Source organism: Paenibacillus sp. PAMC 26794 (assembly GCF_000316035.1).
Taxonomy (GTDB): Bacteria; Bacillota; Bacilli; order Paenibacillales; family Paenibacillaceae; genus Paenibacillus.
On record NZ_ANHX01000082.1, the window covers coordinates 1 to 57,671 of the forward strand.

Sequence of the window (57,671 nt, forward strand, 5' to 3'; positions counted from 1 at the left end):
GCCACCGTTGTGGCAGCGAAGCCAGGCAGCGCGTGCCCTGCGCTGCCTGCGGCCTGGCGGCGTGCGCCTACTGCGAGGCCTGCCTCGCGCTGGGGCGCAGCCGTGCCTGTGCGCTGCTGCTACGCAGTGCAGCGCAAGGGGCCGTGCCACGATGCGGCGAAGCACCGCGTGGCACGGCCTTGGCCCCCACCGGCGGCGGGCTCGCCCGGTGGGGGCTAAGCGCAGCGCAGAGCGCGGCAGCAGCCGCGGCGCTAGCGTTTTTGGCCCGGCCACCCGCAGGGGATGGGCCGGGGCGGTTCTTGCTGTGGGCCGTGACCGGGGCCGGCAAGACGGAAATGATTTTCCCACTGCTCCAACATACATTGGATCGTGGCGGACGAGCACTGGTCGCTACGCCGCGCAGGGATGTGGTACTGGAGCTGGCTCCGCGGCTGGCCAAAGCTTTTCCGGACACTTCGCTCGCTACCCTTTACGGAGGCAGTGACGAACGCTGGAAAGACGCTCAGCTCACGCTCGCGACCACACACCAACTGATGCGTTTTTATCAGGGGTTTGATCTCGTCATCATCGACGAACTAGATGCTTTCCCTTATCACAACGATCCCATGCTCGCTCACGCGGCGGCATCCTCCTGTAAACCGGAAGGAAATTTCGTTTATCTATCTGCCACACCGCCTGCTCGGCTTCAGAGGGAAGCAGCACGGGGGGAACTCAATCATGCCAAAGTTCCAGTACGTTTCCACCGTCATCCTTTACCCGTGCCAAGATTGATCAAAATGGTTACCGTTGCTGAATGTATTAAGAAACGAAATCTTCCTTCTGCCTTGAAGAATAACATCCAAATTTCATTGAAGCGCGACGCCCAGGTATTTGTCTTTGTGACACGTATTGCCCAGATTGAGGCGTTTGTGAACCTGATGCGTCGTACCTTTCCCGGAATCCATATCGAAGGAACTTCATCTCAGGATCCTGACCGCGCTAGCAAAGTTATAGCCTTTCGTGAACGCACGATTCGTTTGCTCGTAACGACAACAATTCTGGAGCGTGGCGTGACCATTCCGCGCAGTGATGTTTTTATATTGGATGCAGACAATAGTCTCTTTGATGAAGCGTCGCTGGTCCAGATGGCGGGTAGAGCAGGTCGTTCCATGGATGACCCGGCGGGTAGAGTGGTTTTTGCATCATCTCGTCGGACACGTTCACAGGTGAAGGCCGTTGCCCAGATTCGGAAAATGAACGCTATCGCTCGTCGCAAAGGCTACCTGCATCCACCATCCAAGACATAATTGTCATCTGCCCAGTTCGTATCCACATATCACAATACATTCCGAGACTGGAGGTATGCCCCTATGTTCAACTGGCTCAGCAACATAACCGATCACGCGCAACACCTGACCCAGCGTCTTCATCACCTGCTCGCCCCGCCGGGAGCTATTTGTCTGACATGTGGCACTCGAGCGATTCTGTCTTCTGCCTATCCAGGCATATGCCCACGTTGTGTAAAGCAGATTCCATGGATTCGTTCCATACGTTGCCTGCGTTGTGGTCGGGGTGTCGGTTGCCCGGACTGTGCTCGTCCACACATGCAAAACCGTTCTTTTATCTCCAACCGCAGCGCCGTACAATACAACGCTCTTATGAAAGATTGGATTGGAATGTACAAATTTCGAGGTCACGAAAGATACGCGCCGCTCTTAACCGCGCTGTTGATTCAAGCCTTTCAAGCGATGAGCGAAGAACGAAATTCTGCTTTGGCAAAAGAACCCCCAGCCCCCGTGGCTCATTCCGCCACACATGCTCAACAAACGAAGCCACAATGGCGGTCTGACGCGGTCACCTATGTCCCGGTGAGCAGCGAGCGGCTGGCCGAGCGTGGCTTCAATCAGGCGGAGCGGCTGGCTGCTGGGCTCGCCACCGCCTGCCGCCTACCTATCGTTGATCTGTTGCAGCGCCAGATCAACACCACCAAACAAAGCTTCAAATCACGTGGTGAGCGAATTGAAACGATGAAGAATGCCTTTTCCATCAACCCGGATGGCATGCAGTTAATTGGAGAGCTATACAGGGGATCTCATCTGCCAACACATATGGGCATATCGCATGCCAAACCCATACAGTTACTGCTGATTGATGATATTTATACAACAGGTAGCACCTTGGACGCTTGTGGGCGGGTTATTCTAAATGCTGGCTTCTCCATGGAGATGCCGGTCGATGTTTACACACTTACACTGGCAAGATCCTAATTAATAAATGGACTATTAATATATTTATGGAATAATTTTATTTTTAATGTACGAATAACATGCTCCACGGGAGGAGAATCGAGCGATATTTTAAGCAAAATGGCCATGAGAGGGATTTCGTATATGTGCATCATGTGCCCCTCTTTTGTTCTGTAAATAGACTATGGCTTCATCAGAGAAAATAAGGTAATGTATAGTTAATATCTATTCGGAAATGGAAGTTTGAGAGGGGCGTTTTAGCGATGAATCTAGGTAATTGTCCTCGCTGTGGTAAATTATATGCTTTGAATTTTCGAGATGTATGTTCAAACTGTATTAAGGAAATAGAGAAGGAATATCAGATTTGTGTAGATTATTTGCGCGAAAACAAGGGCACCAACATACAGGAGCTATCCGATGCAACAGAAGTTTCAATTAAAAACATTACCAAGTTCATCCGTGAGGGACGAATTTCCATCGAGAATGCCCCGAATATGATGTATCCTTGTGAAGTATGCGGAACATTGATTCGTGAAGGTCATATGTGTGACTCTTGCCGTAATCGTTTAACGAAAGACTTGGCAGGAGCAGCTCGTGAAGTAGGTCAGAAGGATAACAACAATTTAGGCGGACGAACCTACAATGCTGTCGACAAACTACGCGATTCATAGGAGCGAGGGCTCAAATACATGTTTTGCTATAACAAATGTTTTGAAACGTACCGATAAACTTATTAAAGATTATCGGTTTTTTTTATTATCCTAATCATTTTGACAACATAAAGATTAAAGTAAGAAAAACGTATATCAACATAAACTCCCAATCATGGAAGGAAGTGCATTTTAAATGAAAATCAATGAACCGAGTAGAATTGGCGCCATCAATTCCTATCAGAGGAACGTTGAATCCAATCAGCAGGCTGATGCCAAGAAGAGCCGCCGTAAGGACGAGGTATCCATTTCTCCGGAGGCGATGAAGATGCTTGAGGAACAAGGTCGTACACAAGATGCAGGTCGCACACAGCGCATTCAGGAATTAAAAGAACAAGTTAACTCGGGAACTTATCAAGTAGACAGCCAGAAGCTTGCCGAGAAGCTCGCTCCATACTTTAAGAACTTCCCTGATCAATAGGAGGATACATGGCCATTGAATCGATAATTGATGTACTGGAACAGCTGCAAGCCGCACATGTGGAAATGCTTGACTTGGGGGCCCAGAAGAAGACAGCTGTTGTTACCAATAAAGTGGATACACTGATCACTCTAATTAATCAGGAATCAAAGCTACTCAAAAGAATTGAGCTAATTGAACAGCAAAGATTACGGGCCGTTCATCAATTTCTGGAAGAGCGAGGGATCAAGTCAAAACTCAATCTAACAATTACTGAGTTGGCGAGACTCGTTTTTGATACGAATGAGAAGAGAAGACTTTTCCAAGCTCAAGTCTCTTTAACAGATGTGTTACAAGAGGTAAAACATCTTAATGAAGTCAATCAACAACTAATTAAACAGTCAATTTCGTACATCGACTTTTTTATTGAGACAATGTCATTTCATGCAGAATCAGAAGCCACATATCAAAATCCTGCAGAAAAGCCTTATGGCATAGCTCGCTCTGGACTTTTCGATACTCGTGGTTAACAATGGGGGAAATTTACTATGGCTTCAACATTTCATTCAATTGAAACAGCCAAGCGCAGTCTGATAACACAAACGGCCGCTCTGAATACAACAGGACATAATGTGGCCAATGCTAATACACCAGGCTATTCACGTCAAGTTGTTAATATGACAGCAGCAGACCCGATTGATGCAGTGGCATTTTACCGTACTACAGCACCAGGTCAACTTGGAACGGGTGTGGAGTTCAACTCCATTATGCGTGTGCGTGAATCTTTTCTGGATGGACAATTTCGTAATGAGAACACTTCGCTTGGAGGATGGACTGTCCGTAACAGTACGCTTGAAAAGCTTGAAACGATTATTAACGAACCTTCCGATACGGGTATCCGTACAGTATTAAATAATTTTTGGAACGCATGGTCTGATCTAAGTCAGGACCCACAGGACATTACCAATCGCAAAATTGTAAAAGAAACAACGTTGGCGTTAACCGATGGTTTGAATCAAATTAGTCTTCAATTGGATGCGTTAACTAGCGATTTAACCAACAACGTTTCGTTAAAAACGACAGAGATCAATTCGTATTTGCAATCTATTGCTGACCTTAATAATAGTATTGTGAAAATAGAACAGCTTGGAGATAATGCAAATGATCTGCGTGACCAGCGAGATTATGCAGTAGATCAACTTTCCAAGATTGCAGGCGTTCAGATAACAGAACTGGATAGTGGCTACCAGGTAACGATTGCAGGACAAGTTGCAGTCACTGGAGCCGCAGCTGCTCCCGTTACAGCTGATATTTTGGAGAATGCCTATCAAGCAGGTACTCTGACTGGTGGGGAAGTCTACGGAATGATCCATTCACGAGATCAGTATGTAGCAGACTATCGCAACCAGATTAATCAACTGGCTAATACGCTCGCAACAGGGGATATTGAGATTACCATTCCTGCTGGATCCGTATTGCCCAGTGGTACTGTTTTCAATAATGTCACCTACTCTGATGCTAATAACAATAGAACGTTAACATCAGAGCTGAAAGTTACAGTTCAGGGGATTAATGGGCTTCACAAGCTGGGTTATACCCTAAGTGGGGATACACCTACAGCAGGTGGGGACTTCTTTACAACTAAAGATGGTTCGGGTACGATCACTGCTGGAAATATCACATTAAGTACAATTATACAGAATGATCCCAATAATATAGCAACTTCAATGCGTACTACCGGAACAGGTACAAGTGAGAGTGTAGTACTGGGAAATAACAGCTTGGCGTTGGCTTTGGCTGGTTTAAAAGATGTGAAGTTTGATTTTGGTTCAGGACTGTCCAAACCGACTACAGTAGATGACTTTTTCGGCGCAATTGTAGGCCAGTTAGGTGTTCAGACTCAAGAGGCTAACCGTCAAGCACAGAATGCCCAACTTCTCACAGAACAGGTTGACCTGAATCGTCAATCGGTTAGTGGAGTATCTCTTGATGAAGAAATGAGTAATCTGATTAAGTTTCAGCATGCATACAGTGCCGCTGCCCGCTTCATGACTGCATACGATGAACTGCTAAACAAACTTATTAACAGCACCGGTGTAGTCGGTCGCTAAGACATAGGAAGGGGTAACCAATAATGGCTATTCGCGTAACCTCAGGCATGATGAGCACTCAGATGCTCAGCAACCTGAACCGCAACCTGAATCGAATGGATAACATGTCCAATCAAATCTCCAGCGGTCGCAAAATTAATAAACCTTCTGATGATCCTGTTGGGGTGACTTATGCGCTTAGATATCGTGCTGAGTTAGCATCTAACGAACAGTACCAATCCAACACGGATGCAGCTGTTAGCTGGTTGGATGCAACAGATACCACGATGCAACAATCAGGGAATGTCATGCAAAGACTCAAAGAGCTAACTGTTCAAGGTTCAAGTGGGACAGTACCCCAATCAGGGCTTGATGCAATTAAACTTGAGGTTGAAGAGTTGCAAAAACAAATGATTAATATCGGGAATAGCCAAATACGGGGCAAATATATTTTTAACGGACAAAATTATGATAAGGCTCCCTATGAGTTATCTGGTTCCATTACACAATACTCTCAGATTAATACGGATGATAAACCGGTAAATTATTCTATTGGAGATCAGTCTATTTTTCAGATCAACACGCCAGGTTCTGATTATTTTGGTAGTTCTACTGAAGATGACAATGTATTTAAGATTATGGACGATTTAGTCAATGCTCTGAATTCTGGAGATTATGAAGCTGTTGGTAGCCAAGCAGATAAAATAGAGTCACGATCGATAAAGATGCAGTCTTGTATTTCAGAGGTGGGAGCTCGAACCAATCGGGTTGAATTAGTTCAAGCGAGATTAACCGACTACAATCTGAACTTAACATCATTGCAATCAAAAACAGAGGATGCAGATATAGCAAGTTTGATGATTCAAGCAACGTCTGCCCAAACAATCTATGAAGCTGCTCTTAAGTCTTCTGCGCAGATTATGCAGCCTTCATTAATGGACTTTATGAGATAAACATAACTTGAAAACTGTGATAAGCTATGGACACCAGTAGTCCATAGCTTTATTCATTATATAGGGAGGATTTCTAAAGTGGAACCAGATCAAACTAATCAGATTAAAAGTGAAGAAAAGAGTTATGTATTTCCAAAGGGGATACCTGGATTTGAAAATCATCAAAACTTTTTTTTGAAGCGTCAGAATGACATATTTAATCTATTCCAGTCAGCTAGTCAGCCTGATGTAGCTTTTATTACGATCAATCCATTTGATCTATACCCCCATTACGAATTTGAACTCTCTCAAGAAGCCAAAGAAGATATTGATGTTACCGAAAGAGAACAGGTATCTGTCCAATGCATTGTGACATGGCATAGCAATCTTAAGCATGTTACAGTTAATCTCCTTGCCCCGATAATATTTAATTCATTTAATCATACTGGGAAGCAAGTCATATTACAGAATACCCAATATTCTACTAAACATGCCCCTTGGGCAGCGGATGATTTGGATAGAAAGGGTGGAGATCTCTGATGCTGGTACTAGCTAGGAAAAAAGGAGAATCCGTTATTATTGATAACAATATTGTTGTTACTGTCTTATCGGTAGAAGGAGACAATGTGAAAATAGGCATCTCTGCTCCCAAAGAGATTGATATTTACCGTAAAGAAGTATTTGACTCAATTGGTCAAAATAATCAAAATGCAGTGATGGATTTAGCAACTGTCCGGGCAGCATTGGAACAAATAAATAATAATACTCAGAAGTGAAAAAAAAGTTTGAAATACTATTAACAATTCTTGGCCAAACGTCGATATATATTGTAGAGCGATAATTCTTCAGGGCGGCCGACCTGTGAAGACGCTAATACCACAAGGATGTGGGAATTAAACCATTTCAGGGAGGAAATATCAAATGATTATCAACCATAACGTACCAGCGTTAAACACGCACCGTAACATGACGCTTAACACAAGCGCTGCAAGCAAAAACATGGAGAAATTGTCTTCCGGTCTGCGTATCAACCGCGCGGCTGACGATGCAGCAGGTCTCTCCATCTCCGAGTCCATGCGTGGACAAATTCGTGGTCTCGAGCAAGCACAACGTAACGCTCAAGACGGAATCTCGTTTGTACAAACTGCTGAGGGTGCAATGAACGAAGTATCCTCCATGCTGACTCGTATGAAAGAATTGAACGTACAAAAATCAAGCGGAACTTACAGCTCTAACGATACAAACAATATCAACGAAGAGTTGAGTGAGCTTGGTAAGCAAATCGATAACATTATGACTAAAACAACGTTCAATGGTATTAGCATCACTAAAGGTGCAACAATTACTGTTAACGATAAAGCAACAGGTTCTATTACAATTGGTAAGATCACAACTACAGATTTCTCTACTTTGGGTTCAGGTACTGGTCTTGCTGATGTTGAAAAAGCAATTAACAGTGTTTCCACAGAACGTGCGAAACTGGGTGCTGTTCAAAACCGTTTGGAGTACACGTCCAACAACTTGGGTACAACTGTAGAAAACCTAACTGCAGCTGAGTCCCGTGTCCGTGATACAGACATGGCTAAGGAAATGGTTCAGTTGTCCAAAAACAACATCTTGCTGCAAGCTTCCCAATCGATGCTGGCACAAGCCAACTCTGCTCCACAAGGTGTTCTGTCTGTACTTCGTTAATATTCACGATTTTCAAATTAGAGAAGCCTTGTTTTCAAGGCTTCTTTTTTTTATCTCTTCATTTCAGAGGAAATCTATCCGATATACATAATAAGATCTTCAATTGAATCGTCAAAAAAGTTCGGGAGGGAATTGTGTGGAACATAGAGTCCAAGGAACTTCAGGAACGCTGGGTACTCTAAGATCACTATCAACAAGAACAACAACAGAGGAATCAGCCGAATTGCTTATTCAGAATAATACAATAGCTAAGGACAGATTGAGTTTATCTAGTGAGGAAGAGAAAGCCATTGATCAGCTGGAAGTAGCTACAAGAGCTCTTCAAGGACCTGAAAAGACCTATGAAATTTCAGTGCATGAAGAGACTAACTCAATTATGGTCAAAATTAAAAATAAAGCAACAGGTGAACTTATTAGGGAAATACCTAAAGAAAAGCTACTTGACGTCGCTGCCAGTCTCATGGAACTAAGTGGATTGATTATCGATAAGAAAGCATAGTGGAGGGGATAAAATGAGAATTAGCGGCTTAGCTTCGGGTCTCGATATTGACGCAATGGTTAAACAGTTAATGACTGCAGAAAAGGCACCTTTGGATAAAATTAATCAACAGAAAACACAGGCTGAGTGGAAACGTGATAATTACCGTACAATTAGTACGAAATTGGTGAGCTTCAATGAAAAGCTGTCTAATTTAAATTTAAGTAAAAATATAGATTCTAAACAAGCTGTGGTCACAGGAGCAACAGGTGTACTTACCGCTACCGCAACGGGGGTTGCTGCCAACTCTGTATTAAATGTGAGCGTTAAAAATCTAGCTTCATCCTCAAATGCTATATACCAAGGTACGGCAGGCGCTACAAAAATGTCTGATTTGTATTCTGGAACAGAGACAAGCGTTACAATTGGTAAAGCAACGATAAGCTTTACGGCAGACGATACCATTGACTCATTTGTTAAAAAAATTAACAGTAATAAAGACTCAGGTGTAACAGCAGTATATAACTCCGCAACAGGAGGGTTGTCTTTAACTAATAGAGATACAGGTAATAAAGATATAGAGCTAAGTGGTGAATTGTTCACGAGTAATACTAATTTTACAACTGCCGGGGTTAACAAAGGTGTTGATGCCACAGTAGTTATCAACGGATTGGAAACAAAGCAAACTTCTAATCGCTTTACTGTAAATGGTGTAGAAATCTCGTTGACAGGAGTCACTCCTACTGGACAGACTAATCAAATTGAAGTTACACAAAACACTGATGCGATAATCGATACAATAAAATCTTTTGTTGATTTTTACAACGAAACTATCGCATTAATGAACCAAAAAACAAATGAAGAGCGATATAGAACCTATCTGCCTTTGAGCACAGAACAAAAAGCAGATATGAAGGATAGCGAAATTGAATTGTGGGAAAGCAAAGCGAAAAGTGGATTGTTAAAGAATGATTCAATTCTTAATAAGTCGTTAAGTGATATGCGTACCGCTATGATTTCTGAATTTAACTTTGGGGGAACCAAGCTAAACATTACTCAGTTTGGTATAACTACGGGCAGTTATAGTGAAAAGGGTAAACTCGTTCTTGATGAAGATAAGTTGCGGACAGCGTTAGAATCCAACCCTGAACAAGTTACTGCCTTGTTTAGCCAAGTGGACAGTTCTAGCAAAGGTATAACCAATAATGATGGGTTATTCAATAGGATCAAAAAAATAAACGCAACAGCTCTTGAAAGTTTATCTGAAAAAGCCGGTACATCTAAGATTAGTAGTGATTTATCAACAGCATTCTTACCACAAAGCCAAATGGGTAATCAATTGACAGCTTATGAGCGTAGAATTACTGAGTTGCAGGCTCGCTTAACTCGTAAAGAAAATCAATATTATAAACAATTTACTGCTATGGAGACAGCAATGAATAAGTATAACAGTACTTCTTCGAGCCTCTCTAGTATGTTAGGCTAATTTTAAGTATTAAGGAGTGAAACCAATTGATTAATTCCCCTCTTCAAAAATATCAACAAAATCAATTTCAGACTTCACCAGCACAACTTTTATTAATGTTATATGATGGCGCAATTCGTTTTGTGAAATCCGGGGTTTCTGCTATAGAAGAATCTAATTTTGAGAAAACAAACACTAATCTATGTAAAGCTCAAGCAGTTATTCATGAATTGATAGCTGCGTTAAATTATGACTATCCTGTTGCCAAAACGTTGTATTCAGTGTATGAGTACATGATTCACTGTCTAATTCAAGCTAATCTCAAAAAAGATGTTAAACCAGCTCAAGAGGCACTTTCCCATCTAACTGAACTCCGGGAAGCTTGGGAGATTGCTAGTAAAAGTATCAACGGGACAGCTAACTGATGCAGTCGTCAGGAGAATATATTAATCAGTTATTTGATATGACAATGCGTATAGTTGATCAGATTGATGATATCGAATACGAAGAATTAGTTTCTTTTGTAGATCAAAGAGAATCCCTAGTTGGGATAATTATGTCGAATAATTCAAAACTTGATGAATCCGATAAAAATAAAGTCATGCAGCTCATGGAATATGACGATGTTTTCTTGAATAAAATGCTGAGTCTTAAAAATGAGGCAGCTAGTTGGTTGAACAAACAAGGTTCTATTCGGGTGCAGAAGAATGCTTACAGCTCCAATTATGCGTCCGATAGTTTGTTTTTTGATAGGAAAAACTGAATGAAGGTTGGGAAACAATGAAGCTGTTGAGTATTTGCATGATTGTCAAGGACGAGGAAAGGGTACTTGAACGTTGTCTGAGTAGTGTACAAGATCTCGCCGATGAGATTATCATTGTGGATACAGGATCGACAGATAAGACAAAGGAAATTGCCAAGAAGTATACGGATAAAATATATGATTTTAAGTGGTGCAATGATTTTTCAAAAGCGCGCAATGAATCACTCCTCCATGCTACAGGAAAATGGATTCTTGTGATGGATGCTGACGAATATATATCAGAAGAAGAACATCAGGATTGGAGAAATTTCCTGCAAAAAGAGGAACGGATTCCACATCTGGCTTATACTCTTCCAGTGATAAACTTTACTGGTGAGAAAGAGTACGACGATGAGATTACCACTGCACCTGTTACAAGACTATTTCCGAACAACGTGGGGATTACATTCGAACGTCCAATTCATGAACAGTTGACCAGAGGGCCGCAAGATGAATTGTATCATAAGGCAGTCAGTCTTCATATTTATCATACAGGCTATCAAGTGAGTCGGATTATAGAAAAAAACAAACATGAGCGAAACATGGGGATCTTTGATCAAATGCTAGCGGACCAGGAGCTTACTTCCTATGATTGGTATACATTAGGCAACCAGCACCGTTATGCAAAAGATGAACTAATGGCTATAGAATGCTATGAAAAAGCCCTAAGTGATGCACATCAGAATGAAGCATGGTACCCACATTGCTTGATGGGGCTCGTTAGTTTGTATTACAGTCAAAATCAACTTAAACGCTCATGGGAATTAACGGAGAAGTATTTAATTAAGTATAACGAATATCCCGAGTATTACACAGTTAAAGGAATTCATTATGAAACTATGGGTTTCTTTCAAGAAGCGGAGCAACAATATCTAAGATCCATCGGTATAGCTGAAAAAAGGGCGCAAGAAAATCGGGAGATCTGGTTAATTGATCCGATGTACAGTTTTGATTCTCCAGTGCAGCAACTGATTGGGCTATATTTCCGTCTCAATGACAATCAAAATGCAATATACTGGATGTCAAAACAGCTAAATAAGAATAATCAGAATCCAGGACATCTGGTCAAAATGATGGAATGGTTAACACAGAATGAAGGCGAAGAATCTGTTATCCGTTTCTTTGAGAAATTATACACTTCTCCAACTGATAGAGATTATCTCCTATTATATAAAGTTTCGTTAGTTTTAGGTAATAAGAGACTGGTAAGTCACTATAAGAAATTAGTACCTACAGATACGGAACAAAGTCTTTCTGATCAATTAAAGTTATTCGTTATAAATGGGGATTTTGCGGCAATACATGTATTGCTAGACAATACCACTATTATAACAGGAGATGAACAATTAGTAGGGCTTCAAGTGATCGTTGGGACGCTTCTATCAAACGACCGTTCATTACTGAATAAACTTTCAAAAAAACTTGAAAATGAAAAACTATTCTCTGTTTTGAAAGTGGTCACTAGTATCATTGACCAGCATGAGGTCAGTGACGATATAGTCCTTGACACAGACGTGATTTTTGCTATAGCTAGGCAACTTTATCTGATGCAAGAGTTTGAAGTTTTTGATCAATTGGTTAATGGATTCAATAATAGTGATTTAATTAACAGATTAGCAAATTACTTTTATGATGTGAATCGAGTAGAACTGGCGATGAATTATTATTCAGCGCTACTGAGTCGAAATGAATTAAATGGAACGAGCTTGGAAAACCTCGGATATTATCATGCAAATCAAGATTACAGAGATGATGCTTTTGAGTTCCTTAACGGTGCTCTTCAAGATGAACCTGGAAAAAGGCATATTTATAAAACATTGATTAGTTTGGCATCGAATCAACATAAAAAGAAGATAATCACTGATTTCGAATATAATTTCCCCGATTTCAATGAGATATCATTTGTTAAAGAGTTTTTTGCCAATGAATTAAAGATGTTAAAGTATACAGTATAACAAAAAAACGAATGGTAACAAGTCTTGATAAGAGCTTGTCATCATTCGTTTTTTTGTTTATAAAGATAGTTATTATGGTGTAGCCTGTAAGGAACTCTTTATTGAAGTTGTGGAGATGTCGGGAGTCCGCGCTAAGTAAATGACGGTGCAACAATCAGATAATTCGTCAAACTTGCCCTCCCAATCATCACCCATTACAAACGTATCCACTTCCCACTGTATAATATCTTTTTGTTTCTGCTCCCAATTCTCTTCAGGTATAACTAAATCTACATATTTAATTGATTCAAGCATCATTTTACGTTCTTCGTAGGTAAAGTAGGCATCCTTCCCCTTTAAACCGTTAAACTGATCAGTAGATAAAGCCACTATAAGATAATCTCCAAGCTCCTTTGCGCGTTGAAGTAAAAGGATATGACCATAGTGCAATAAATCGAACGTTCCATAAGTGATTACTTTTTTCAAAAAGTTTCCTCCTTACGTTGCACAAGTGAAAGCTTGTAATTTTTTGTTAATAATTTCATCCAACTCTGGTTTCTGGCTCTGATTTAGAGACTTTTGATAATAGGTTACAGCTAATTGGATGTTTCCCATACTTTCATATACATATCCCAGGTTATATAACAAATCTTCATCCCAAGGAAAATGCTGATGTCCTCTTAGGAATGACTGGATTGCTTCTTGGCTGTCACCATTCATTAGATGTAACATGCCGTTCATGGCAAAAATATCAGGGTCTGCCGAGTTGTCAACCAGATATTGTTGTATAGCTTCATTAGCCTGTGCCAGGTGTCCATTCTCAATCATTTGTTGGATAGTTTGTTTGATTTTTCTTTGTAATTCTTTATGCTCCCGGAAGTTGGCTCTTCTCTTTTGAATGATCTCTAGATTGTCTTCAATGTATTGATCAATTTCTGTCCACACCCTACTTGACGATTGATCATCTTGATAGAAATGGAACAGATTTAGTAGAGTATCCCGTTCCTTGGCATAGTAATTTTCGTCACAAACGTATCGTTTAATAGCATCCTGTAGTTCGGATTGAGTATGGACCTTAGGTCCAGGTGTCCAAAAGTCATATGGCTCAAACAGAAATCCACGATTTTCTCTGTATTCTTCAAGATCTACAGGTGTAAAAATTACAGGACGATTCAACAACAGATAGTCAATATACACTGAGGAATAATCTGTGATCAACATATCTCCTGCTCCAAGAATACTATATAGGTCCATATTGTGATTAGTCAGATCGTGATCATTCAAAGTGAAAATATGATTTGAGCGAATATCAGATAACTCTTTCTGAAAATATTGTTCTTCAAAAGGATGAAGTTTAAGTATTAAATTCAGATTATATTCTTCAAGAAAATGTTGTAGTTGTACTTTATCATACTCGGATAAACCAAATAAATTTTGGAAATCCTTAGAACCTTCTAATTTATCTGGAGTGATAACAGACTTACGGAACGTTGGCATGAAAAAAATTATTTTGTCCTTTTTGTCGATGTTAGGGAATATCTTCTTGAGAGTATCTCTACTTTCACTCGATAGTAATGCATCATTTCTTGGTACTCCAGTAATACGATACTGAGCAACATTTGCTCCATTACAAGCATTCATAGCAGTGTTATAAAGTGCAGAATAGGACATGATCATATCTACCTTGGACCAGTGTGCATGGATGTTGCTATCTGGGGTTTGTTCTTGTTTATCCATTTTGGCCATTCCTTTAAGAGGGAAACCGTGCCAGAGATCGATATGAACCTTGTCATAATTGGAAGAGTATTCACCATGGGTTGTAATATAAACATCGCTTTGATCCAAATGACGGCTGTAAAGCATTTGTTCTCGGGTTAACAACTCAATATCATACTTATCACGTAGTTCTTGGTAAGCGTTGGTATAAAGGTGGTAGTTATTTGAGCCTGATGAAGATAGGTGAAACAGCGTGATTTTGATTTTATTTCCGTTCATGTTAGGTCCCTTTCTTATTGAGAAGTGTTCTATATAGTTTTATCGGTTTTAATGTCCTAGAAATATAGGTGAGAAAATATGGATGTATTTTAAACAAGGATAATATCACTAAAGTTCTCTCTATTTTAAATCCAATTACCGATATATAAGATATGAGTAAATTATAAATTTAGAAACTCAGTTGAAATAAGAAAGGAAACAAATATGAAAAAATATAGACCCAAGGTGTTATTACTTGCAAACGAACCTGTTGAATGTAACTCTATAGCTCTTTTTGTAAAAGCCCCAACATATATAAAAGAGAAGTTCGAATTAATATTAAAACAAAAAAATGAAGTTAGTAATATTGATATGGAGGATTTTGATATTATTATTAATTCAAATGGTGTAATTCTTCCAAGTAAGTATCAAATAAATGTGGAATTCGGAACATTTCCTATTAGTCCTTCCAAAAGGATGGATACAAATCTCTCTCCGTCAGATGAATACACTAAATTTGAAGATTTATATATCGAATGGAAAAATGTCGATGTTATACTTTCTTCTTCTCATGTTAGTTCGGTTATTTTTAATGCATGTAACGGTGCAGTCGCTGAACAATATCAAATTACTGGTATGCCAATAAACGACTTTTTGTTTGATGATGTTATTAACAAGGAAAAGTTAATAGAGATTTTCGAAATATGTCATGTAACAGATTTTAAATTGGCCATGTATACTTTTGATTCTACTAAATTTGAAAAAATTATTGATATTAAAAAGAATGAGTTGAATAATTTTTTTAAACGACTTTTCAAATTTGATGAATTCGAAATAGCGATTTTCTCCAAGTTTCTTAAGGCGAACAACCTTTTCTTTATTATTGATATGACCAAGAATGAGGTATGTATTGATAAAGAAACTAAAGAAATATTAAATAAAAATAATATATTACTACTAGAACAATCCCAGCTTTTAAAACAAGAAATATATTTTGGTCAATTGTTAAAAACGCTAGATATTTTAATTACTGACTTAACACCTATGTATTTAAACTATTTCCTATTAAATAAACCTGTATTATTTAATGATAATCAAAATTTCCAGTTAGAAGGGAGCCCCATTTATCCATATCATTTTTGGACTCCTGGATATAGGTTTAAGTTGTACGGTGATTTAGAATCCGAATTGCTGAAAATTTTAGATAATAAAGACTTATTTCATGCTGGACGTAAAAAAGTTGTAGATATTTTACATCACTATAAAACAGCAGGTGCTTCAGTAAGAGCTTGGGATAAGATAAATCAAATCTGGGAGCAAGGGAATTCTCAATATGAAAAACTGGAGCTTACGAAAGAACAAAATGATCTTAAAATAGCTATAACAGATAATATAAAAATCTTGCTAGAACAGGATAGTCTTGAAAATGCAAAGAATTCAATTGAAGCATTCAGAGATCATTTTGGAATTGATGAAGAATATATCACCATGCAATCATTCTTACAGTTTAAACTTGGTAATTACAAAAAAGCTTTACACATCCTCAAAGAGGGAAGGCTTCGATATCCTAATAGTTACGACATTTTGTTCAACTTAGGATACATATCCCAAGAGTTAGGACGACAAGAAATGTCAGACTATTATTTTGAAAAAGCACAGCAAAAACAGATTGATAATTAAATTTTTCAAAAATTAATGAAATTGATAAAGGATGATTTTTTATGCAAAAGTTTAAGCCTCGTATAAAACTAATTACTCACTCACAATCGGGTTGTAACAATAGAGCGCTATTTAATGATAAGCCTGGCTACATTTCGGACAAGTACGATGTTCAACTTGTAGAAAGCCAATTATTTACTGAGCTTAATAGTGAAATTGATGACAGTGAAATTGTTATTACAACTCATTGCACCCATACTCCTAAACAGGGTCAAATCAATATTGAATTATGGCATGGATTTGGACCAAAGACTGCACGAGTCATGGAGCATAAAAATCGTACGTTCCGGAACTCATTGGAACATCAATATCTACACTTCAAAGAAATCAATGCTATAACATCTTTTTCCCCTTTCTGTTCTTATATGGTTAATGGAGGATTTTTAGCATCAGGGCACGTGTACCACATTACCGGTATGCCTAGAAATGATGTCTTACTAAAAGGCAAGACAACCTTTGATTATCTACTAGACCAAGATTTCAGTTCTAAGAAAGTTGTATTTTATGCACCAACCTGGAGAGAACAAGTGTTTAACCTAGAAAAGTCTGATGGTTTAAAGGACTGGAATAATGTATTTGGTTTCTCGGATTTCGATAAAAAGCTTTTTGGGGAATTTTTAATTAAAAATAATATAGTTTTGGTAATAAAGTTACATCCTTTTGAAGAAGAATTGTTTTCTTCTAAGGTTACTGAATTACTTGGGGAAAACATGTATTTGCTAACAAATACAAAATTAGAAGAAAAAGAAGTTCAGTTGTATGAATTGTTAGGTAGCACTGATATGTTGGTTACCGATTATTCTTCTATCTATATTGATTATCTCTTACTTAATAAACCAATTATGTTCATTCCTATGGATATGGAAGAATACGAAAACTCTAGGGGACTTTGGTTGACGCCTTTTGAATTCTGGGCACCTGGTCCTAAAGCATATAATCAAGAGGATCTTCAGATACAAATGCTTCGTGGTTTGAACGAGAAAAACTATTATTCTGATCAGAGGAAAGATGTATCAAGTTTAATTCATCATTACACAGACGCTTGTTCATCGCAACGAGTTTGGAGAATGGTTGATGATTTGTGGGAAGGTAAAGCATACAAGAACAACCAAAATCTTAAAGTAGAGTCTGCCGAGATAGTTTTATTAAAGGACTCAATTAAAAGTGAAATTAATGTCTTATGTAACGAAATGAAATTAGATGAAGCGGAAGACTTAATTAAACAACTGGAAAGTGGAGTAGTAATTGATCCTGATATTCAGATTTTAAAAGCTTCAATAGCATACTTGAGAAAAGATTTGCACTCGGGGATATGGATATTAAGAGAAGCTAATCATTTATTTCCTAATAATATAGAAATTTTGTTTAATTTAGCATTTATGTATAAGTTAGAGGGAGACTTGAGAAAATCTTTGTTTTATTTTGAGAAATTATTGAGCAACACAAGTCAGGTTCATCAAGATCATACACTCCAGAATTACTACAATCAAATAAGAGAAAATGCAACCTTACATCTAAAAGAGATAAATATATTGTTAGGAGTGGGTTGAAATAGAATTTGAATTCTTCGTAAATAGCTCGAATAGAGAATATATTAGGAAATATATGATAAAGAGAGATAAAAAAGTATTTATTGATTTTACATCAGATTCTGAGGTCCTTTATGTTTTTTTTGGAGGCATTAGCAAGGGAGTACACAGTGGCATGGGAGTTCCCATGTTCGAATTTTTTAATATTACTCAAGAATTAAATTGCAAAAAAGTATTCATAAGAGATATTGATCAATGTTGGTATCATAAAGGGCTAGGTAGTTTTTTGATAAGTAATATATTTGAATTAAAAGAATATATAGAAGAACTAATAGGAATCTCTAAGGCGACAAAAGTTGTCTTAGTGGGGAATTCTATGGGGGGATATGCAAGTTTAATAATAGGGAGGATACTTAATCATCATAATGTGAGAGTAATTACTTTTAATCCGCAAACATTTATAGGAAAAGATAATTTTGAAATGTTCAAGGAGCTACGTTGGAAAAATGAAATGGAAAATTTACCACTTGTCAGCGATCCAGCTCTGCTGAACTTAAATTATTTTTATAAACAAAATAAAAGTATTGGGGGAGAATATGAGATTCATTATTCTCACACTGATAGAGAGCATGCTGAGATTATGAAAGATATAGATGGGGTTGAATTAATAAAATACAAACTGGATAGTTCAGTAGATGATCATGAACTCGTTAAGATATTAAGAAATGAGAATAAACTGCTTGATATTTTGGGAAAAGGATTAGATGAACGATGAAATCTTTATCTTTGGTAATGATTGTTAAAAATGAATCAAAAGCTTTGTATCGATGTTTAGCTAGTGTTTTAGGATTAGTTGATGAAATTGTGATTGTTGATACAGGTTCTACTGATGATACTATACAGATTGCCAGAGAACATAATGCAAAGATTTTTTATTACAATTGGAACCAAGATTTCGCAGCGGCCCGAAATTATGCTCTGGATCAGTCTACGAGTGAATGGAATCTTGTACTTGATGCAGATGAATTCATCTCCAATGATTGTTTAGCAACAATCCGAGAATTTATTCACTCAGGTCCGGCAATTGGTAGAGTTAAGGTGAAGAATCAATTTGAAAGTCAGGGAATAATAAATACTGAAATAAGCTATATTTCTAGGATTTTTCCTAAACAGTGTCGGTACACTGGCAAGGTACATGAGCAAATACAATCGGATATGAAGAGAGTTATTCTTGAAGTGGAGATCAGTCATGATGGTTATCTGAATAAAATGAAAAGTGACCGCAACATTCCTATACTACTTGATTGCATCAAAGAACATCCGCAAGATGCCTACTACCATTACCAGATAGCGAAGGAATACCGAGGATTACAGCAACATATTCAAGCTGTTACTCATTTAAGATTTGCATACCGGTTTATAGACCGCAGGAAAGTCTTTGCACCTCAAATTATCATAAACTATCTTTATGCGACGATAGCTGCAGGTACCTTGGAAGAAGGTGTTTCGGTTATAGAGGATAATTATGAATATCTAGAGGGAAGTGCTGATTTTTTCTTTGTTGCTGCCCTATTTATGCTTGAACTTATCTTAAGCAATCCAGGTAACTACAGCAGCAATCTTGCTTTAATAGAGCAATTTTATCAACGAGCTCTATCCATTGGAGAAGTTGAAGTTGAAGGTAAGGTTGATGGGACGGGCAGTTATGCAGCGCATCATAATCTGGGTGCCTACTACGAAGCTACCGGTCAGCATGATCTAGCTATGCAGCAATATAGTTTTGCAGTGGAATATAATTACGGTCCCTCTTTGAAAAGATTAGAGAGTTTGAGAGAGGAAAAATTTTTTTGTTGAGAAAGAAGAAGTCCTTTCATGCATCTAACTAATTATTTTCTGCTTTCAAAAACAATGAAATGAATAGGGGACGAATTCAATGAGCGTATCAGCTGCTATGATTGTAAAAGACTCAGAGCGATGTATCGCACGCTGCCTTGATAGTATTGTGAATTCTGTAGATGAGATTGTAATTGTTGATACAGGATCAACGGATGCAACTATTACAATAATTAATCAATTTATTCAGAAATATCCTCATATTAAGCTATATCATTATGAATGGATTGATGATTTTGCGGCAGCACGGAACTATTCTTTAGAGCAAGTAACTCATGATTGGGTATTCGTAGTTGATTCTGATGATGTTCTGCCTGCTACGGAGCAAACTAAAGTGCGTTCATATGTTCGGAAACAAAAAGAGATAGGCCAAGAAGCGGTGTTTGACATCATTTATGATAACACAGTAGCTGGAGAAATCATGGAAGTGATTCCTGTGGGATATGTGAGGCTATTTCCGTCTCGCCTGAGGTATACAGATAGAATTCACGAACAGATTTCCTACGGAGATATCCCACGCTTAGCAAGTGATATTCATTTACTACATGATGGGTATGATATTAATATTATTGATCTCAAAGCCAAGAAAAAACGTAATATTGACTTACTGATTGCCAGTTTAAAGAGTAACCAGAATAACGCTAGACTATGGTTACATTTGGCTAGAGAGATGTCTGTTTTAGATCTTTCTAAGGCTTTGAGGTATCTGGATATTGCAGAGTCTAAGACTAGTAATCCGGATCTTTTGCTACTTATTCGAAACGAGCGGACAACTCTAAATTGAATCATTTGATTATGTTATTGATCGCCAACGCCATTTAAATAATAAGCTGAAATTGTATAGCGTAGATTAAGGATAGTGATATTGAATTAAACTGTCTCTTACCAAGGGTTTATGACTTGAACCGGACACTACATATATTTCAACATAAATATACAAAAAAATTCCAAGAAAACATTTACTTTTCCAATTGACAATGGATAACTTTGGATGGTATTATCTGAATTGTGGGCAGAGGTTAAGGCCAAAAGTTCACTTCATTTGATGACGAAGGGAATGTTAGTGCATGCAAGGTAAAGTAAAATGGTTCAACGCAGAAAAAGGTTACGGTTTCATTGAGACTGAAGATGGCGGCGACGTATTCGTACATTTCTCCGCAATTCAAACCGAAGGATTCAAGACTTTGGAAGAAGGTCAATCTGTAGAATTCGACATCGTCGAAGGCGCACGTGGACCGCAAGCAGCTAACGTAATCAAATTATAATCATCCGGACAATCCGACCTACATATATGGTTAGATGGTTACCAAATTGAATTATCGCTAGCATCAGACTCCGGTACGTTCCGGGGTCTTTTTTTGTTTCAATAGATTCGAGATTTGAGGATCATTCGAGGAACATTATCTTAATGAATTTAATAGATTCATGAGATAGATTGAAGTTCATTTTACATAATAGATTGAGCAAGCTCAATAACGGTTAAATACATCATCAAGCGCCTAATAAGACATTCCATGCAAATATACGATTATGGCTGAATATGATGAAATATCGCGAAATATGGCGTTATGCCTACGTTGGCAGATGTGGCTTAAACAGATGTCATTATTCGGTCACCGGGAGTTTTTACATGGCGCTTACATTCGTGTTATAATGAAGTGGCAAAGGAAAAAGGAGGAGTGCCCTATGAATTTAAGTATTCGAGGTCAACAAATCGAGGTTACTGATGCTTTGAAGGATTATGTCGACAAAAAGTTGAGTAGACTCGAGAAGTATTTCGATGCACCCCTTAACTCTGACGGTGCTGTTACATTGAGCACGACGAGAGGTTTGCATACGGTAGAGGTGACGATCCCTTTGAAAGGCATTGTGCTCCGCGCCGAGGATGAGAGCGACGATATGTACGCATCTATTGACTCCGTGGTGGACAAGCTGGAACGTCAGATCCGCAAACACAAAACAAAAATTAACCGTAAGTTCCGCCAGGAAGGTAGCCTGAAAACACTCTTCGTTGAAGATCCAACAGGTACTGTAGCTACAGCTGAACTGGATGCGGATACGGATGACGATGATTTTGAAGTCGTACGGACAAAACGCTTTATGTTGAAACCAATGGACGTGGAAGAGGCCATCCTCCAAATGAACATGGTTGGTCACAATTTCTTCGTATTCTCCAACATTGACAGTGAAGAAGTTAGCGTTGTTTACAAACGGAACGATGGTAAGTACGGATTGATCGAACAAGGTTAATCTTAACGCACAGGATCATCGGATCGGACTTGCATAAGAATATCTAATAATAGTGAACACAGGAACTGCAGTGTCCTGGATTAGACTTAACAAGAGCTTCCATCCCTTAGGGGATGGGGCTCTTTTGTGCGTAGAGAGGCTGGGAAATGATCTTTGGAAATAAAATGGTGAAACTATTACCTATGCTGCTGCGTCTAATAGATAGTAAGAAAATTCATAATTGGTACAAGTTTACGCCCAGATTCGGATGTTTACGAAAATATTCGTACGCCTACATTCGAGAGTTGGATATGAGATTTCCATCCAAATTTACCATCCAAATTCGTTGACAGGGCTGTCTACCCTGCAAAATGAAACATGACAATCGAACGCTTCCGCTAACGACTATGATTTTTTGCACTTAAACTCCATTTGATATGTCTCAGAAGTTCAAAGAAGTGTGCCGTGGCGTGTTGCGGCGGCTCTTACAAACTGTTACAATTTATGCAAAGAGAATCATTGTCCTGATGAGGAATTGTCAACGAATGATCGCTAATCATAATCAATGACAGGCACAGCACCATGAACATGATTCGCAAGGCTCGGGCTTCGGCTAGTTTTTAATAACCGAATCCATTTGAATACCGAATCAGCTTCATGAGGAACCTTTGGCAAGCCTGGAGTTGATTCATCCATATTACTTTTTATATTGTTTGTCACCCCCGGAGCAAGTGGATGCAACATCCATCCGATGGTGTCGCGTGGCGGCAATAGGGGGTCTATTCTGTTTTGCACGAAAGGGGTATACCATGCTAGGACTTGTCAAAAAGATCTTCGGCGACATGAATGAACGTGATGTTAAACGTCTAATGAAGACAGTCGATGTGATCAATAAACTGGAACCACAACTTCAGGCGTTGTCTGATGAGCAACTGAAAGGCAAAACGGACGAATACCGTGCTCGTATTGAAAAGGGAGAAACGACAGATGAGCTTCTTCCTGAGGCATTTGCAACCGTGCGTGAGGCTTCACGCCGTGTACTGGGCAAACGTCACTATGATGTTCAGATGCTGGGCGGTATCGCTCTGCACGAAGGCCGTATTTCCGAGATGAAAACGGGTGAAGGTAAAACACTGGTAGGAACACTTCCGGTATATCTGAACGCCCTGACGTCCAAAGGTGTACACGTGGTCACGGTCAATGACTATTTGGCACAGCGGGATAGCCAGGAAATGGGACAAATCTATGAGTTCATGGGCATGACGGTTGGGGTTAACCTCAGCGGTATGGACCATGCGTTGAAACAACATGCATATGCATGTGATATTACGTACGGAACGAACAATGAGTTTGGTTTTGACTATCTGCGTGACAACATGGTGCTTTATAAAGAGCAAATGGTTCAACGTCCATTGTTCTTCTGTATCATTGATGAAGTGGACTCCATCCTGGTCGATGAGGCGCGTACGCCACTCATTATCTCCGGACAAGCTCAGAAGTCGACGGATATGTACTATGCAGCAGATCGTTTTGTGAAGCGTCTGGTTCCAGAAGAAGACTTTACGGTAGACATCAAGGTGAAATCCGTAGCGTTGACTGAGGCGGGCGTGGCAAAAGCAGAGAAAGCATTTGGTATCGAGAACTTGTATGATCATGCCAATGTAACTCTCAACCATCACATTGTACAGGGCTTGAAAGCTAATGCAATCATGCGTCGTGACGTGGATTATGTGGTCAGTGATGAAGAAGTTATGATCGTCGATGAATTCACAGGTCGTCTGATGTCCGGACGTCGTTACAGTGATGGATTGCACCAGGCGATTGAAGCCAAAGAAGGCATTGAAGTACAAAACGAGAGTATGACGCTTGCTACGATTACCTTCCAGAACTATTTCCGGATGTACCGTAAACTTGCGGGTATGACGGGTACAGCGAAAACCGAGGAAGAAGAGTTCAAAAAAATCTACGGTCTCGAAGTACTTCAAATTCCAACCAACCGTCCGAACAAGCGGGATGACATGGCAGATGTCGTGTATAAGAGCATCGATGGCAAGTTCAATGCCGTTGTAGAAGAGATCGTGGCACGCCACAGCAAGAATCAACCGATTCTGGTAGGTACAGTATCTATCGAGAACTCGGAGCGCCTGTCTGACATGCTCAAACGCCGTGGTGTAAAGCACCAGGTACTGAACGCCAAGTACCATGCGGAAGAAGCAGAGATCATCTCAGGAGCTGGTCAAGCGGGTGCAGTAACGATTGCAACCAACATGGCTGGACGGGGTACGGATATTATCTTGGGTGAAGGTGTAGCTGAAGTAGGCGGCCTTCATATCATCGGTACAGAGCGTCACGAATCACGCCGGATTGATAATCAGCTGCGTGGTCGTGCGGGACGTCAAGGTGACCCGGGTTCAACACAATTCTATCTGTCACTCGGCGATGAATTGATGAGACGTTTCGGTGCAGACAATGTATTGAACATGATGGAGCGCCTTGGTTTTGAAGAAGACCAACCGATTGAGAGCCGGATGATTACCCGTGCAGTAGAATCAGCGCAGAAGCGCGTTGAAGGTAACAACTTTGACGTGCGTAAAGTCGTTCTCCAATATGATGATGTCATGAACCAACAACGTGAAATTATATATAAACAGCGCCGCGAGGTACTGGAGTCCGAAAATATCAAACAGATCGTTATGGATATGATCAAACCTTCCATTGAACGTATCGTTGAAGCTCATTGTAGTGACGATATTCCGGAAAACTGGGAGCTGCAGGAAGTTGCCGATTACATGAACAGCAAATTGCTGGACGATGGTTCGGTAACAAAAGATGATCTGTGGGGTAAGGAAGCAGAAGAAATCATCGAGTTCCTGTTCACGAAAGTTCAGAACAAGTACAATGCACGTGAAGAGCGAATTGGCGAAGAGATGGTTCGTGAGTTCGAGAAAGTCGTTGTGCTCCGTGCAGTAGACAGCAAGTGGATGGATCATATTGATGCAATGGATCAATTGCGTCAAGGTATCCACCTTCGTGCCTACGGCGGTACAGATCCACTGCGTGAGTACCAGTTCGAAGGCTTCGAAATGTTCCATCAGATGATTGCTTCGATCCAAGAAGAAGTAGCGACTTATGTGATGAGAGCACAGATCGAGAGCAATCAGGAGCGTCAAGCGGTTGTTGAGGAAAGTCAGATCTCGACAAGCGGTGAACCTGCTGAGAAACGTCCAGTGAAGGTTTCTGACCAAATCGGACGTAACGATCCATGCCCATGCGGTAGTGGCAAGAAGTTCAAACACTGCCACGGTCAAGAGTAGTTAGAGGTTTTTTCTATACACGAATGACATGAATGGCTCCTTGCAGCCGGGTATTCCATAGGATAAAGTGAAGGATGCAAAACCGATTAATGGTGCATAGTTATAATAATATGACCATGATCACGGGGAAGAGATATACTGATATAACAGTAGTCTCAACACCAGGGTGGCACATCACTTACTTGATCTGGAGGAATACCCTGGATGCGGGGAGCTTATCTTAATGAAAAGAGGAATTGCACATGATCGATCCAAACGTGAAGCATGACCTGCGTGAAATAGGCAAAAAACTAACAAACCTTAGGGGGTCTCTTTGACTTAGATCTGAAGCAAGAGATGATCGGCAACTTCGAAGTGAAGATGTCTGCCCCCGATTTCTGGGACGATAGTGACAAGGCGCAATCCGTAATCGCTGAGCTAAATGCGGTGAAGGGATCTGTGGATCAATACGCGAAGCTCCAACAGGATTATGATGATGCGGTGATGATGGTAGAACTGGCTGACGAGGAAGGCGACGAAGACCTTGCTGCAGAGATCGGTAGAAGCGTCACAGCGATCGTGAGCAAGGTGGCAGAGTTCGAACTTCAGCTGCTCCTGGACCAGCCTTATGATAAGATGGATGCCATTCTAGAGCTTCATCCGGGGGCAGGTGGTACCGAGTCACAGGACTGGGGACAGATGTTACTCCGGATGTACACACGTTGGTCCGAGAAGCGTGGCTTCAAGGTTGAGGTACTGGATTATCTGCCAGGAGATGAGGCGGGGATCAAGAGCGTCACGCTATCGATCAAGGGGCACAATGCTTATGGTTATCTGAAAGCCGAGAAGGGTGTACACCGACTGGTGCGGATCTCTCCTTTTGACTCATCGGGCCGTAGGCATACTTCCTTCGTATCATGTGATGTGGTTCCTGAGATTGATGATACGATTGAATTGGACATTCGAACAGAGGATCTCAAGATTGATACCTACCGTGCGAGTGGCGCGGGTGGACAGCATATCAATACCACCGACTCAGCCGTGCGGATTACCCACCTTCCGACAGGTGTAGTTGTAACGTGTCAGAATGAACGTTCACAGATCAAGAACCGTGAGCGGGCGATGAAGATGCTTCGTTCGAAATTGTATGAGCGTAAAAATGAAGAGCAAAAACAACAGCTGGATGAAATCCGAGGAGATCAATCGGATATTTCATGGGGTAGCCAGATTCGCTCCTATGTGTTCCATCCCTATAGTATGGTAAAGGATCACCGTACAAGCGTGGAGACAGGAAATACAGGAGCAGTAATGGACGGCGACCTCGATGCATTCATCGATGGTTATTTGCGTAGCCAGATTAAAGTAGAAACCGATTAAACTAAGTTCCTGTATGGACCCATACGTGTAGGCGTATGCTGGTGTATACGGGAGCTTTTTTTTGAATAATTATATAGGATAGAAAAAATGAGCGAACAACTGATCAGTCACATAAAAGGAGAGCACGAGAACATGCAACAACGATCACAATTTCATAATAACCGCAAAAAGAGGTTAACCAGCCTCATTCCCCTTAATGGTCCATGGAGAAACGTCGTGGATACGGTATCTATCATTGTAGGCTCGTTTTTAATCGCAGTGGCCTTTAATTTATTTTTATTACCGAATCAGATCGCTTCGGGTGGAGTGTCCGGGTTATCGATCCTAGGCAAGGAGTGGCTCAATCTGGAGCCGGCATACACCCAATGGGCAATTAATATCCCACTTTTGATTGCGGGTTTCCTGCTCATTGGCAAGCAGTATGGTGTTCGCTCAGTATTGGGCAGCATTGTTCTGCCACTGTTAGTCTATCTCACGAAGGATTGGGCCATTCCAACAACCAATCCGCTACTTGGTTCACTATATGGAGGAATTGGCGTTGGTCTCGGTATCGGAATTGTGTATCGAGGTAGAGGATCAACAGGTGGCATGAGCATTCTTGCCAGAATCGTACAGAAATACAGCGGACTTAGTTACTCATTGTGTGTAGTCATCATGGATGCTACGGTTATTATTATGGCTGCATTTGTATTGTCATTGGAGCAGTCCCTCTATGCGCTGATTGGGTTGTATGTTACTGGTAAAGTGATCGATGCCGTTGAGATGGGCCTAGGCTTTTCCAAGGTGGCGTATATTATCTCCAACCAGACAGAAGCGATTAGCAAAGTGATTCTGGATGATCTGGATCGTGGATTAACGAAACTGGAAGCCAAAGGCGGTTACACTGACGATCAACGAACGGTACTGATGGTCGTGGTTGGGCAAAATGAGGTACCAAGACTTAAAGCGTTGATCCGGTCTGTGGACCCGGGAGCATTTGTTATTATCAGTAACGCGCATGAAGTGCTTGGTGAAGGTTTTAAGCGGGGAGAACATGTGTGAACGGGTTGAAAACTAGTGAGTGAGCCGTGTAGGCTCATAAGAAATGACTTCATCAAAAAAAGCAGGCATATCCTTCTCCGAAATGGAGGTAGAGGATGTGCCTGCTTTTCTACTATTACTATAGATGCTACAGAATCGGAGATAACAGACGGGAAATGGCTTCTTTGAAGCGAATGATTAGACTGCGTTTTTGGTATTCATCGAGCGTCATTTCCCGCGATACATGCAGGTCGTGCTCAAAGGTTTGTACAAGTGCTGTCGCAATCGTTTCATCATACATAAAAGCATTAACCTCAAAGTTCAACCGGAAACTGCGGTAGTCGATATTGGCGGTTCCCACGGATGCAACCAAACTGTCAATGATAAGTGTTTTGGCATGAATGAAGCCATTATCATATATAAATACTTTGGCGCCAACTTTCAGCAACTCACCAATATAAGATAGCGTAGCCCAATATACAAAGGCGTGGTCGGGTTTATTTGGAATCATGATGCGAACGTCAATGCCGGACAGACACGCGAGACGAATAGCTTCGAATACACTGGCATCCGGGATAAAATAAGGCGTTTGAATCAGAATCGATTGTTTGGCTCCGTTAATCATCTTGAGATAGCTGTTCTTAATATGCTCCGTCTCTGCATCCGGTCCACTGGAGACAATCTGCATGGCAATCTTTCCTGTACCCTCGATATGAGGGAAATGCGCCGGAACATAAGGTGTGTCGTGTTGCTTGGACGCTTCATTCCAATCCAGAAGGAAACGGGTCTGCAGCGCATGAACAGCATTTCCTTGAATACGCAGATGTGTGTCGCGCCAGTAACCGAACTTCGAGTTCAAGCCGAGATACTCATCTCCGACATTAAACCCGCCCGTGTAGCCAAGGTTACCATCGATGATGACAATCTTACGGTGGTTCCGGTAGTTCATACGCAAGTTGATCAGACTGAATTTGGATGGGAAAAAGACTTCAACCAAACCGCCTGCTTCGCGCAATTCTTTGAAAAAGCGTTTTGATACCCGCCGTGATCCGAGCGCGTCATACAGCAAACGAACTTTGATGCCTTCCCGCGCTTTGCGGATGAGTGCATCCCGGATTCTTTTGCCCAGACGGTCGCTTCTATAAATGTAGTATTGCACGTGCACGTGATCCTTAGCCGCTTCGATATCGTCCAAGAGCCGCTGGAATTTATCTGTTCCGTCCGTAATGATCTCGACCGCATTATCTTCCGTCACCAGAGCACCGTTCTGCTTCAGGTTCATATAGATCATGTCCTGGCTACTCTCGGTTGCTTGGTTGCGGAAGGGTGTGCGGTTATCGTGCAATTGTGTGAGTTGGGCTTCAATACGTTCCTCTAGCCCGAGTTTCTTACGTTCTTTCCACTGGAAAAGCCGATATCGGGTCAGGTTCTGACCGGTTAAAAGATAAAGTACAAACCCAAACACCGGAATAAAGTTCAAGACAAGCAGCCAAGCCCAGGAAGCGCTGGCATCCTTCCGTTCGAAGAAAACGACTGCTGCTGCAAAAATAATATTCAGGCCCAGGAGCACAATAAGTAAAATGGCTTCGATATGCACTATAGTCCCCCACGTCTCATAATGACCATCATGAATCTATTCATATGTCTTTGATTAGCAGGTTAGTTATGAATGAGACCCTGATTGTAATGTTTCCTACTAATACGTATTTTAACAGATGTATACCTGTTCGTCCCGGATGTTAAAAAAGATATGTTCGGATTGGATGGAAATCCATGTGAAATTGATGATAGAGTGTTGTATTTATATAACCAGAGTCGTATAATAATACACAAATATGCATATAAGCGACGGAATTGCTGTGTTCAAGTATCCTTCAGGCAAGGACATAGCACAAGTAGCGCATACATCGAGATTGGGGGAGCGAGAGTGAATAACAAATTAAAAGTAGCAATCGTCGGTTCCACCGGCTACGGCGGGGTGGAGCTGATTCGTTTTTTCCAGAACCATCCGCAGGTTGAAATCACATCGGTGATCTCATCATCGAGCAGTGGTGAGTCCATCGCAGATGGATTTCCGCATTTGACGGACGTGATTCACAGGCCACTCGACGGTGTAGATCCGGCTGAAATTGCGAGTCGTGCGGATCTGGTATTCACAGCGACCCCGTCCGGCGTAAGTGCAAAGCTCGTACCAAGCCTGCTGGCAGCAGGCCTTAAGGTGATTGACCTGTCTGGCGATTTCAGACTTAAGGATGGAACGGTGTACGAAGAGTGGTATAAACATCCGGCGCCTTCAGCTGCTTTGCTGGAACAAGCGGTATACGGCATGGCTGAGGTGTATGGCGAAGAAGTGAAGGGACAGAATTTTATATCCAACCCAGGCTGTTATCCAACGGCTACACTTCTTGGACTGATCCCTGCTGTAGAGGCAGGCTGGATTGACCCTTCCACTATTATTATTGATGCTAAATCAGGCGTATCCGGAGCGGGACGCGGAACAAGTCTGACAAACCATTATGCAGAGATGAATGAGAATTTAAAAGCCTATAAACTTAATAAACATCAACATATTCCCGAGATCGAACAAGTGCTTGGCAGTATAACGGGAACGCCTGTTACGGTTACCTTCACAACACATCTGGTGCCAATGACACGTGGAATCATGAGTACGATGTATGCAAAACTTGTTGGGGAACACAGCGACCGGGAGATCGTAGATTTGTACCGCAAATATTATGAGAACAGACCTTTCGTACGTGTACGTGAACCGGGTATCTGGCCTTCTACCAAGGAAGTGTACGGATCCAACTATTGTGATATCGGATTTGCGGTAGATCCTCGCACAGGGCGTTTGACGATTATTTCGGTCATCGACAACCTGGTGAAGGGTGCGTCCGGGCAAGCGATTCAAAATATGAACCTGATGATGGGATGGGAGGAGAACCTCGGGCTGAACATGACACCGGTATATCCATAAGGGATTGGAATTCAAGAGGAGCACCGAACATTTGGTGTAAAAGTGCTCTCTCAGAGTCACTTAGGGAGATATGGGATCAGGTTAAGCAGGCGATCATCAGCATATAGCTGAACGCATACGGGGGATATGATATGGGAACGAATGTGGAGCAACATACTTTTACCGTGGTTGAGAACGGAACAATTGTAACCCCTGGGGGATTCACTGCTGGTGGACTTCACTGCGGATTGAAAAAAACATCTCGCAATGACATCGGAGCGATTCGATGTGATGTACCGGCTACAGCTGCTGCTGTATACACAACGAACGTGTTTCAGGCAGCACCACTCAAAGTAACGCGCGAAAGCTTGAGCAATGGACGCCTTCAAGCTGTTATCGTTAACAGTGGTAATGCCAATGCATGTACAGGGCAACAAGGTGAAGAGGATGCTTATGCGATGCGTTCGGCTGCTGCGCGTGAGTTGGGTGTGGCGGAAGAGGACGTGGCTGTGGCATCCACAGGTGTCATTGGGGAATTGCTCAAGATGGATGCTGTACATTCAGGCATCACCGGACTTCCAGCGCATATGGGCAAGGAGTCGAATGAGGCGGAGCAATTTTCACAAGCGATTCTGACAACGGATTTGGTGAAAAAGGAAGCCTGCGTCTCCGTTATGGTTAACGGCAAGACGGTAACAATTGCAGGTGCCGCCAAAGGCTCGGGTATGATTCATCCGAATATGGCGACAATGCTCGCTTTTATGACCTCTGACGCGGTCATTGGTGCAGAAGCGTTGCAGCGCCTGCTGCGCCAGGCTACGAATCATACATTCAACATGATTACCGTAGATGGGGATACAAGTACAAATGACATGCTGGTAGCCATGTCCAGTGGTTATGCAGGCAATGAAGAGCTGACGATGGAGCACCCGGATTGGGACGCTTTTGCAGCCGGCTTCACCTATGTATGCCAAGTGTTGGCCAAAGCCATTGCTCGAGATGGTGAAGGAGCAACCAAGCTGGTCGAGGTAGAAGTTACAGGAGCAGTAAGTGATGAGTCCGCGCAAGCAATCGCGAAAACTGTCATCGGTTCGAGTCTTGTGAAATCAGCCATGTTTGGCGCTGATGCCAACTGGGGACGGATTATTGCAGCCGTAGGGCGTGCAGGACAACCGGTGAACCCGGATACCGTGGATATTCGTTTGGGAGAGATCTCGGTACTCGCACAGTCTCGCCCAGTCGTGTTTGACGAAGAATTGGCATTGGCTTATTTGCAGACCGATACAGTTCGCATTGTGGTGGATCTGCACCACGGCGAAGGAACGGCAACAGCCTGGGGCTGTGACCTGACGTATGACTACGTCCGAATTAACGCAGCATACCGCACGTAATATTTTGCATTTAGTTTTAATAATCTAGCAGCTTCATGATTGAAAAGCTGCTTTGTAAAAATATGTAGAACATCTATAAGGATTAAACTTTTGAGTTTGATCATTGACGGGGATAGTGAAAAAGTCGGAATCGATTCTGAAGAAGCGAAGCGTGCGCCTAAAAGCTTTCTGAAAGAAAGCTGCATCGGAAGCATAAGCTGTCTCTGGGTTTTCCCTTTAAATAAGGGAATCAAAAAAACCTGGAGACAACAGCGATCAAAAGAACGATCCGAATTTGTAACGGCTAGACCCGTCTAACATGGATTTACTTAAGTGTTAAGCCTTTTATAATATTTGAACGAAAGGAGCTTGCCCTCATGAATTCAACAATGCCAAACGAGAGTACCGCTACGGAAGCGAGCACAGAGAAACAGATGTTTGTCATGAAATGTGGAGGCAGCACGCTGGCAGCATTGCCTGAGTCTTTCTTTGCGGATCTACGTGACTTGCAGTCCCAGGGTACACAGCCAGTTATCGTGCATGGTGGAGGTCCTGCGATCTCGGATAACCTGGCGAAGCTTGGTATCGAAACCGAATTCGTTAATGGCTTGCGCAAAACGACTGAACCTGTGCTGGACGTAGTGGAGATGGTGCTCGCTGGAAGTATCAACAAACAGATCGTGCGCCTGATTCAGCGTGTGGGCGGTCGTGCACTCGGCTTGTCTGGCGTGGACGGGGGCCTGATCCAGGCTAAACCTGTTACAAACCACGCAGAGATCGGTTGGGTAGGCGATGTCACTGGTGTGAACGCAGAGATTATCCAAGGCATCGTGAACATGGGATACATGCCGGTTATCGCACCAGTTGGTGTAGATGCAACGGGACAACGCTATAACATAAATGCAGATACAGCTGCCGGTGCAGTGGCGTCTCATCTCGGCGTAAGTCGGATGATTGTCGTGACCGACGTTCCAGGCATCATGAAGAACGTAGGCGGCGAGAAAAAAGTACTGCCATCCGTATCTGTACAAGAGATTGAGGACATGATCCAGACCGGAGAAATCTATGGTGGCATGATTCCCAAAGTGCGTGCAGCAATCGCATGTATTCATGGTCAAGTACGTGAGGTCGTCATCGTAGACGGCAGCGAACCCCAAATCCTGAGCCGAGTGCTCGGCGGAGAAATCATCGGAACAAGAATCATCCGTATGCAATAATTTGCTCGATACGCTAGGGTCTGAATAGCCGTATATTATATAAAAAAATATGTGCACGGCTTTTTTATATAAGAAATCTAATATTACACACACAATAACGTAGGGTGCAGAACCAATCTGAAGAATAAAAATGCATAACGGAGAGGACAGAAATAACCTGAAGAAGCGGAGCGTGCGCCTTTATCACAGGATTTTCCCCATTGAAGGGGAATAAAAAAAATCCAGGGATAACAGCGATCGGAAGGTTGTTCTGTCATCGAAGTGGAAGTATGCATACGTTCGAAAGATATTTCTGCAATCGGGTGGTCTAGTGTAAATCAGGGTTCTTATATAATTGCTCGTGCACCAACCAATAAGGAGTGATATGGTCATGGCAAAAGGCAACGAACAGCCAGGTTCTGGCACAGCGGTAGCGGGCGCAACAGCAACAGGTGCAGCGGCACAGACGGAAAGCTCGCTTTTCCAAACGTATGCGCGTTATCCAATCAGTCTGGTCAAAGGTAAAGGCAGCTGGTTGTGGGATGATCAGGGTAACCGTTATCTCGATTTCATGTGCGGTCTCGCTGTAACTAGCCTGGGCCATGCACCGGAGAAAGTCGGAGCCAAGCTGAAAGCTCAGATTGATGAGCTGTGGCATGTGTCCAACCTGTTCCAGATTCCAGGCCAGGAGAAAGCAGCAGCATTGTTGACAGCCAATACGTGTGCTGACGCAGTGTTTTTCTGTAACAGTGGTGCCGAAGCGAACGAAGCAGCTATTAAAGTCGCACGTCGTTATCACCAGAAGGTGAAAGGCACAGATCGCTATGAAGTGATCACATTTGCCCAGTCCTTTCATGGACGGACACTCGCTACATTGACAGCAACCGGACAGGATAAGGTGAAAGAAGGATTTTTACCATTGCCAGCGGGATTTGTAACTGTACCTTTGCATGATATCCCTGCACTTGAAGCAGCAATTGGACCCAACACAGCAGCTATTATGCTGGAAATGGTTCAGGCCGAGGGTGGTGTATATCCGGTTGAGCCGGAATTCGTCAAACATGTACGGAAATTGTGTGGCGAGCACGGGTTGTTGCTCATTGTCGATGAAGTACAAACGGGAATGGGACGTACAGGCAAACTGTTCGCGCACGAACATTATGGTATTGAGCCAGACGTGTTCACCGTTGCCAAAGGTATCGGCAGTGGTTTCCCTGTAGGCGCGATGCTGGGTAAAGGTTTCCTGCGGGATGCGTTCACACCAGGTAGCCATGCGACGACATTTGGAGGAACACCACTTGCTTCATCCGTTGTAATCGCAACAATCGAAACGATGCTGGAAGATCGCTTGCCAGAGCGTGCAGCGGAGATGGGCGAATACCTGATGAGCTCCCTGCGGAATCGTTTGGCGGGTAACTCCTTTGTGAAGGAAGTTCGTGGTTTGGGATTGTTGGTCGGTATTGAATGTGCTGAGCCGGTAGGTGATATTGTGCTTGCTGGGCAAAAACGCGGTATCTTGTTCGTCTCTGCAGGACCGAATGTGATTCGTTTGCTTCCGAACCTGTATGTGAGTAAAGAAGAGATCGACGAGGCCGTATCTCTGGTAGGCACATTGATCGAAGAGCACGTAGCGGCGAAAGCCTAACATAAAAATGAGAACCTTTCTGTCTCGGGGCCATTACCGGCCTCGAAGCAGAATGAGATGATGAATCCCTGTAGCCGCGCGGTGAACTTGCGGAAGATGAACTGGAGAAGCACCACGACATGATGTTAGTGTTGCTTTCTTCTGCCCATGCGGGTGCAGGGAACCGGAAATAAGGAGGACATTATACATGACAGCACAACAGACGGAAAAGGTTCAAAAGATTGATCTGAGAGGCCGGGATTTTATCGAATTCACGGACTACACGGCAGAGGAGATTCGTTATCTGCTTGATCTCGCAATTGAGATTAAAGGCAAACAGAAAAGCGGTGTACCTTTTCAACCGTTGAAAGGCAAAACGATCGGACTTATTTTTGAAAAATCATCTACACGTACGCGTGTATCCTTTGAAGTGGGTATGTTCCAATTGGGTGGACACGCACTCTTCCTGAGCAAAAATGATATCCAGCTGGGTCGCGGGGAAACAACACATGATACAGCCAAAGTATTGTCACGTTACCTGGACGGCATTATGATCCGTACCTTTGGACACCATAATGTAACTGAACTGGCAGAGCATGCGGATGTTCCAGTCATTAACGGCCTGAGCGATGCAGCGCATCCTTGTCAGGTACTGGCAGACTTCCAAACGGTGCTGGAGCACAAAGGCAAGCTCGCAGGTCTGAAAATGGCTTACATCGGAGATGGCAACAACATGGCACATTCCCTGATGCTCGGAGCAGCGAAGATGGGTATGCATGTTGCTGTAGCAACGCCAGAAGGCTATGAGCCGGATAGCGCAGTTGTGGAGCAGGCACGCATTATCGCACAGGAGAGCGGTTCTGAAGTGACTGTAACCTACAGTGCACAAGAAGCAGCCAAAGATGCAGATATCGTGTACACGGATGTATGGGCAAGCATGGGCTTTGAAGAAGAGCAGAAGATTCGGGAGCAGGCATTTGCCGCATATCAAGTGGACGAGGAACTGATGAAAGGCGCAAAGCCGGACTACATGTTCTTGCATTGTCTGCCAGCACACCGCGGCGAAGAAGTGAGTGCCGGTGTAATTGACGGACCGAACTCCCTGATCTTTGATCAGGCGGAGAATCGCTTGCATGCACAGAAGGCATTAATGGCTGCGTTAATGAGCGAATAGATGCTGTTTGTCTTTATGGGTTGATTTTAGGCGCAGATTTCGCGATGATAGATAAAAGTTTATAGCAACTGATCTTGGGGAGGACCATTGAACATGGCTAAGGAAAAAATTGTACTCGCATATTCAGGCGGGTTGGACACATCTGTAATTTTGAAATGGTTGAAAGAAACGTATGACGCAGAGATTATTGCATTCACAGCGGATATTGGACAAAAGGATGAACTGGACGGTTTGGAGGAAAAAGCACTGGCAACAGGCGCTTCCAAAGTATACATCGACGATCTGCGCGATGAATTCGCAAAAGATTTCATCTATCCAATGTTCCAAGCTGGTGCCCTTTATGAAGGACAATACCTGCTCGGTACAAGTATCGCTCGTCCACTGATCGCTAAACGTATGGTGGACATCGCTCGTGCAGAAGGTGCTACAGCCATCGCTCACGGCGCTACAGGTAAAGGAAATGACCAAGTTCGCTTCGAGCTGAACGCGGCTGCACTGACACCAGACATTAACGTAATTGCACCTTGGCGTCTGGAAGAATTCCGTAACCAATTCCCGGGACGTGCCGAGATGATTGCTTATGCTGAAAAACATGGTATTCCGGTAACCGCTTCTGCGGCTAAACCATACTCCACAGACCGTAACTTGCTGCATATCAGCTATGAGAGCGGTGTGCTCGAAGATCCTTGGTTCGATCCAAGTGCGGACGAAAACAAAGACATGTTCCTGCTGAGCAGTGCACCTGAAGATGCACCGGATCAAGCAGAATATGTTGAACTGGAGTTCGAACAAGGCGACTGTGTTGCACTGAACGGTGAGCGTTTGAGCCCATTGCAAGTGATGGAGCAACTGAACGAGCTGGGTGGCAAACATGGTATTGGCCGTGTAGATATGGTTGAGAACCGTTTTGTTGGGATGAAGAGCCGTGGTGTGTACGAAACACCGGGTGGAACAATCTTGTTCACCGCACATCGCAAAATGGAGTCCATCACGATGGACCGTGAAGTGATGAACCTGCGTGATAGCCTGATCACACGTTACAGCACACTCGTTTACAACGGCTTCTGGTTCGCACCGGAACGTCTGGCGCTGCAAGCGCTGGTGACTGAAAGCCAGAAAAATGTAACAGGTACCGTTCGTGTGAAATTGTATAAAGGCAACATCATCGGCGCAGGTGTGAAAAGTCCTGTCAGCCTCTACAATCCGGACATCGCAACGATGGAAGCTGATCCAACGCAAGCCTACGATCAAGGTGATGCAACAGGCTTTATCCGCCTGAATGCACTGCGTTTGAAAGTAAACTCCGGCGTGGAGCAAAACAAAAACTAATTTCAACCTGCATCATAGAGCTATATCAATATAAATGACAAGGCAGGCCGTTCTTGCATATCTGGCAGGAGCGGCTTTGTCCATGAGCGAAAGGGGAGTACTCACCGTGAGCAAGCTGTGGGGAGGACGTTTTACAAAACAAACCAATCATTTGGTTGAGGAATATACGGCATCGATCAATTTTGACAAAGCTTTGGCTGAGGAAGATATTCAGGGCAGTCTGGCCCATGTGACAATGCTGGGCAAATGCGGTATTCTTCCGGCGGAAGATGTAGAGACCATCAAAGAAGGATTGATCACCGTTCTGCACAAAATCCGTGCGGGCGAAGTGGAATTCTCCGTATCGGACGAAGACATCCACATGAATATTGAGAAAAACCTGATCGAGACGATTGGTCCTGTAGGCGGTAAATTACATACAGGCCGTAGCCGGAACGATCAAGTTGCAACGGATATGCACTTGTACCTGCGTGAGCGCGTCGTTGGATTTGTAGGCATGCTGCACTCCTTGCAGGAAGCACTGATTGGACAAGCGAAAGATAACCTCGATACCATCGTACCGGGTTATACGCATCTTCAACGGGCACAGCCTATTCTGTTCGCACATCACCTGATGGCGTATGTCTCCATGTTCCAACGGGATGCGGAGCGTCTGATGGACAGCTACAAACGCATTAACATCCTGCCACTGGGCGCAGGTGCTCTTGCGGGCACAACATTCCCGATTGACCGTCATTTTGTCGCGGAACAACTGGGCTTCGATGGCGTGTACGAGAACAGTCTGGACGCAGTAAGCGACCGTGACTTCATCGTTGAGTTCCTGGCGGCAGCTTCGCTGATCATGACTCACTTGTCCCGTCTGAGTGAAGAGCTGGTATTGTGGAGCAGCACGGAGTTTGGGTTCGTTGAACTGGATGATGCGTTCTGCACAGGCAGCAGCATCATGCCTCAGAAGAAAAACCCGGACGTTCCTGAACTCGTTCGTGGTAAAACAGGACGTGTGTACGGCAACCTGATCGGTTTGCTGACGGTATTGAAATCTCTTCCACTGGCATACAACAAGGACATGCAGGAAGACAAAGAAGGCATGTTCGACACAGTAGCAACGCTGGAGGGTGCACTGCAACTGTTCGCTCCAATGATCGCTACAATGACAGTGAACAAGGATCGTATGCGTCAAGCAGTCAACCAGGATTTCTCCAACGCTACGGATATTGCCGATTTCCTCGTAGGCGAAGGCTTGCCTTTCCGTCAGGCGCATGAAGTGATTGGTAAAACGGTGCTGTACTGCATCCAGAACAGCAAGTATTTGCTGGATCTGACGATTGAAGAATTCCGTCAGTTCTCACCACTGTTTGATGACCGGATCTATGACGTGCTGCAACCGGAAGCGGTAGTGAACGCTCGTAATGTTTACGGCGGAACAGCTTCGGGTCAAGTCGCTGAAGCCATTGGACGCAGTGAGAAGGTATTGGAGATTACCGAGCAATGGATTACGAACCGCGGTTAATACCACCGCTAATATAGTTTATCAAGGTGTACAATGCCAAAAGCAGGCCAGAGAATTTGTTCTCGATGGCCTGCTTTTTTATGTTTTATAGCGACAACGAAGTGAACTGAATATATTCAACCCAGCAGTGACCGCAAGGTTATACTCTCATCGAAGTATCAGGGCACCCGTCTAATTAGACGCAGTCGCTTCATTACAAGTTACTTTACAATGCTCTACTAATTGCGCTTGGGCAAAGGCAACCATTTCAATACATCCTGGATTTTGGCATCCCAGTAGCCCCACTCATGTTCACCAGGCCCTTCCTCGTATGTCAATTCGAAGTTCGTTTGTTCACAGGCTTGACGGAAGGTTTGATTATCTTCATACAGGAAATCTTCCGTTCCGCAACATTGGTAGAGCAGAGGCCGCTGGCGTTGGCTTTCTTTTAACAGATGAATCAGATCATTCTCAGTGCCTGCCACCTGTGGTCCGAAAATCCGTTGTAACTCAGTCTGTTGCAATGCTGAGGATGCGTTTCTATCCATATGTGCAGACATATCGAGAGCACCAGACAAACTGGCAGCTGCAGCATATTGATCTGGTTTACGAAGGGCCAGCTTGAACGCCCCATAGCCACCCATGGATAATCCGGCAACGAAATTGTCCTCCCGTTGATCTGACAGCGGGAAGAAAGAACGAGCAAGTGCCGGCAGTTCTTCACTGATAAAGCTCCAATAACGTCCGCCTTCTACCATATCTGTGTAGAAGCTGCGGTGAACCTGTGGCATAACAACGGCGATCCCGAGGTTGGCCACATAACGTTCGATGGAAGTCCGGCGCAGCCAGATGGAATCATCATCAGACAGACCGTGCAACAGGTACAGGGTTGGGCGCAGTCCTTTGCCGGTCACATTCTCCATACCGATCTGATTGTGGGTTTGTTGCGGCAGAATGACATGCATGCTGGTGCTAAGCCCGAGCGTATCCGAGTAAAAATCACATTTAATAAGTGCCATGAGTATAAGAAACCCCTTTCATAAGTTCATATTTAACAGGTTATACCCAATGCCCATTCAATGCAATAACAAACGTTTTACAACGTAACAATGTTATGTTACACTCATTTCAATAAAAAGGGGGACCATATATGACGGATGATTTGATCTCCAAGAAAGAATTGTTGGACCTGACAGGAATCTCATACGGCCAGTTATACCGCTGGAAGAGGAAAAATCTCATTCCCGAAGAATGGTTCATTCGGAAGTCGTCCTACACCGGACAAGAGACCTTTTTTCCAAAACAACAGATATTACTGCGCATTGACAAGATTCTCAATATGAAAGACGGATTATCGCTGGATGAGCTGGCAGACGTGTTCTCACCTACGTTGGGTGAAGTGGAAATGTCTGCACAACAATTGTTAGAGCGAAACATTGTTTCACAAATCTCGCTGGATCTATTGAAAGAAGCAGGTCCTGAACAATCGCTGTATGCTTTGGAGCAGATTATGATGCTCTACGTCCTTGATAAGCTGTTAATGAGCGGAGATATCACTCGGCAAGAGGGTACGTTGCTGATCGAAGTGATGTCTGAACATTATTATCGTTTCACAGGTAAACCCAGCGAACTGGTGCTTACTCGCAAGATGGGTGTCCCGTCATTCATGCTGGTGACAGCAGGAACGGAGTTTTATTTTGACAATGGTGTGAAGGTGGTTCTTAGACAGCCGATGGGAACATTTATGGAAGAATTAAAACTCAAATTGGGATAAGGAGAGGATCATCTATGGAAGAGCGGAATAAGCGGAATGATCTGAATGTGGCGGGCATAAGTCAAACGGCAGGCGGGAATTTTCACCGTGTATCTATTGATGGCATGGCTAAGGTGAACGGCAACCTGGACTGCACCTCTATGGAAGTGAATGGGACATTGAAGATGCACGGCGCTTTGAGCACCGAGAGTGCAACGATTAACGGCATGTGTACGTTGAACGGTCCTTTGACCAGTTCTCGTGTTCGTGTGGATGGCATGACGACGATTAACGGAGATCTCCATAGCCCTGAGCTTGAAGTGAACGGAAAGTGTACCGTACGTGGAAGAGTGGATGGGGAACGAATTGATATTGGCGGTGTGATCGATATTGAAGGCGATGTCCAATGTGAGTCCCTGAATGTACAGGGCAATATTAAGATCAGCGGCTTTCTGAATGCGGGAATAGTGGAGATCAGGCTTCACACATCTTCTTCGGCTAAAGAGATTGGCGGAGAGCGTATCGATATTCGTCGCAAGGAGCAACAGAATGGATTTTGGAAAAGTATTGGCCTTGGCGGGACCCCTTCTTTTAAGACATCCTTAATTGAGGGTGATGAGATTGTGCTGGAAGATACCGAAGCTGACATTGTTCGGGGGAGTAACATTTTTATCGGTCGCGGCTGTAACATCAGGTTGGTCGAGTATTCAGGTGAACTTGAGGTAGATCAGGATGCCAAGGTGGGCAGCAGTCAGCGAATTTAAAGTTTGGATATGGAGAGAAAGGGATGGGATGGACATGAATAACAATCCGGGGCGTTCATTGGACAAAAAAATGGATATCAGCATCGTTGGTGATGGTAGTTCTTCTGGTGGCGTGTACGGCAAGATCAAGGTCGTAGGGGACGCGTCCTTTAACGACAATCTATATTGTGATCGATTCAAATGTACGGGGACATCGGTCGTATACGGATCGCTTGAATCCACAGATATTAAAATTACCGGAACCCTTACTCTGACAGAGCGAGAGGCCAGCAACGATGGTGAGGATGGAATCCAGGCATCTGGCCTGCATGCCAAAGCTGAGCATATAAAAGTGGTAGGTGAACTTCATCTGTCAGGGGATTGTCAGGCGGAAAATATCAAGCTGAACGGGCGTTTGACGATAGCGGGGATGCTCAGCGCTGAACACATGACGCTCAAAATCATGGGTCCATCCGAGGTCAAGGAAATGGGCGGTTCCATCATCTCGGTGAAGAGTGGCCGGTTGAATGACTTGTTTACGGGGAATAAATCAATTCTCAAAGCACAGATTATCGAAGGTGATGACATTGAATTAGAGAATACGGAGGTGGAGATTGTCCGTGGCGATAAAATAAAAATCGGTCCTGGCTGCCGAATTGGTACAGTGGAATACCGTTCATCTCTGCACATTCATCCGCAATCGGAAGTTTTGCTGCAAAGCAATCGGTCCTTGGACTGATTAACGAATACTTCTTTTCGGATATACTAATTCAGTCATATGAATAGAGCGTGAATGGAGAGATTGAGTACAATGGTTGCACGTAAAAACAGTATTGGATTGGTGCTGGCAGGGTTACTGCTCAGCATACTAATGGCTTCAATGGATAATACCATCGTGGCAACAGCTATGGGGGATATTGTCGGGAAGCTGGGTGGGCTCGACAAGTTCGTCTGGGTTACCTCCGCGTACATGGTGGCTGAGATGGCAGGGATGCCGATCTTTGGTAAGCTATCCGATATGTATGGACGGAAGAAGTTTTTTGTATTTGGTATTATTGTGTTTATGCTTGGCTCAGCGCTGTGCGGAACGGCAACGTCTATTGTGGAATTGACGATGTACAGAGCGATTCAAGGTATTGGTGCGGGGGCCCTGGTGCCGATTGCCTTTACGATCATGTTTGATGTCGTTGCACCAGAATCTCGTGGTAAATTGGGTGGATTGTTTGGAGCCGTCTTTGGCCTCTCCAGCGTATTCGGACCTCTGCTCGGTGCTTACATTACCCAGTATGCGACTTGGGAATGGGTATTTTATATTAACCTGCCGCTAGGCTTGATTGCATTTGTGTTTATTGCCTTCTTCTACAAAGAGTCTCATCAGCATCACTCCCAACAGATTGACTGGCTGGGTGCTGTAACGCTGATCGGTGCTGTTGTGTGCCTGATCTTTGGTCTGGAACTGGGCGGCAAAACATTTGCCTGGGGTTCGTGGCAGATTCTTGGCTTGTTTGCCGGATTTGTAGCATTAGCGCTGCTCTTCCTTTTTGCAGAAACCAAAGCCAAAGAACCAATCATCTCCTTCAGCATGTTCCGCAACCGGGTCTACTGGTCCAGTAACGTTATTGGTATGTTCAGTGGTGCGGCGTTCATTACAGCATCCGTGTACATTCCGATCTTCATACAGGGGGTACTTGGTGGTAAAGCGACCAACTCCGGTCTTGTGCTGCTGCCCATGATGCTTGGATCTGTTGTGACGGCATCCTTGGGCGGGGTGTTGATGACCAAAATCAAGTATCGCAATATCATGATTCCTACGTTGGCCTTACTTGTCATTGGACTCGGATTGCTGACTACACTGGATGAGGGTTCTTCCCTCTGGACGATACGTATTTATATGGTGATGGTTGGTCTGGGTGTCGGTGCTTCGTTCTCCGTACTTAGCAATGCAGCGATGAATGCGTTTGAACCGCAAAGACGCGGTGCGGCGAGTTCCACACTTAACTTTTTGCGTTCCCTCGGTATGACGATGGGTATTACGATCTTTGGTATCGTACAGAGCCAGGTGTTTACGCGTAAAATGAATGATGCCCTCACTGGTTCAGCTGCGGAAGCAGGCGGTGCTTCTGCGGGTGGGGTGCCGCAGGGAGTGGATCTGACCGATCCACATGCGTTGCTCTCACCAGAACTCAGACAGGCGATTCCGCCTCAGGTGCTGGATACCATCACACATGCCCTTTCCTCTTCCATCGTGCAGTTATTTGCCTGGGCTGTAATTCCGGCTGCACTCGCATTGGTCGCTTCCTTCTTCATGGGAAGAGAGAAGATGGTTGTAGGCGAAGAGCAAGGCGAATACACAGGCGGTCATTGAGCCGTTATGCAGTAAAACGTAAGTTACGGTATTACAGCTAATCTTAGCTTGCTAAAACTCAAATAACATATCTTAAAACATGTGAAGACACACTTCTCGTATCCCCAAAAGGGGAGGGAAGTGTGTCTTTTCGTTTTCGTATGCTCAGCTTATCCAGGAATTACTGAATTACGGAAGGATCTTCTTTTTGCTTTACAATGCTGCATAAGTTACCAGATGTTCCGAGCAAGGGGCCTAAGGTTGTTTGGTATCGCTAATACCATCCTCGACAACAGAAGGCTGTTGTGGATCAGGCAGGCTGCTATGACCGGAGCGGGCAATTAGACGATTCTGAGCTTTGTACGTATCTCGTGTGATCGTTTTGGATTCGACCACTTTGCCGTCTAGCCTCTTGGTTCTTACCGTCTCGACAATATATCCAGGCTGTCCGTCTTGCAGCACCTGCTGGGCACCATCAGGCAGTACAGTACTGGACACATACTTTACCGGAACACTTAATGTTTCAATGGTACGAGATTCAAGTGCATAGCTGACATTCTTGGGGAATGTGCCGAAAAATTTCACCATCAATTGGTGGTTCTTCACCTCTGCATGAATGAGTAAGGATTTTCCGGTATTATTCTTGAAGCGAAAGTTGATGGCTCCAGAGGCAAAGGTGGCATCCAGCCCTTTTGGCAAATATTTGACCGGCAGGGAATGGTTGCGACGCTCAATAATATCAAGACCCGTCAATAGCGCTGCGTTATACACCGTACTGGATACCTGGCAGATTCCCCCGCCAATTCCGGGGGTGAGTCTTCCATTGACAATGACCGGTGCCTCACGAAACCCATACTCCTTTTCAGCTTTACGGACGACCTTCTCATAATCGAATGTGGCATCTGGTGGCAAAATCATGCCGTTAATCGCTTCCGCCGCTGCGCTGACATTATGTATCCGGCCTTCACTACTATTGCCCAGATCCGTGGAGAACTGGATGATCTTTCGGTCAATGCCTTCCTGGCGTAACGAATCAAGAGTTACTTCAGGCTTCAGCGTATACAGTGGTACCTGGATCAGCAGTGGGGCGGGTTTCTCATCCGGGCTCAGTACACTGAAATCCCTGTGCAGCTTCGTCTGAATGAGATTTGTGAGTGTATCCCAATCAATCCGGCAGACGCCCTTTTCCGGGATATACTGGACTTTGTCACTTGCGGTAATGCGGCGAACAGCGTCCGCAGGTGTACCGAAGGTTTCTTTTTCCCAGGCAGGGCTGAGATGTTCTTGAAGTGACCGTAAGTCGTAGCTCATATCGAGAGAGAACTCTTTCGGAAAATGATAACGTGCATAAGCGCGTTCCCACAGGTTACCTTCCTCCAGCTGCTGTATCGCGGTTTTTAAGCTGTTAACGTTGTAGCTCACCCCCACCTGAGCTGCGGTATACGACATCGTCTGGGGGTTGGGTTCAGTCACTTCAAAGGTGACAGGCCAGTCCTCCAGCTTTTGGACCTGTTCATCCAATTCATGCAATACGTTCTTGCGATTTTTCCCTTCCACCAGCATGCCGCCTACATGAACATCTTTGGGCAGGGCAGGCTGATTCACGTACATGTACAGCAATCCATAAGACGCGGAGCCGATCAAGAGGATGGAGAATAGAACAATGACCGTCAAATGTATTTTTTTCATAACCGTACGCTCCTTTATACTTCTGTTGTTCCGCACTTTGTAACACTTTCTATATATATGATCCAATGCAGGAAAACTTTCGGGTACTCAATAGGTAACAAATTTGTTACAATAAACAACATATGAATCCATGCTTCACCATCGAAACAGGATCGAAGTGGATTTTCCCTGATGAAATTCAGGTCTTTTTAAAGGAAATGCCGGGATTGTGTCGAAATGATAATGGCTAACTATGCGAGCAGGAAGTGATGATGTGATAGAAATGCAGGACGTGTGGAAGACCTACGCCAATGGGACCCACGCATTACAAGGGGTGTCGGTGAAGATCGACCGCAATGAATTTGTCTATATCGTCGGTCCGTCCGGCGCAGGTAAATCGACATTTATGAAATTGATGTACAGAGAAGAAGTTCCGACCAAAGGACAAATATCCATTAACGGATTTAATATTGGTAAGTTGAAGCCAAGAAAGATTCCTTATGTGCGTCGTAACATCGGCGTTGTGTTCCAGGATTTTCGTCTGTTGCCGCGGATGACAGCATTTGAGAATGTGGCATTTGCCATGGAAGTTATTGAAGCACCGAAGCGTCATATCAAGAAACGAGTGATGGAAGTACTCGACTTGGTGGGACTGCGCAGTAAAGCAAATCGTGAACCTTCACAGCTCTCGGGTGGAGAACAGCAACGTATTGCCATTGCACGGGCTATCGTCAATAACCCATCGGTTATTATCGCGGATGAGCCTACAGGTAACCTCGATCCGGAGACGTCATGGGGCATTATGCAACTGCTGGATGAGATTAATTTCCGGGGAACAACGATTGTTATGGCGACCCACAACAAAGATATCGTGAATACGATGCGTAAACGGGTAATCGCTATCGAAAGTGGACGGATTGTACGGGATCAGATGAGAGGGGAATACGGTTATGAATTTTAGTACTCTCTTGCGCCATCTGCGGGAGGGATTCAAAAACGTATTCCGCAACGGCTGGATGTCCGTAGCCTCCATCATGTCCATCATTGTGTCGCTGTTGATTCTTGGTGTGTTCATGTTGCTGGTGCTCAATGTAAATTCCATGGCGAATCAGGTTGATAGCCAGGTGGAGATCAGCACGTTCCTCGAACTGAATGTGGACGAGAACCTGCGTAACACACTGGAGCAAGAAATCAGCGCGATGCCTGAAGTAAGTGAGATTCGTTTTGTTTCCAAGGAAGAGGGACTTCAGGAGTTCCGTGAACGTCTTGGAGAGAGTGCAGATAACGTGCTTAGCGGTTTCGATGTGGACAACAACCCACTGCCGGAGACCATTGAAGTTGAGGTCATTGAACCGGAAACCGTCAATTTTGTGGCGCAAAAAATCGAAGCTTTGAACGAAAAACACCCGGAGAAGCCGATCATGAAAGTGAACTACGGCAAGGAAACGGTGGAAGTATTGTTCAAATTTACGAAGCTTGTTCGTAACATCGGATTTATTTTTGTCGGGGGACTGGGTCTCATGTCCATGTTCCTGATCTCGAATACGATTCGCGTAACGATACTGGCACGTCGCCGGGAGATCGGAATTATGAAGTTGGTTGGCGCAACCAATACCTTTATTCGCTGGCCTTTCTTTATTGAAGGTGCACTCATTGGATTTATTGGCTCGGTCATTACGGTTGGTGTGCTGTTTGTTGGGTACAGCCAGTTGATGAACACGATTGGTCAGGATGTCTTCATGCAGATGCTTAACTTGATTCCGCTCGGCGAAATCTGGGTGCTGTTTGGAACGCTGTTGATCGGACTCGGTGTGCTGGTAGGTATTTTGGGAAGTACACTGTCCATTCGAAAATCACTCAACGTTTAATTTTGTTTTCAACGATCGAATTGCAGAATATGTCGAAAAGAATGGTAAAGCAGGTTCATTAATGGGCGCTGTTTGACGATATGTAGGAAAGACGGAGTCTTTTAAGATTGAAGAAAGCAAAGAACATGCTGTTCACCACCTGTGCAGGTTGCTTTCTTGTGAAATCATAGGATGGGGGATCATCATTTTGAAAAAAACCGCTTCGCTGCTGGCCTTTACGTTATTGGCCAGTTTGACACTTCAACCTTCTGACGGATATGCCAAGAGTAGCATCAGCGATATTGACCAGCAGATTCAGCAACTGGAGAGCAAGGCGGCTTCTGCCAAGCAGGAGCAAAAAAAAGCGGCTTCCAACAAAAAGGAAGCGCAGCATTACAAGAACAAAACCAACGCTTATCTGAAGGTTGTCATGGAACAGATCAATGTCGTTAGTGATGAACTGGCCAGTGTATCCTTGCAGATCGAGAACACGGAGGAAGATCTCCGTACAACGAAAAAAGATCTGCAAGCGGCAGAAGAACGCATCGTTGCAAGGGAAAAATTGTTGGAGTCACGTGTACGCCTGATGTACACAGACGGTGCTGTATCCTATCTGGATGTATTGTTGTCCTCTACTAGCTTCACTGACTTCCTGACCCGTGCGGATTCACTGAAAACGATCGTGGATCAGGATCAGCATCTGCTGGATGAGCACAAAGCGGACAAGCAACTGGTCGTGGACAAAAAGGCAGAATTGGATGTGCAATATGCGGAAGCCAAGAGTCTGTATGCACAGAAGAAACAGCGCAAGTCCCAATTGAATGAAAAAGAAGCGGAAAAGCAAGTGCTTCTCGCTTCATATGATGCTAAAATTGAAGAGTCAGAAGAGCTGACACAAGAGCAGGAAGATGTATTAATGCAGATTGCCAGCAAACGTTCGGCACTTCTTCAAGAGAAAAATAAATTGCGTGAACAGCAAGCTGCAGCTGCAGCCAAAGCAAAAGCCGCGGCAGCCGCCCGGGCGAAAGCTGCAGCCAAGACACTAACCAGAGTGAGTTCGGATAGCAGCACGAGTGGTTCAACCAGTTCATATTCAGGCGGCAATGGCGTATTTAGTATGCCTATCTCTGGTGGAAGGATTTCCTCCTCGTTTGGTCCACGTACACATCCTATTACCGGAGAAGTGGGCAAACTGCATGCTGGCGTTGACTTTGCTGTTCCGCAAGGAACGACAGTACGAGCGGTCTCCGGTGGTGTCGTGATTGTTGCTGAATGGATGAGTGGTTATGGTAATGCCGTAATTATCGATCATGGTGGAGGATTATGGACCTTATATGCTCATAACAGTAGTTTGAGTGTTAGTAAAGGTGATACAGTCTCACGTGGAGATAAGATCTCAGAATCAGGCAATACCGGTAATTCTACGGGACCGCACTTGCATTTCGAAGTACGTGAAAACGGGACTCCTGTCAATCCGATGAACTATCTGTAAAATTTGTGTAAGCACCGAATGGAAAAAACATATTCCGTACAAGCTAGACATATACTAAGCTGGCATGTTCAGGGAATGGGTCCAAGAAACAATGGAATCGGACACGCTTCAAAACTAAAGGCGGTGACAAACGGATGATGAAGAAAAGATCGGCGCTACTGCTTGTCATTGTGGGTCTCCTGGGTGGTAGTTTGCTAACCCTGGTATTAATGACTTATCCAGGAATAGCGAACCAGACCACAGCGGGCGAAGGTTTGCTGGCTAGTGTAACCGGCAATTCACAGCAGAAGAACGATTTGAAAAAGATTGAAACTGCGATGAATTTGATCTCCAGCAACTATTATAAAGACGTGGATCAGACCAAATTGATTGACGGTGCGATCAACGGCATGATGGAATCGCTTGGTGATCCGTACTCCAACTATATGGGGCAGGAAACGGCTGCTCAGTTTGAAGAGTCGATCGAAGGTTCATTTACCGGTATTGGCGCAGAGGTATCCTCACAGGATGGAAATGTCATTGTTGTTTCCCCAATCAAAGGATCTCCAGCCGAGAAAGCGGGTATTCGTGCGAAAGATATGATTATGTCGGTCAACGGCGAATCCCTGCAAGGTTTGGAACTCAACAAGGCTGTTAACAAAATCAGAGGTCCCAAGGGCAGTGAAGCGAAGGTACAGGTCAAACGTGCCGGATCTTCCGAGCTGATTGAATTTGTCATTGTACGGGATGACATTGATCTGGAGACCGTATATGCTCACATGGAGGATGGCGGAATTGGTGTTATTGCCATTACTCAATTCTCTTTGAATACAGGCGATCGCTTCAAGGAAGAATTGGCGAAGCTTGAGAAGCAGAACATGAAAGGTCTGGTCATCGACGTACGGAATGACCCAGGCGGTGTATTGCAAGTCGTTATTGATATTGCTGAACAGTTTGTTCCTAAAGGCAAGGTTATTGTGCAAGTGGAAGACAAAAACGGCAAAAAGGAACAAAGCAAATCCAATGGATCAGCCAAAGCTTATCCAGTCACAGTCCTGATGAACAAAGGCAGTGCGAGTGCGTCGGAGATTTTGGCCGGTGCATTACAACAGTCAGCAGGTGCCAAGTTGATTGGAGAAAATTCCTTTGGTAAAGGAACCGTACAGACGAGTTATGACAAGCAGATGGGTGACGGCAGCTTGCTGAAGATCACCATTGCCAAGTGGCTCACTCCGAACGGGGACTGGATTCATGAAAAAGGAATCAAACCGGATATCGCGGTAGACCAGCCGGATTATTTCTCGGTGGCACCGATTAACAAAGAGAAGTTACCACTGAAATATGACAGCAATAGCACGGATGTGAAAAGTGCGCAGACGATGCTGAGAGGACTCGATTTCAAACCGGATCGTGTGGATGGATACTACGACCAGAAGACGGAAGAAGCGGTCAAGGCATTCCAGAAGCAAAAAGGCATTCAGGCCACAGGCCAGATTGACGAGAAAACCGCTGAATCACTGGAAGCGGCTCTGATTGAACGTATTGCCAATCCTCAATATGATGCACAGCTGAAACGCGCGATCGAAAATGTCTCAAAGGATATTTCGTCCGCTGTGTCGAAGCCATAAAGAAGGCTGATTTTCAGCCTTCTTTTTTTCTGAACCGGCTGAAGGAGAGGGGTGACCGTCCACAATGGAATGGGTATGGCCGTGGTTAACTACATTAGGCGAAGCATTGTTGCAGTTGTTTATTCAGCCGTTTTATTATATTGCGGTGATCCTGATTGCGCTCATCTATCATCGTCAGTTACTACAGGAGCGTAAATTGTTCCATGTTCGTTTGCAAAGCTCGATAACACAGACGATTCGTGCCGTGCTCGGAGGCATACTCATTGGTACCATCGTCTCGATTGTGTCCCTATTCCTCGGTGCACATCTTACACTGGGAAGCCTGATATGCATATGGGCTGCAACGTTAATTTTATCCTTGTTTCGTATCCGGTATCTGTGTTTTGCCTACGCAGCCGGGTTACTGGGTGTGCTGCAATTTGGTTTGAATCTGGCTTCAGGCTGGCAACCATCGGGTTGGATGGGGAGTATAACGGAAACGTTACGTACCCTGGATATGCCTGCACTGCTTGTCCTGGCGGCCCTTCTACATATGGGTGAAGCCCTGTTGGTACGGATGCAGGGGGTATCGATGGCATCACCGCTTCTCTTCGAGGGAAAACGCGGGAAACTGGTTGGTGGTTATCAATTGCAACAGTTCTGGGCCATTCCCCTACTGATTCTTGTCCCAGTCACAGGTAGTGGCGCGGAACTGGCTTGGAATCCACTGATGAATGCAGGTCATAGTTACATGCTGGTTGCGTTGCCGATTATGCTCGGATTTGGTGAGATAACGCAGAGTATGCTTCCGGGACAAAAGGTGCAGATCTCATCCAAGCGGTTGATGATATATGGGGCAACTTTGCTCGTGTTCAGTTTGCTTGCTGCATGGTGGTCTCCACTCATGGTGGTTGCTGCGCTGATTGCATTTATTGGACATGAATTTCTGGTATGGTACAGCGCGTTTGAAGAGCAAAACCGCAGTCCGGTATTTGTCCATCCGCAGCATGGGTTGAAGGTATTGGCTGTTATTCCGGAGAGTCCTGCTGCAGATTTGGGGATTGAAGCAGGAGAGACATTGTACAAGGTGAATGGTAAGTTGGTTCATTCGCCGGAAGAGTTACATCGTGCCCTGCGGATGAACCCGGCTTTTTGCAAGCTCGAGGTACGAAATCACCAGGGAGAAAGCAAGTTCATGCAACGAGCGATCTATGAAGGGGAGCATCATCAGCTTGGGGTCATTATGGCACCGGACAATCACGAGGTCTGGGCGATTCGGTTACGTCCACTGACGCTGTTCCATATCATCAACCTCAAATTGCTTGCCCGTCTGAAAAAACCACATAGGGACGAAGCTCCCTTGGCGTTACCGCCAGCTCCTGTGGCCAGTGATAAAGGGTCCGTGGAGATGTAACTAGCATACGTGATGAAGTATGTTGCATAAATAAAACAATGAAAAAGGTATTTCCGAGCGCCGTCACAGGCAAGGGAAATACCTTTTTTGTTATTTTTTTAACATAAAGATGGCGATCTGGGTCCGATCACGCAAGCTCAGCTTGCCGAGAATATCCGTGACGTAGTTTTTGACCGTGCCTTCACTGAGGAACAATTTGGCGGCAATTTCCTTATTGGATAACCCCTCCGATATGGCCTCGGCAACCTCCAGCTCCATACGTGTCAGTCCATAGGCTTCGATTGAATTCTGGGTCAGGGGAATTGTAGCAGGACGAAGAAGTCCTGTTAGCTTGCGGGCAATATCCGGATGGATTAACATATCGCCGTTATGTACGGTCTTGATGCCTTGAATGATCCGCTCGGGGGGCACATTTTTGAGCAAATAACCGCTTGCTCCATTCTGTAATGCCTGAATAATATACTCATCGTCGTCAAACGTAGTCAGCATGAGCACCTGGATTTCAGGAAAACGTGCCTTTATGCGTTGTGTACCTTCAACTCCGTCACATTCCGGCATCCGAATATCCATCAACACGACGTCCGCAGGCGTTCCTGCTTCAAGCAATGCCAACGCTTCCTGCCCATTTGAGGCCGTGCCTGTAACACTAATGCCGGAGCCCAGTCCGAGCAGCACTTTAAGGCTTTCGCGAATGAAGTAGTCATCGTCGGCGAGAATCAGCCGAATAAGTGGGGGCTGGCCTGAATCATTCTTGTTGTTTACATCATTCCGTACGGACATGAGAACATTCACTTCCTTTTTCAGAGTATATTCAACTGGTTCGTTATTGGAATGCGTGTAATCACTGTATACGGAAAAGCCGATTGGATCTCCATGGTTCCTCCCACCATTTGTGTACGTAGAAGCATGCCTTCCTGTCCTATACCATTTCGCTTGGAAGAATGGGGATTGATTATGCCATCATTACTTACACTCATACACACTTCCTGATCCCCGAATACCAGTTCTACGGTGATTGAAGAAGCATTTCCGTGTCGCAGGGCATTGGTCAGGGCTTCTTTGGCATTTTTGTATAAAACAATCTGTATGCTGGGATACAGCACATGGGATGTGCCATGAACTTCATAATTTGTCTTCACGTCGGTATCTCTACCCAATTCCTCTAGGAGACGATCCAGGGCGTAGGCTTCGGATGCATAGGAATTAGGTTGCAGTTTGTGTAGTGTGCTGCGCATATCATCCATACTATCGGCCAATTGATCGCGAATCTGTCTCACCATTTCCGTTCCTTGTTCCATATTCAAGGGGAGGGTCAGGAGGGCGGCTTCCGACATCATTTTGGTGCGAATCAGTCGATGCCCGATATCGTCATGAAGCTGTCTTGAGATACGAGTGCGTTCCTCTGCCTGAGCCACTCCTTCAAGTTGCTTTGTAAATAACAGCAGCTGCGCACGCGCTTCTTGTAGCTCATAATGTTTGCTGCGAAGTTCGTCATAGACTTGTTCCAGTTGTCCGCGGCTGCTCGCCGTTCTTGATCCCTGCCAGGACATAGCCGCTGTGATGAGCAGAAGCAGGTTGCCAAGAACCATCGCAGTTGTCTCTGTGGAGAGTAATGTAGTGGCGGTTGTATTTAGTGTGGTTAACCCTGGCTGTGGTGCCTGTGGGTCAGAATAATGCCAATGCAAAGCGACATTGTTAGCGACAAGCTGAATTGCAAACATCAACCATCTCCGACTTCCCTCCAGTCTGTATATATACACGTAGAGCACGGATAGAGAGAGGAAAAGCATAAATGGTCCATATATTGCAATCAGCCAGCAGCTCCAGAGTATTTCGGCCAGAAGCAACAGCCACTGCTGTGTACTTGAACGGTTGAAATCTTTCCACACGGAGAGTGCAAGTGCAATGATGATATACAGGGTGTAGACGGCTTCGTTTTCCAAGGGCAGCATCAACATGTACAGTACTGCTGGAACGATAATTAATCCGTATTGCAGAAACCGCATCGGCATATGTAAATGACATCCTTTTTATAAAAAGTGGAGTAGAAAATCTCTCGGTAATGCGCCCTTGATTATACCATAAGCAGCATTCGAATCAGGAGATGACTTAAGTCACCTTCGATTCATGACTTTTTGTACCTTCGCTACAGACTACGATCCGTTACAATAAAATCATGAAATCCAGCGGCGAAGGCCGAAACGGAAAAGGGGCGTAAAGGGATGGGCATACTTGAAGTAGATCATGTAGTAAAACGATACGGTAGCAAGCTGTCCGTGGATCATTTGGACCTTAGTGTTGGCAAAGGCGAGATTTTTGGATTGCTTGGTCCCAATGGAGCAGGAAAAAGTACCACCATCAGCATGATTGCAGGGCTCCTGAATATGGATCAGGGTGAAATTAGATTAGATGGTATCTCGGTCAAGGAGCGACCGCTTGAAGTAAAGCGCAAGATCGGACTGGTTCCGCAGGATCTGGCTTTATACGAAACCATGTCTGCTGCGGAGAATGTGACCTTTTTTGCCCGACTGTATGGACTACGTGGAAAATTGCTTAAGGAAAGAGTGCAGGAGTCCCTTGAATTTGTAGGGTTACAGGATAAAGCAAAGGATGCCCCCTCGACCTTCTCTGGTGGTATGAAACGCAGGTTAAACATCGCATGTGCGATTACACATCGCCCGGATCTAATAATTATGGATGAACCTACAGTTGGTATTGATCCGCAATCTCGGAATCATATTCTTGAATCGGTACGCACACTCAACAAGATGGGTTCAACGATCATATATACAAGTCATTACATGGAGGAAGTGGCGGCGATTAGTCACCGGGTTGCGATTATGGATCAGGGGCGAATTATTGCCTGTGGGACTGAAGCAGAGTTGAGAGAACGGGTAGCATCGGAGGAAAAAGTAGTGCTCTCCACTTCCGGTATCGGTCCCGATGCCGTGGAAGAACTGAAACTTCACCCCCGTGTGCGGATGGTAGACGTTTCAGAGAATACACTGACCATTACGCTGCCTTCGGCACAGCAGGATCTGCAGGATCTGCTCTTCATTTGCAGCAAACATGAAGTATCCATTCAGTCGCTCAAGGTCGAAGAGCCGGATCTGGAAACGTTGTTCCTCAATCTGACCGGGCGTACGCTTCGGGACTAGGGGGAGCAAGAGATGAATATATGGCATATTTGCATCTTTGAATTAAGGCGTATTCTTAAGATTCGATCTGTGGTGTTAAACCTGTTCATTCTGCCGTTGTTACTTATTTTTATATTGGGCACGGCACTTTCAAGTACGATGGGTACGGCGGATGATGTTATTCCGGACATTGTACGTGTGGGAATAATTCATTCGAATACCGAATCAGGCGAAGGATCAGATACGCTTAATCAAGCGCTGGATACATTTGTGAACTCTCCAGTGGTAGCTGAGATGGTTAAAGTTCAGAACTTTACGACAGAAGAAGAGGCTGTCCATGCGCTGCGTACCGGCAAGCTGGACTTTGCTGTACTGATTCCTTCGGATTTTGAGCAAAACGTGATGATGAGGAAAGAGGCCAGGTTACAGTGGATACGAGGAAAGGACAGCACTCTGAATACCTTGGGTGAAACCTTGTTCACACGTTTTACGGATGAATGGAACCGACAGATGGCGATTACCAAAGTGCTCGGTCCGGAAGTAATTGCTGCCATAGCCTCTGCTTCGGAGTCTGGTACGGCGAATTCCACCTCCATTGCTGTCACTAATCCCGGTAAGACAGGTACGGTGTATAGTGCCTCCCAATACTATGCAGCTTCCATGCTGGCGATGTTCATGTTGTACTCAGGCATGACAACCAGTACCAGCCTTTTTGGAGAACGGGATAACAAAACGTTAATTCGCCTTCAGGCTGCGCCTATAGGCAATGGAGTTATTTTCGCTGGCAAAATTGTAGGCAATAGTCTGCTCGCTTTCTTACAGGCAACAACGATTATCCTTATGACGTATTGGTTCTACGGTGTGTATTGGGGATCGCATCCTGGGTATATTGTGCTGACTTGTGTATGTATCACATTGGCCTCCATGACCCTTGGCGTGATTGTGGCATTGGTATGTAAAAGCACGGCATCGGCCAGTGCAACCTTACAAGGTATCATCGTTGTCATGACATTCATTAGTGGTGGATTCAGGCCCATTCCGGTTGATTTTGTACAATTGATTAGTGAATTTACGGTTAACCACTGGGCGCTCCAAAGTTTTCTGAAAATGATGCTGGATGCACCTGTAGGAGAGATTGTGTATAACATTCTAATGTTAGGCGTGGTATGCGCTGTATTACTGCTTATCTCAGGATTGATCTATAGAAAGGCAGGATACCGATATGAATAGTCTGCACATCGCCTGGTTGATGATTAGACGTACACTTGGACGTAAAATGGGCTTCATTACGTTTCTGCTTCTGCCTTGCCTGGTGGTTACAGGAGCGGTTGCTCTTTTTGGAAGCGAGCAGAGTGCACGTACTGTTATTCCCTATGTCAATGAGGATGGAGGGGTGGCAGGGACATGGATGATTCATGAACTTGCTGACAAAGAGGAGTATCTGCTCAAGCCGATGAACAACCAAGCAGAAGTGAAGGAAGCTATCGCTCAGCAAAAAGGAAGTTCAGGCATCATCATTCCGGCACGCTATACGGAGGATCTGTTACAGGGTAAGCCAACCGAAATTCAATTGGTGGAACTGCGTATAAGTGAAAGTTCCTATACCCTACGAGCAGCAGTTGAAGGTTTGACGAGCGGATTGTTACAATCTGCTTCAGCTGTTAAGGTGGCGGCAGGTCCTGTCTCAAGTGAGACGGACATACTATCGAGTACACAGAAGCCATTTGAACAGCTTTTACAGGAGATAGGAAAACATCAAGTTGCTGGTGAAGTCACCGATCTGCAGATCTATCCCAAGCCAGGCCTGAACAATGTGACTGGATTTACAATCATGTTTATGATGGGGCTGCTGACCAGTGCAGTGGCTGTGATAATGGAAGATCGCAGGAAACGTACGATGGCCAGAGTATATACGGCACCCGTCCGTGCATATGAGATTGCGCTTGGTAACTTCCTCGGCAGTTTTGTCATTGGCATGATTCAGATTGTTCTGGTTTTGGGAGTCAGCAGGTGGCTGCTGCATTATGATGCCGGTATTCCTTTTGGCATTCATTTTATCATTTTGGCCGCATTCATGCTGGTCTCCATGGGGATCGCAAGTACCGTGGCAGGATTAATCCGTAATTCCAAAAATGCCAACATGCTGAATTCACTTGTCATTATGCCAACCTGCATGATAGGTGGTTGTTTCTGGCCGATCTCGTTGATGCCGGAATATATGCAAAAGCTCGCCAACTTTGTTCCACAGAAATGGGCGATTCAGGCGGTGGAAACGATCTCTGCTGGTGGTACATTGTCGGATATCACATTGCCACTATTGATTTTGTTTGGCATGGCTGCGATTTTGCTGACCGTAGGCTCTGCAATTCTACGTCCCAGCCAGCCGGGTGTGGATGCATAAGGTAATACGACATAAAAGAAAGCACGCTCTGCTGAATTGAATTCAGTTAGAGCGTGCTCTTTTTGCTTATAAGTAATGATGCACTATGTGAAATGTTAAAGATTAAGGTTGGAGCTGACGCAAGACAGTAATTTCCACTCGACGGTTCTTTTGTCTTCCGGCCGCTGTGGTGTTGTCACCCGTTGGGCGAGTATCCGCATATCCAGCATACTGGAATCCGTCCGGGTTAAGCTTCTCTGTGTCCAGAAAAAATCGTAATACAGACAGTGCACGTTCCCCGGAAAGCTGCCAGTTATCGGTATAGGCGGAGTTTGCCCCAACAGGAACGTTATCGGTATGGCCCTCAATGCTGACAACGGTATTTAGATCACGGAACAGGCTGGCAA

General features: G+C 44.1%; 53 protein-coding genes (1 of these 53 running past the window's edge). 44 read left to right on the plus strand and 9 right to left on the minus strand.

Annotation, left to right across the window (positions count from 1 at the left end):
- Positions 1-1,286 (plus strand): helicase-related protein (locus D829_RS0126620; protein WP_017691969.1); only part of this gene is annotated, 1,286 nt, incomplete at its 5' end.
- A 3-nt stretch (positions 1,287-1,289) separates the two neighbouring features.
- Here the strand turns inward: D829_RS0126620 and D829_RS33560 are convergent.
- Complete coding sequence (locus D829_RS33560) at positions 1,290-1,676, minus strand: hypothetical protein (protein ID WP_152417154.1); 387 nt, start codon at positions 1,674-1,676, stop codon at positions 1,290-1,292.
- A 99-nt stretch (positions 1,677-1,775) separates the two neighbouring features.
- Between D829_RS33560 and D829_RS33565 the strand changes: the two genes are divergently transcribed.
- The 14 genes from D829_RS33565 to D829_RS0126695 all read left to right on the plus strand — a co-directional run bounded on the left by D829_RS33565 (position 1,776) and on the right by D829_RS0126695 (position 12,749).
- Entirely contained in the window at positions 1,776-2,246 is a 471-nt protein-coding gene (locus D829_RS33565) for a ComF family protein (RefSeq protein ID WP_152417155.1), read from the plus strand.
- 242 nt (positions 2,247-2,488) lie between these two features.
- Complete coding sequence (locus D829_RS0126635; RefSeq protein ID WP_017691972.1) at positions 2,489-2,896, plus strand: TIGR03826 family flagellar region protein; 408 nt, start codon at positions 2,489-2,491, stop codon at positions 2,894-2,896.
- Positions 2,897-3,071: 175 nt separating this feature from the next.
- Positions 3,072-3,356 (plus strand): flagellar biosynthesis anti-sigma factor FlgM, encoded by a 285-nt coding sequence (gene flgM, locus D829_RS0126640; RefSeq protein ID WP_017691973.1) that lies wholly within the window; start codon positions 3,072-3,074, stop codon positions 3,354-3,356.
- 8 nt (positions 3,357-3,364) lie between these two features.
- The gene (locus D829_RS0126645; protein WP_017691974.1) at positions 3,365-3,865 is read left to right on the plus strand and encodes a flagellar protein FlgN; all 501 of its coding nucleotides are present in this window, start codon (positions 3,365-3,367) and stop codon (positions 3,863-3,865) included.
- 18 nt (positions 3,866-3,883) lie between these two features.
- On the plus strand, positions 3,884-5,446 hold the full coding sequence (gene flgK, locus D829_RS0126650) for a flagellar hook-associated protein FlgK (protein ID WP_017691975.1): 1,563 nt from the start codon (positions 3,884-3,886) through the stop codon (positions 5,444-5,446).
- Positions 5,447-5,469: 23 nt separating this feature from the next.
- Complete coding sequence (gene flgL, locus D829_RS0126655; protein ID WP_017691976.1) at positions 5,470-6,378, plus strand: flagellar hook-associated protein FlgL; 909 nt, start codon at positions 5,470-5,472, stop codon at positions 6,376-6,378.
- A 78-nt stretch (positions 6,379-6,456) separates the two neighbouring features.
- Positions 6,457-6,897: a flagellar assembly protein FliW gene (locus D829_RS0126660; RefSeq protein WP_017691977.1), complete on the plus strand. Its 441-nt coding sequence runs from the start codon at positions 6,457-6,459 to the stop codon at positions 6,895-6,897.
- A complete protein-coding gene (gene csrA / locus D829_RS0126665; RefSeq protein ID WP_017691978.1) occupies positions 6,897-7,133 on the plus strand; it encodes a carbon storage regulator CsrA in 237 nt (78 codons plus the stop codon). Before D829_RS0126660 ends, csrA begins: the two co-directional genes overlap by 1 nt.
- Positions 7,134-7,278: 145 nt before the next feature.
- Complete coding sequence (locus tag D829_RS0126670) at positions 7,279-8,049, plus strand: flagellin (protein ID WP_017691979.1); 771 nt, start codon at positions 7,279-7,281, stop codon at positions 8,047-8,049.
- A gap of 136 nt (positions 8,050-8,185) precedes the next feature.
- Positions 8,186-8,548, plus strand: a complete 363-nt coding sequence (locus D829_RS0126675) for a flagellar protein FlaG (protein WP_017691980.1) — start codon at positions 8,186-8,188, stop codon at positions 8,546-8,548.
- 13 nt (positions 8,549-8,561) lie between these two features.
- A complete protein-coding gene (fliD, locus tag D829_RS0126680; RefSeq protein ID WP_017691981.1) occupies positions 8,562-10,013 on the plus strand; it encodes a flagellar filament capping protein FliD in 1,452 nt (483 codons plus the stop codon).
- 26 nt (positions 10,014-10,039) lie between these two features.
- Positions 10,040-10,417, plus strand: coding sequence for a flagellar export chaperone FliS (gene fliS / locus D829_RS0126685; protein WP_017691982.1), 378 nt, complete (start codon positions 10,040-10,042; stop codon positions 10,415-10,417).
- Positions 10,417-10,755 carry a hypothetical protein gene (locus tag D829_RS0126690; protein WP_017691983.1) on the plus strand — a complete coding sequence of 113 codons (339 nt, stop codon included), beginning with the start codon at positions 10,417-10,419 and terminating at the stop codon, positions 10,753-10,755. Before fliS ends, D829_RS0126690 begins: the two co-directional genes overlap by 1 nt.
- A gap of 17 nt (positions 10,756-10,772) precedes the next feature.
- Positions 10,773-12,749: a glycosyltransferase family 2 protein gene (locus tag D829_RS0126695; protein ID WP_017691984.1), complete on the plus strand. Its 1,977-nt coding sequence runs from the start codon at positions 10,773-10,775 to the stop codon at positions 12,747-12,749.
- Positions 12,750-12,821: 72 nt separating this feature from the next.
- Here D829_RS0126695 and tagD read toward each other — a convergent pair whose 3' ends face one another.
- Positions 12,822-13,214: a glycerol-3-phosphate cytidylyltransferase gene (gene tagD / locus D829_RS0126700; protein WP_017691985.1), complete on the minus strand. Its 393-nt coding sequence runs from the start codon at positions 13,212-13,214 to the stop codon at positions 12,822-12,824.
- 12 nt (positions 13,215-13,226) lie between these two features.
- On the minus strand, positions 13,227-14,756 hold the full coding sequence (locus D829_RS0126705; RefSeq protein WP_346773287.1) for a CDP-glycerol glycerophosphotransferase family protein: 1,530 nt from the start codon (positions 14,754-14,756) through the stop codon (positions 13,227-13,229).
- A 171-nt stretch (positions 14,757-14,927) separates the two neighbouring features.
- Between D829_RS0126705 and D829_RS0126710 the strand changes: the two genes are divergently transcribed.
- From D829_RS0126710 to D829_RS0126760, 10 genes are all read left to right on the plus strand, one after another.
- On the plus strand, positions 14,928-16,382 hold the full coding sequence (locus D829_RS0126710) for a CDP-glycerol glycerophosphotransferase family protein (protein WP_017691987.1): 1,455 nt from the start codon (positions 14,928-14,930) through the stop codon (positions 16,380-16,382).
- Positions 16,383-16,423: 41 nt separating this feature from the next.
- Positions 16,424-17,971, plus strand: coding sequence for a CDP-glycerol glycerophosphotransferase family protein (locus D829_RS32690; protein ID WP_017691988.1), 1,548 nt, complete (start codon positions 16,424-16,426; stop codon positions 17,969-17,971).
- Between the two features lie 154 nt (positions 17,972-18,125).
- On the plus strand, positions 18,126-18,725 hold the full coding sequence (locus tag D829_RS0126720; RefSeq protein ID WP_193748510.1) for a hypothetical protein: 600 nt from the start codon (positions 18,126-18,128) through the stop codon (positions 18,723-18,725).
- On the plus strand, positions 18,722-19,804 hold the full coding sequence (locus D829_RS0126725) for a glycosyltransferase family 2 protein (protein ID WP_017691990.1): 1,083 nt from the start codon (positions 18,722-18,724) through the stop codon (positions 19,802-19,804). Before D829_RS0126720 ends, D829_RS0126725 begins: the two co-directional genes overlap by 4 nt.
- Positions 19,805-19,883: 79 nt before the next feature.
- Positions 19,884-20,627 (plus strand): glycosyltransferase family 2 protein, encoded by a 744-nt coding sequence (locus tag D829_RS0126730; protein WP_017691991.1) that lies wholly within the window; start codon positions 19,884-19,886, stop codon positions 20,625-20,627.
- 283 nt (positions 20,628-20,910) lie between these two features.
- The gene (locus D829_RS0126735) at positions 20,911-21,108 is read left to right on the plus strand and encodes a cold shock domain-containing protein (protein WP_017691992.1); all 198 of its coding nucleotides are present in this window, start codon (positions 20,911-20,913) and stop codon (positions 21,106-21,108) included.
- Positions 21,109-21,529: 421 nt separating this feature from the next.
- Positions 21,530-22,093: a ribosome-associated translation inhibitor RaiA gene (gene raiA, locus D829_RS0126740; RefSeq protein ID WP_017691993.1), complete on the plus strand. Its 564-nt coding sequence runs from the start codon at positions 21,530-21,532 to the stop codon at positions 22,091-22,093.
- A 788-nt stretch (positions 22,094-22,881) separates the two neighbouring features.
- Positions 22,882-25,386, plus strand: a complete 2,505-nt coding sequence (gene secA, locus D829_RS0126750; protein WP_017691995.1) for a preprotein translocase subunit SecA — start codon at positions 22,882-22,884, stop codon at positions 25,384-25,386.
- A gap of 242 nt (positions 25,387-25,628) precedes the next feature.
- Positions 25,629-26,742, plus strand: a protein-coding gene (gene prfB / locus D829_RS0126755) for a peptide chain release factor 2 (protein WP_152417157.1) whose coding sequence is annotated in 2 segments (ribosomal slippage) — positions 25,629-25,700 and positions 25,702-26,742 — 1,113 coding nt in all. Because the reading frame shifts where the segments join, the coding sequence is not laid out codon by codon here.
- 132 nt (positions 26,743-26,874) lie between these two features.
- Positions 26,875-27,783: a YitT family protein gene (locus D829_RS0126760; RefSeq protein ID WP_017691997.1), complete on the plus strand. Its 909-nt coding sequence runs from the start codon at positions 26,875-26,877 to the stop codon at positions 27,781-27,783.
- A gap of 127 nt (positions 27,784-27,910) precedes the next feature.
- On the opposite strand, the gene cls is transcribed toward D829_RS0126760, so the two are convergent.
- Positions 27,911-29,359: a cardiolipin synthase gene (cls, locus tag D829_RS0126765; RefSeq protein WP_017691998.1), complete on the minus strand. Its 1,449-nt coding sequence runs from the start codon at positions 29,357-29,359 to the stop codon at positions 27,911-27,913.
- Positions 29,360-29,689: 330 nt separating this feature from the next.
- Here cls and argC point away from each other — a divergent pair, with 330 nt between their 5' ends.
- The 7 genes from argC (at position 29,690) to argH (ending at position 38,921) form a co-directional block, all read left to right on the plus strand.
- Positions 29,690-30,739, plus strand: coding sequence for an N-acetyl-gamma-glutamyl-phosphate reductase (argC, locus tag D829_RS0126770; protein ID WP_017691999.1), 1,050 nt, complete (start codon positions 29,690-29,692; stop codon positions 30,737-30,739).
- A gap of 143 nt (positions 30,740-30,882) precedes the next feature.
- Positions 30,883-32,109 carry a bifunctional glutamate N-acetyltransferase/amino-acid acetyltransferase ArgJ gene (gene argJ, locus D829_RS0126775; RefSeq protein ID WP_026081441.1) on the plus strand — a complete coding sequence of 409 codons (1,227 nt, stop codon included), beginning with the start codon at positions 30,883-30,885 and terminating at the stop codon, positions 32,107-32,109.
- A gap of 356 nt (positions 32,110-32,465) precedes the next feature.
- Positions 32,466-33,305 (plus strand): acetylglutamate kinase, encoded by an 840-nt coding sequence (argB, locus tag D829_RS0126780; RefSeq protein WP_017692001.1) that lies wholly within the window; start codon positions 32,466-32,468, stop codon positions 33,303-33,305.
- Between the two features lie 370 nt (positions 33,306-33,675).
- Positions 33,676-34,929 carry an aspartate aminotransferase family protein gene (locus tag D829_RS0126785; RefSeq protein ID WP_017692002.1) on the plus strand — a complete coding sequence of 418 codons (1,254 nt, stop codon included), beginning with the start codon at positions 33,676-33,678 and terminating at the stop codon, positions 34,927-34,929.
- Between the two features lie 187 nt (positions 34,930-35,116).
- Positions 35,117-36,082 carry an ornithine carbamoyltransferase gene (gene argF, locus D829_RS0126790; RefSeq protein ID WP_017692003.1) on the plus strand — a complete coding sequence of 322 codons (966 nt, stop codon included), beginning with the start codon at positions 35,117-35,119 and terminating at the stop codon, positions 36,080-36,082.
- 93 nt (positions 36,083-36,175) lie between these two features.
- A complete protein-coding gene (locus D829_RS0126795) occupies positions 36,176-37,411 on the plus strand; it encodes an argininosuccinate synthase (RefSeq protein WP_017692004.1) in 1,236 nt (411 codons plus the stop codon).
- Positions 37,412-37,517: 106 nt separating this feature from the next.
- Positions 37,518-38,921 (plus strand): argininosuccinate lyase, encoded by a 1,404-nt coding sequence (gene argH / locus D829_RS0126800; RefSeq protein ID WP_026081442.1) that lies wholly within the window; start codon positions 37,518-37,520, stop codon positions 38,919-38,921.
- A gap of 218 nt (positions 38,922-39,139) precedes the next feature.
- Here argH and D829_RS0126805 read toward each other — a convergent pair whose 3' ends face one another.
- Complete coding sequence (locus tag D829_RS0126805) at positions 39,140-39,919, minus strand: alpha/beta hydrolase family protein (protein WP_017692006.1); 780 nt, start codon at positions 39,917-39,919, stop codon at positions 39,140-39,142.
- Positions 39,920-40,050: 131 nt separating this feature from the next.
- On the opposite strand from D829_RS0126805, the gene D829_RS0126810 reads away from it, so the two are divergent.
- The 4 genes from D829_RS0126810 to D829_RS0126825 all read left to right on the plus strand — a co-directional run bounded on the left by D829_RS0126810 (position 40,051) and on the right by D829_RS0126825 (position 43,761).
- Entirely contained in the window at positions 40,051-40,674 is a 624-nt protein-coding gene (locus D829_RS0126810; RefSeq protein ID WP_017692007.1) for a YhbD family protein, read from the plus strand.
- A gap of 14 nt (positions 40,675-40,688) precedes the next feature.
- Positions 40,689-41,417, plus strand: coding sequence for a polymer-forming cytoskeletal protein (locus D829_RS0126815; RefSeq protein ID WP_017692008.1), 729 nt, complete (start codon positions 40,689-40,691; stop codon positions 41,415-41,417).
- A 34-nt stretch (positions 41,418-41,451) separates the two neighbouring features.
- Positions 41,452-42,135: a hypothetical protein gene (locus D829_RS0126820; RefSeq protein WP_152417158.1), complete on the plus strand. Its 684-nt coding sequence runs from the start codon at positions 41,452-41,454 to the stop codon at positions 42,133-42,135.
- A gap of 72 nt (positions 42,136-42,207) precedes the next feature.
- On the plus strand, positions 42,208-43,761 hold the full coding sequence (locus D829_RS0126825) for an MDR family MFS transporter (protein ID WP_017692010.1): 1,554 nt from the start codon (positions 42,208-42,210) through the stop codon (positions 43,759-43,761).
- Between the two features lie 234 nt (positions 43,762-43,995).
- Here D829_RS0126825 and D829_RS0126830 read toward each other — a convergent pair whose 3' ends face one another.
- The gene (locus tag D829_RS0126830; RefSeq protein WP_017692011.1) at positions 43,996-45,429 is read right to left on the minus strand and encodes a VanW family protein; all 1,434 of its coding nucleotides are present in this window, start codon (positions 45,427-45,429) and stop codon (positions 43,996-43,998) included.
- Between the two features lie 253 nt (positions 45,430-45,682).
- Here D829_RS0126830 and ftsE point away from each other — a divergent pair, with 253 nt between their 5' ends.
- The 5 genes from ftsE to D829_RS0126855 all read left to right on the plus strand — a co-directional run bounded on the left by ftsE (position 45,683) and on the right by D829_RS0126855 (position 51,747).
- Positions 45,683-46,369, plus strand: a complete 687-nt coding sequence (gene ftsE, locus D829_RS0126835; protein ID WP_026081444.1) for a cell division ATP-binding protein FtsE — start codon at positions 45,683-45,685, stop codon at positions 46,367-46,369.
- A complete protein-coding gene (gene ftsX, locus D829_RS0126840) occupies positions 46,359-47,276 on the plus strand; it encodes a permease-like cell division protein FtsX (RefSeq protein ID WP_017692013.1) in 918 nt (305 codons plus the stop codon). The genes ftsE and ftsX overlap by 11 nt, the downstream gene beginning before the upstream one ends.
- A 187-nt stretch (positions 47,277-47,463) precedes the next feature.
- Positions 47,464-48,747, plus strand: coding sequence for a M23 family metallopeptidase (locus tag D829_RS0126845; RefSeq protein WP_017692014.1), 1,284 nt, complete (start codon positions 47,464-47,466; stop codon positions 48,745-48,747).
- Between the two features lie 134 nt (positions 48,748-48,881).
- A complete protein-coding gene (locus D829_RS0126850) occupies positions 48,882-50,354 on the plus strand; it encodes a S41 family peptidase (protein ID WP_017692015.1) in 1,473 nt (490 codons plus the stop codon).
- A 64-nt stretch (positions 50,355-50,418) separates the two neighbouring features.
- Positions 50,419-51,747 carry a PDZ domain-containing protein gene (locus D829_RS0126855; protein ID WP_017692016.1) on the plus strand — a complete coding sequence of 443 codons (1,329 nt, stop codon included), beginning with the start codon at positions 50,419-50,421 and terminating at the stop codon, positions 51,745-51,747.
- A gap of 90 nt (positions 51,748-51,837) precedes the next feature.
- On the opposite strand, the gene D829_RS0126860 is transcribed toward D829_RS0126855, so the two are convergent.
- The gene (locus tag D829_RS0126860; protein ID WP_017692017.1) at positions 51,838-52,527 is read right to left on the minus strand and encodes a response regulator transcription factor; all 690 of its coding nucleotides are present in this window, start codon (positions 52,525-52,527) and stop codon (positions 51,838-51,840) included.
- 20 nt (positions 52,528-52,547) lie between these two features.
- The gene (locus D829_RS0126865) at positions 52,548-53,759 is read right to left on the minus strand and encodes a sensor histidine kinase (protein ID WP_017692018.1); all 1,212 of its coding nucleotides are present in this window, start codon (positions 53,757-53,759) and stop codon (positions 52,548-52,550) included.
- Positions 53,760-53,969: 210 nt separating this feature from the next.
- On the opposite strand from D829_RS0126865, the gene D829_RS0126870 reads away from it, so the two are divergent.
- Genes D829_RS0126870 through D829_RS0126880 form a run of 3 tightly spaced genes read left to right on the plus strand, consistent with a single transcriptional unit; the run spans position 53,970 to position 57,285 of the window.
- On the plus strand, positions 53,970-54,905 hold the full coding sequence (locus tag D829_RS0126870) for an ABC transporter ATP-binding protein (protein ID WP_017692019.1): 936 nt from the start codon (positions 53,970-53,972) through the stop codon (positions 54,903-54,905).
- Positions 54,906-54,917: 12 nt separating this feature from the next.
- Complete coding sequence (locus tag D829_RS0126875) at positions 54,918-56,114, plus strand: ABC transporter permease (RefSeq protein WP_017692020.1); 1,197 nt, start codon at positions 54,918-54,920, stop codon at positions 56,112-56,114.
- Entirely contained in the window at positions 56,107-57,285 is a 1,179-nt protein-coding gene (locus D829_RS0126880) for an ABC transporter permease (protein WP_017692021.1), read from the plus strand. The genes D829_RS0126875 and D829_RS0126880 overlap by 8 nt, the downstream gene beginning before the upstream one ends.
- A 102-nt stretch (positions 57,286-57,387) precedes the next feature.
- Here the strand turns inward: D829_RS0126880 and D829_RS0126885 are convergent, their stop codons facing one another.
- Positions 57,388-57,671, minus strand: the 3' end of a protein-coding gene (locus tag D829_RS0126885; protein WP_017692022.1) for a flagellar motor protein MotB. It continues 559 nt past the right edge of the window; only the last 284 of its 843 coding nucleotides appear in the window; its start codon lies off the right edge, out of view; its stop codon occupies positions 57,388-57,390.

Excerpts from the sequence above, each read along its gene's own strand:
- D829_RS0126635 (WP_017691972.1), top strand. The coding sequence starts at position 2,489 with ATGAATCTAGGTAATTGTCCTCGCTGTGGTAAATTATATGCTTTGAAT.
- flgM (WP_017691973.1), top strand. The coding sequence starts at position 3,072 with ATGAAAATCAATGAACCGAGTAGAATTGGCGCCATCAATTCCTATCAG.
- D829_RS0126645 (WP_017691974.1), top strand. The coding sequence starts at position 3,365 with ATGGCCATTGAATCGATAATTGATGTACTGGAACAGCTGCAAGCCGCA.
- flgK (WP_017691975.1), top strand. The coding sequence starts at position 3,884 with ATGGCTTCAACATTTCATTCAATTGAAACAGCCAAGCGCAGTCTGATA.
- flgL (WP_017691976.1), top strand. The coding sequence starts at position 5,470 with ATGGCTATTCGCGTAACCTCAGGCATGATGAGCACTCAGATGCTCAGC.
- csrA (WP_017691978.1), top strand. The coding sequence starts at position 6,897 with ATGCTGGTACTAGCTAGGAAAAAAGGAGAATCCGTTATTATTGATAAC.
- D829_RS0126670 (WP_017691979.1), top strand. The coding sequence starts at position 7,279 with ATGATTATCAACCATAACGTACCAGCGTTAAACACGCACCGTAACATG.
- fliD (WP_017691981.1), top strand. The coding sequence starts at position 8,562 with ATGAGAATTAGCGGCTTAGCTTCGGGTCTCGATATTGACGCAATGGTT.
- D829_RS0126690 (WP_017691983.1), top strand. The coding sequence starts at position 10,417 with ATGCAGTCGTCAGGAGAATATATTAATCAGTTATTTGATATGACAATG.
- D829_RS0126695 (WP_017691984.1), top strand. The coding sequence starts at position 10,773 with ATGAAGCTGTTGAGTATTTGCATGATTGTCAAGGACGAGGAAAGGGTA.
- D829_RS0126710 (WP_017691987.1), top strand. The coding sequence starts at position 14,928 with ATGAAAAAATATAGACCCAAGGTGTTATTACTTGCAAACGAACCTGTT.
- D829_RS32690 (WP_017691988.1), top strand. The coding sequence starts at position 16,424 with ATGCAAAAGTTTAAGCCTCGTATAAAACTAATTACTCACTCACAATCG.
- D829_RS0126720 (WP_193748510.1), top strand. The coding sequence starts at position 18,126 with ATGGGAGTTCCCATGTTCGAATTTTTTAATATTACTCAAGAATTAAAT.
- D829_RS0126725 (WP_017691990.1), top strand. The coding sequence starts at position 18,722 with ATGAAATCTTTATCTTTGGTAATGATTGTTAAAAATGAATCAAAAGCT.
- D829_RS0126730 (WP_017691991.1), top strand. The coding sequence starts at position 19,884 with ATGAGCGTATCAGCTGCTATGATTGTAAAAGACTCAGAGCGATGTATC.
- D829_RS0126735 (WP_017691992.1), top strand. The coding sequence starts at position 20,911 with ATGCAAGGTAAAGTAAAATGGTTCAACGCAGAAAAAGGTTACGGTTTC.
- raiA (WP_017691993.1), top strand. The coding sequence starts at position 21,530 with ATGAATTTAAGTATTCGAGGTCAACAAATCGAGGTTACTGATGCTTTG.
- secA (WP_017691995.1), top strand. The coding sequence starts at position 22,882 with ATGCTAGGACTTGTCAAAAAGATCTTCGGCGACATGAATGAACGTGAT.
- D829_RS0126760 (WP_017691997.1), top strand. The coding sequence starts at position 26,875 with ATGCAACAACGATCACAATTTCATAATAACCGCAAAAAGAGGTTAACC.
- argB (WP_017692001.1), top strand. The coding sequence starts at position 32,466 with ATGAATTCAACAATGCCAAACGAGAGTACCGCTACGGAAGCGAGCACA.
- D829_RS0126785 (WP_017692002.1), top strand. The coding sequence starts at position 33,676 with ATGGCAAAAGGCAACGAACAGCCAGGTTCTGGCACAGCGGTAGCGGGC.
- argF (WP_017692003.1), top strand. The coding sequence starts at position 35,117 with ATGACAGCACAACAGACGGAAAAGGTTCAAAAGATTGATCTGAGAGGC.
- D829_RS0126795 (WP_017692004.1), top strand. The coding sequence starts at position 36,176 with ATGGCTAAGGAAAAAATTGTACTCGCATATTCAGGCGGGTTGGACACA.
- D829_RS0126805 (WP_017692006.1), bottom strand. The coding sequence starts at position 39,919 with ATGGCACTTATTAAATGTGATTTTTACTCGGATACGCTCGGGCTTAGC.
- D829_RS0126810 (WP_017692007.1), top strand. The coding sequence starts at position 40,051 with ATGACGGATGATTTGATCTCCAAGAAAGAATTGTTGGACCTGACAGGA.
- D829_RS0126815 (WP_017692008.1), top strand. The coding sequence starts at position 40,689 with ATGGAAGAGCGGAATAAGCGGAATGATCTGAATGTGGCGGGCATAAGT.
- D829_RS0126820 (WP_152417158.1), top strand. The coding sequence starts at position 41,452 with ATGAATAACAATCCGGGGCGTTCATTGGACAAAAAAATGGATATCAGC.
- D829_RS0126825 (WP_017692010.1), top strand. The coding sequence starts at position 42,208 with ATGGTTGCACGTAAAAACAGTATTGGATTGGTGCTGGCAGGGTTACTG.
- D829_RS0126830 (WP_017692011.1), bottom strand. The coding sequence starts at position 45,429 with ATGAAAAAAATACATTTGACGGTCATTGTTCTATTCTCCATCCTCTTG.
- ftsX (WP_017692013.1), top strand. The coding sequence starts at position 46,359 with ATGAATTTTAGTACTCTCTTGCGCCATCTGCGGGAGGGATTCAAAAAC.
- D829_RS0126850 (WP_017692015.1), top strand. The coding sequence starts at position 48,882 with ATGATGAAGAAAAGATCGGCGCTACTGCTTGTCATTGTGGGTCTCCTG.
- D829_RS0126855 (WP_017692016.1), top strand. The coding sequence starts at position 50,419 with ATGGAATGGGTATGGCCGTGGTTAACTACATTAGGCGAAGCATTGTTG.
- D829_RS0126860 (WP_017692017.1), bottom strand. The coding sequence starts at position 52,527 with ATGTCCGTACGGAATGATGTAAACAACAAGAATGATTCAGGCCAGCCC.
- D829_RS0126865 (WP_017692018.1), bottom strand. The coding sequence starts at position 53,759 with ATGCCGATGCGGTTTCTGCAATACGGATTAATTATCGTTCCAGCAGTA.
- D829_RS0126870 (WP_017692019.1), top strand. The coding sequence starts at position 53,970 with ATGGGCATACTTGAAGTAGATCATGTAGTAAAACGATACGGTAGCAAG.
- D829_RS0126875 (WP_017692020.1), top strand. The coding sequence starts at position 54,918 with ATGAATATATGGCATATTTGCATCTTTGAATTAAGGCGTATTCTTAAG.
- D829_RS0126880 (WP_017692021.1), top strand. The coding sequence starts at position 56,107 with ATGAATAGTCTGCACATCGCCTGGTTGATGATTAGACGTACACTTGGA.